This window comes from Affinirhizobium straminoryzae (assembly GCF_007004135.1).
Classification (GTDB): domain Bacteria; phylum Pseudomonadota; class Alphaproteobacteria; order Rhizobiales; family Rhizobiaceae; genus Neorhizobium; species Neorhizobium straminoryzae.
Genome location: NZ_VJMG01000047.1, coordinates 1 through 54288, shown reverse-complemented (window position 1 = coordinate 54288; position 54288 = coordinate 1). Strand labels below are relative to the sequence as shown.

The 54288-nt window shown below is 63.4% G+C and carries 59 protein-coding genes and 1 pseudogene (1 of these 60 only partly in view); 33 read left to right on the top strand and 27 right to left on the bottom strand.

The window, feature by feature from the left end:
- Positions 1 to 95, top strand: the 3' end of a protein-coding gene (locus FNA46_RS16230; RefSeq protein WP_143126249.1) for an exodeoxyribonuclease III. 706 nt of this gene lie to the left of the window's left edge; the window shows 95 of its 801 coding nt (coding positions 707-801); its start codon lies beyond the left edge, outside the window; its stop codon occupies positions 93 to 95.
- Positions 96 to 146: 51 nt separating this feature from the next.
- Here FNA46_RS16230 and speB read toward each other — a convergent pair whose 3' ends face one another.
- The 4 genes from speB to FNA46_RS16210 all read right to left on the bottom strand — a co-directional run bounded on the left by speB (position 147) and on the right by FNA46_RS16210 (position 3043).
- Positions 147 to 1109, bottom strand: coding sequence for an agmatinase (speB, locus tag FNA46_RS16225; RefSeq protein WP_143126248.1), 963 nt, complete (start codon positions 1107 to 1109; stop codon positions 147 to 149).
- Between the two features lie 97 nt (positions 1110 to 1206).
- A complete protein-coding gene (locus tag FNA46_RS16220) occupies positions 1207 to 2283 on the bottom strand; it encodes an MBL fold metallo-hydrolase (protein WP_143126247.1) in 1077 nt (358 codons plus the stop codon).
- A 74-nt stretch (positions 2284 to 2357) separates the two neighbouring features.
- Positions 2358 to 2795 (bottom strand): type II toxin-antitoxin system VapC family toxin, encoded by a 438-nt coding sequence (locus FNA46_RS16215; RefSeq protein WP_143126246.1) that lies wholly within the window; start codon positions 2793 to 2795, stop codon positions 2358 to 2360.
- A complete protein-coding gene (locus FNA46_RS16210) occupies positions 2795 to 3043 on the bottom strand; it encodes a type II toxin-antitoxin system VapB family antitoxin (protein WP_246103132.1) in 249 nt (82 codons plus the stop codon). Before FNA46_RS16210 ends, FNA46_RS16215 begins: the two co-directional genes overlap by 1 nt.
- Positions 3044 to 3352: 309 nt before the next feature.
- Here FNA46_RS16210 and ffh point away from each other — a divergent pair, with 309 nt between their 5' ends.
- The 5 genes from ffh to trmD all read left to right on the top strand — a co-directional run bounded on the left by ffh (position 3353) and on the right by trmD (position 7147).
- On the top strand, positions 3353 to 4924 hold the full coding sequence (ffh, locus tag FNA46_RS16205) for a signal recognition particle protein (RefSeq protein WP_143126244.1): 1572 nt from the start codon (positions 3353 to 3355) through the stop codon (positions 4922 to 4924).
- 10 nt (positions 4925 to 4934) lie between these two features.
- Positions 4935 to 5255 carry a chorismate mutase gene (locus FNA46_RS16200; RefSeq protein ID WP_143126243.1) on the top strand — a complete coding sequence of 107 codons (321 nt, stop codon included), beginning with the start codon at positions 4935 to 4937 and terminating at the stop codon, positions 5253 to 5255.
- 66 nt (positions 5256 to 5321) lie between these two features.
- A complete protein-coding gene (rpsP, locus tag FNA46_RS16195) occupies positions 5322 to 5687 on the top strand; it encodes a 30S ribosomal protein S16 (RefSeq protein WP_143126242.1) in 366 nt (121 codons plus the stop codon).
- Positions 5688 to 5828: 141 nt separating this feature from the next.
- The gene (rimM, locus tag FNA46_RS16190; RefSeq protein ID WP_143126241.1) at positions 5829 to 6440 is read left to right on the top strand and encodes a ribosome maturation factor RimM; all 612 of its coding nucleotides are present in this window, start codon (positions 5829 to 5831) and stop codon (positions 6438 to 6440) included.
- Positions 6441 to 6448: 8 nt separating this feature from the next.
- Positions 6449 to 7147, top strand: a complete 699-nt coding sequence (trmD, locus tag FNA46_RS16185; protein ID WP_143126374.1) for a tRNA (guanosine(37)-N1)-methyltransferase TrmD — start codon at positions 6449 to 6451, stop codon at positions 7145 to 7147.
- Here trmD and FNA46_RS16180 read toward each other — a convergent pair.
- Complete coding sequence (locus FNA46_RS16180; protein ID WP_143126240.1) at positions 7129 to 7875, bottom strand: sulfite exporter TauE/SafE family protein; 747 nt, start codon at positions 7873 to 7875, stop codon at positions 7129 to 7131. The two genes, trmD and FNA46_RS16180, sit on opposite strands and share 19 nt — an antisense overlap.
- Positions 7876 to 8155: 280 nt before the next feature.
- On the opposite strand from FNA46_RS16180, the gene rplS reads away from it, so the two are divergent.
- On the top strand, positions 8156 to 8662 hold the full coding sequence (rplS, locus tag FNA46_RS16175) for a 50S ribosomal protein L19 (protein ID WP_143126239.1): 507 nt from the start codon (positions 8156 to 8158) through the stop codon (positions 8660 to 8662).
- 51 nt (positions 8663 to 8713) lie between these two features.
- On the opposite strand, the gene blaOXA is transcribed toward rplS, so the two are convergent.
- The 3 genes from blaOXA to FNA46_RS16160 form a co-directional block, all read right to left on the bottom strand.
- Positions 8714 to 9538 (bottom strand): class D beta-lactamase, encoded by an 825-nt coding sequence (blaOXA, locus tag FNA46_RS16170; RefSeq protein WP_143126238.1) that lies wholly within the window; start codon positions 9536 to 9538, stop codon positions 8714 to 8716.
- A gap of 64 nt (positions 9539 to 9602) precedes the next feature.
- Positions 9603 to 10100: a nuclear transport factor 2 family protein gene (locus FNA46_RS16165; RefSeq protein WP_143126237.1), complete on the bottom strand. Its 498-nt coding sequence runs from the start codon at positions 10098 to 10100 to the stop codon at positions 9603 to 9605.
- A 160-nt stretch (positions 10101 to 10260) separates the two neighbouring features.
- Positions 10261 to 11535, bottom strand: a complete 1275-nt coding sequence (locus FNA46_RS16160) for an MFS transporter (protein WP_143126236.1) — start codon at positions 11533 to 11535, stop codon at positions 10261 to 10263.
- Between the two features lie 203 nt (positions 11536 to 11738).
- Between FNA46_RS16160 and FNA46_RS16155 the strand changes: the two genes are divergently transcribed.
- The gene (locus FNA46_RS16155) at positions 11739 to 12545 is read left to right on the top strand and encodes a basic amino acid ABC transporter substrate-binding protein (protein WP_143126235.1); all 807 of its coding nucleotides are present in this window, start codon (positions 11739 to 11741) and stop codon (positions 12543 to 12545) included.
- Positions 12546 to 12551: 6 nt separating this feature from the next.
- Positions 12552 to 13367, top strand: coding sequence for an amino acid ABC transporter permease (locus FNA46_RS16150; RefSeq protein ID WP_143126234.1), 816 nt, complete (start codon positions 12552 to 12554; stop codon positions 13365 to 13367).
- Positions 13368 to 13379: 12 nt separating this feature from the next.
- Here the strand turns inward: FNA46_RS16150 and ppk2 are convergent, their stop codons facing one another.
- Entirely contained in the window at positions 13380 to 14285 is a 906-nt protein-coding gene (gene ppk2, locus FNA46_RS16145) for a polyphosphate kinase 2 (protein ID WP_143126233.1), read from the bottom strand.
- A gap of 358 nt (positions 14286 to 14643) precedes the next feature.
- Here ppk2 and leuC point away from each other — a divergent pair, with 358 nt between their 5' ends.
- Together leuC and FNA46_RS16130 are read left to right on the top strand one after the other, a co-directional pair.
- Complete coding sequence (gene leuC / locus FNA46_RS16135; protein WP_143126232.1) at positions 14644 to 16053, top strand: 3-isopropylmalate dehydratase large subunit; 1410 nt, start codon at positions 14644 to 14646, stop codon at positions 16051 to 16053.
- Between the two features lie 160 nt (positions 16054 to 16213).
- The gene (locus FNA46_RS16130) at positions 16214 to 16771 is read left to right on the top strand and encodes a GNAT family N-acetyltransferase (RefSeq protein WP_143126231.1); all 558 of its coding nucleotides are present in this window, start codon (positions 16214 to 16216) and stop codon (positions 16769 to 16771) included.
- 74 nt (positions 16772 to 16845) lie between these two features.
- On the opposite strand, the gene FNA46_RS16125 is transcribed toward FNA46_RS16130, so the two are convergent.
- From FNA46_RS16125 to acnA, 3 genes are all read right to left on the bottom strand, one after another.
- Positions 16846 to 17229 carry a DUF2794 domain-containing protein gene (locus FNA46_RS16125; protein WP_143126230.1) on the bottom strand — a complete coding sequence of 128 codons (384 nt, stop codon included), beginning with the start codon at positions 17227 to 17229 and terminating at the stop codon, positions 16846 to 16848.
- Positions 17230 to 17536: 307 nt separating this feature from the next.
- Positions 17537 to 18289 (bottom strand): DUF1223 domain-containing protein, encoded by a 753-nt coding sequence (locus FNA46_RS16120; protein ID WP_425468771.1) that lies wholly within the window; start codon positions 18287 to 18289, stop codon positions 17537 to 17539.
- 194 nt (positions 18290 to 18483) lie between these two features.
- Entirely contained in the window at positions 18484 to 21180 is a 2697-nt protein-coding gene (acnA, locus tag FNA46_RS16115) for an aconitate hydratase AcnA (RefSeq protein WP_143126229.1), read from the bottom strand.
- Positions 21181 to 21444: 264 nt separating this feature from the next.
- On the opposite strand from acnA, the gene ccmA reads away from it, so the two are divergent.
- The 7 genes and pseudogenes from ccmA (at position 21445) to FNA46_RS16080 (ending at position 25025) form a co-directional block, all read left to right on the top strand.
- Positions 21445 to 22095 carry a heme ABC exporter ATP-binding protein CcmA gene (gene ccmA, locus FNA46_RS16110; protein ID WP_143126228.1) on the top strand — a complete coding sequence of 217 codons (651 nt, stop codon included), beginning with the start codon at positions 21445 to 21447 and terminating at the stop codon, positions 22093 to 22095.
- Positions 22092 to 22751 carry a heme exporter protein CcmB gene (ccmB, locus tag FNA46_RS16105; RefSeq protein WP_143126227.1) on the top strand — a complete coding sequence of 220 codons (660 nt, stop codon included), beginning with the start codon at positions 22092 to 22094 and terminating at the stop codon, positions 22749 to 22751. Before ccmA ends, ccmB begins: the two co-directional genes overlap by 4 nt.
- A 44-nt stretch (positions 22752 to 22795) precedes the next feature.
- A complete protein-coding gene (locus FNA46_RS16100) occupies positions 22796 to 23554 on the top strand; it encodes a heme ABC transporter permease (protein WP_143126226.1) in 759 nt (252 codons plus the stop codon).
- A 2-nt stretch (positions 23555 to 23556) separates the two neighbouring features.
- Positions 23557 to 23742 carry a heme exporter protein CcmD gene (ccmD, locus tag FNA46_RS16095; protein ID WP_143126225.1) on the top strand — a complete coding sequence of 62 codons (186 nt, stop codon included), beginning with the start codon at positions 23557 to 23559 and terminating at the stop codon, positions 23740 to 23742.
- Positions 23739 to 24344, top strand: a complete 606-nt coding sequence (locus tag FNA46_RS16090) for a DsbE family thiol:disulfide interchange protein (protein WP_143126224.1) — start codon at positions 23739 to 23741, stop codon at positions 24342 to 24344. Before ccmD ends, FNA46_RS16090 begins: the two co-directional genes overlap by 4 nt.
- Positions 24345 to 24411: 67 nt before the next feature.
- Positions 24412 to 24693, top strand: a pseudogene (locus FNA46_RS16085) (type II toxin-antitoxin system RelE/ParE family toxin).
- Positions 24694 to 24722: 29 nt separating this feature from the next.
- On the top strand, positions 24723 to 25025 hold the full coding sequence (locus FNA46_RS16080; protein WP_143126223.1) for a HigA family addiction module antitoxin: 303 nt from the start codon (positions 24723 to 24725) through the stop codon (positions 25023 to 25025).
- Between the two features lie 6 nt (positions 25026 to 25031).
- Here FNA46_RS16080 and FNA46_RS16075 read toward each other — a convergent pair whose 3' ends face one another.
- The 7 genes from FNA46_RS16075 to FNA46_RS16045 all read right to left on the bottom strand — a co-directional run bounded on the left by FNA46_RS16075 (position 25032) and on the right by FNA46_RS16045 (position 31382).
- Positions 25032 to 25616, bottom strand: a complete 585-nt coding sequence (locus tag FNA46_RS16075) for a DUF2585 domain-containing protein (protein WP_143126222.1) — start codon at positions 25614 to 25616, stop codon at positions 25032 to 25034.
- Positions 25613 to 26260, bottom strand: a complete 648-nt coding sequence (locus tag FNA46_RS16070) for a septation protein A (protein WP_143126221.1) — start codon at positions 26258 to 26260, stop codon at positions 25613 to 25615. The genes FNA46_RS16075 and FNA46_RS16070 overlap by 4 nt, the downstream gene beginning before the upstream one ends.
- 56 nt (positions 26261 to 26316) lie before the next feature.
- The gene (gene ftsY, locus FNA46_RS16065) at positions 26317 to 27915 is read right to left on the bottom strand and encodes a signal recognition particle-docking protein FtsY (protein ID WP_143126220.1); all 1599 of its coding nucleotides are present in this window, start codon (positions 27913 to 27915) and stop codon (positions 26317 to 26319) included.
- Between the two features lie 15 nt (positions 27916 to 27930).
- The gene (gene mtaB / locus FNA46_RS16060) at positions 27931 to 29205 is read right to left on the bottom strand and encodes a tRNA (N(6)-L-threonylcarbamoyladenosine(37)-C(2))-methylthiotransferase MtaB (RefSeq protein ID WP_143126219.1); all 1275 of its coding nucleotides are present in this window, start codon (positions 29203 to 29205) and stop codon (positions 27931 to 27933) included.
- Complete coding sequence (gene dapF / locus FNA46_RS16055; RefSeq protein WP_143126218.1) at positions 29202 to 30107, bottom strand: diaminopimelate epimerase; 906 nt, start codon at positions 30105 to 30107, stop codon at positions 29202 to 29204. Before dapF ends, mtaB begins: the two co-directional genes overlap by 4 nt.
- Before the next feature lie 120 nt (positions 30108 to 30227).
- Positions 30228 to 30683 carry a cyclic nucleotide-binding domain-containing protein gene (locus FNA46_RS16050; protein WP_143126217.1) on the bottom strand — a complete coding sequence of 152 codons (456 nt, stop codon included), beginning with the start codon at positions 30681 to 30683 and terminating at the stop codon, positions 30228 to 30230.
- A gap of 15 nt (positions 30684 to 30698) precedes the next feature.
- Positions 30699 to 31382 (bottom strand): response regulator transcription factor, encoded by a 684-nt coding sequence (locus FNA46_RS16045; RefSeq protein WP_143126216.1) that lies wholly within the window; start codon positions 31380 to 31382, stop codon positions 30699 to 30701.
- A 117-nt stretch (positions 31383 to 31499) separates the two neighbouring features.
- Between FNA46_RS16045 and FNA46_RS16040 the strand changes: the two genes are divergently transcribed.
- The gene (locus FNA46_RS16040) at positions 31500 to 32045 is read left to right on the top strand and encodes a L,D-transpeptidase family protein (RefSeq protein ID WP_143126215.1); all 546 of its coding nucleotides are present in this window, start codon (positions 31500 to 31502) and stop codon (positions 32043 to 32045) included.
- Between the two features lie 92 nt (positions 32046 to 32137).
- Here the strand turns inward: FNA46_RS16040 and FNA46_RS16035 are convergent, their stop codons facing one another.
- From FNA46_RS16035 to FNA46_RS16025, 3 genes are all read right to left on the bottom strand, one after another.
- Entirely contained in the window at positions 32138 to 32869 is a 732-nt protein-coding gene (locus FNA46_RS16035; RefSeq protein WP_143126214.1) for a Bax inhibitor-1/YccA family protein, read from the bottom strand.
- A gap of 197 nt (positions 32870 to 33066) precedes the next feature.
- Positions 33067 to 35613 carry an ABC transporter permease gene (locus FNA46_RS16030; protein WP_143126213.1) on the bottom strand — a complete coding sequence of 849 codons (2547 nt, stop codon included), beginning with the start codon at positions 35611 to 35613 and terminating at the stop codon, positions 33067 to 33069.
- Positions 35610 to 36320: an ABC transporter ATP-binding protein gene (locus FNA46_RS16025; RefSeq protein ID WP_143126212.1), complete on the bottom strand. Its 711-nt coding sequence runs from the start codon at positions 36318 to 36320 to the stop codon at positions 35610 to 35612. The genes FNA46_RS16030 and FNA46_RS16025 overlap by 4 nt, the downstream gene beginning before the upstream one ends.
- Before the next feature lie 88 nt (positions 36321 to 36408).
- Between FNA46_RS16025 and FNA46_RS16020 the strand changes: the two genes are divergently transcribed.
- The 7 genes from FNA46_RS16020 to tenA all read left to right on the top strand — a co-directional run bounded on the left by FNA46_RS16020 (position 36409) and on the right by tenA (position 41471).
- On the top strand, positions 36409 to 37053 hold the full coding sequence (locus FNA46_RS16020; RefSeq protein ID WP_143126211.1) for an arylesterase: 645 nt from the start codon (positions 36409 to 36411) through the stop codon (positions 37051 to 37053).
- 85 nt (positions 37054 to 37138) lie between these two features.
- Positions 37139 to 37726 carry an RNA 2',3'-cyclic phosphodiesterase gene (gene thpR / locus FNA46_RS16015; protein WP_143126210.1) on the top strand — a complete coding sequence of 196 codons (588 nt, stop codon included), beginning with the start codon at positions 37139 to 37141 and terminating at the stop codon, positions 37724 to 37726.
- Between the two features lie 13 nt (positions 37727 to 37739).
- Positions 37740 to 38042, top strand: coding sequence for a 4a-hydroxytetrahydrobiopterin dehydratase (locus FNA46_RS16010; RefSeq protein WP_143126209.1), 303 nt, complete (start codon positions 37740 to 37742; stop codon positions 38040 to 38042).
- Positions 38043 to 38106: 64 nt separating this feature from the next.
- Positions 38107 to 38511: a YkvA family protein gene (locus FNA46_RS16005; protein WP_143126371.1), complete on the top strand. Its 405-nt coding sequence runs from the start codon at positions 38107 to 38109 to the stop codon at positions 38509 to 38511.
- Between the two features lie 310 nt (positions 38512 to 38821).
- Positions 38822 to 39325, top strand: coding sequence for an invasion associated locus B family protein (locus FNA46_RS16000; RefSeq protein ID WP_143126208.1), 504 nt, complete (start codon positions 38822 to 38824; stop codon positions 39323 to 39325).
- A 237-nt stretch (positions 39326 to 39562) separates the two neighbouring features.
- The gene (gene rlmN / locus FNA46_RS15995) at positions 39563 to 40804 is read left to right on the top strand and encodes a dual-specificity RNA methyltransferase RlmN (RefSeq protein ID WP_185969880.1); all 1242 of its coding nucleotides are present in this window, start codon (positions 39563 to 39565) and stop codon (positions 40802 to 40804) included.
- Positions 40788 to 41471: a thiaminase II gene (tenA, locus tag FNA46_RS15990; protein ID WP_143126207.1), complete on the top strand. Its 684-nt coding sequence runs from the start codon at positions 40788 to 40790 to the stop codon at positions 41469 to 41471. Before rlmN ends, tenA begins: the two co-directional genes overlap by 17 nt.
- Positions 41472 to 41495: 24 nt before the next feature.
- Here the strand turns inward: tenA and FNA46_RS15985 are convergent, their stop codons facing one another.
- Both FNA46_RS15985 and FNA46_RS15980 read right to left on the bottom strand, forming a co-directional pair.
- Positions 41496 to 42137 carry a LysE family translocator gene (locus tag FNA46_RS15985; RefSeq protein ID WP_143126206.1) on the bottom strand — a complete coding sequence of 214 codons (642 nt, stop codon included), beginning with the start codon at positions 42135 to 42137 and terminating at the stop codon, positions 41496 to 41498.
- Positions 42138 to 42195: 58 nt separating this feature from the next.
- Entirely contained in the window at positions 42196 to 43056 is an 861-nt protein-coding gene (locus FNA46_RS15980; RefSeq protein WP_143126369.1) for an SDR family NAD(P)-dependent oxidoreductase, read from the bottom strand.
- A gap of 234 nt (positions 43057 to 43290) precedes the next feature.
- On the opposite strand from FNA46_RS15980, the gene FNA46_RS26645 reads away from it, so the two are divergent.
- Complete coding sequence (locus FNA46_RS26645) at positions 43291 to 43524, top strand: type II toxin-antitoxin system ParD family antitoxin (protein ID WP_425468768.1); 234 nt, start codon at positions 43291 to 43293, stop codon at positions 43522 to 43524.
- A gap of 68 nt (positions 43525 to 43592) precedes the next feature.
- Positions 43593 to 44816: an argininosuccinate synthase gene (locus FNA46_RS15975; protein WP_143126205.1), complete on the top strand. Its 1224-nt coding sequence runs from the start codon at positions 43593 to 43595 to the stop codon at positions 44814 to 44816.
- 54 nt (positions 44817 to 44870) lie between these two features.
- Here the strand turns inward: FNA46_RS15975 and FNA46_RS15970 are convergent, their stop codons facing one another.
- The 3 genes from FNA46_RS15970 to FNA46_RS15960 all read right to left on the bottom strand — a co-directional run bounded on the left by FNA46_RS15970 (position 44871) and on the right by FNA46_RS15960 (position 47077).
- Positions 44871 to 46046 carry a multidrug effflux MFS transporter gene (locus FNA46_RS15970; RefSeq protein WP_185969879.1) on the bottom strand — a complete coding sequence of 392 codons (1176 nt, stop codon included), beginning with the start codon at positions 46044 to 46046 and terminating at the stop codon, positions 44871 to 44873.
- Between the two features lie 32 nt (positions 46047 to 46078).
- Positions 46079 to 46552 (bottom strand): MarR family winged helix-turn-helix transcriptional regulator, encoded by a 474-nt coding sequence (locus tag FNA46_RS15965; RefSeq protein WP_143126204.1) that lies wholly within the window; start codon positions 46550 to 46552, stop codon positions 46079 to 46081.
- A 102-nt stretch (positions 46553 to 46654) separates the two neighbouring features.
- A complete protein-coding gene (locus tag FNA46_RS15960; protein WP_143126203.1) occupies positions 46655 to 47077 on the bottom strand; it encodes a hypothetical protein in 423 nt (140 codons plus the stop codon).
- 172 nt (positions 47078 to 47249) lie between these two features.
- Here FNA46_RS15960 and FNA46_RS15955 point away from each other — a divergent pair, with 172 nt between their 5' ends.
- From FNA46_RS15955 to typA, 5 genes are all read left to right on the top strand, one after another.
- Positions 47250 to 49343 (top strand): M3 family metallopeptidase, encoded by a 2094-nt coding sequence (locus tag FNA46_RS15955; protein WP_143126202.1) that lies wholly within the window; start codon positions 47250 to 47252, stop codon positions 49341 to 49343.
- 127 nt (positions 49344 to 49470) lie between these two features.
- Complete coding sequence (locus FNA46_RS15950; protein ID WP_143126201.1) at positions 49471 to 50472, top strand: ABC transporter ATP-binding protein; 1002 nt, start codon at positions 49471 to 49473, stop codon at positions 50470 to 50472.
- Positions 50469 to 51263 (top strand): ABC transporter permease, encoded by a 795-nt coding sequence (locus tag FNA46_RS15945; RefSeq protein WP_143126200.1) that lies wholly within the window; start codon positions 50469 to 50471, stop codon positions 51261 to 51263. The genes FNA46_RS15950 and FNA46_RS15945 overlap by 4 nt, the downstream gene beginning before the upstream one ends.
- 3 nt (positions 51264 to 51266) lie before the next feature.
- A complete protein-coding gene (locus FNA46_RS15940) occupies positions 51267 to 52067 on the top strand; it encodes an ABC transporter permease (protein ID WP_143126199.1) in 801 nt (266 codons plus the stop codon).
- 135 nt (positions 52068 to 52202) lie between these two features.
- Positions 52203 to 54023 (top strand): translational GTPase TypA, encoded by a 1821-nt coding sequence (gene typA / locus FNA46_RS15935; protein ID WP_143126198.1) that lies wholly within the window; start codon positions 52203 to 52205, stop codon positions 54021 to 54023.
- Positions 54024 to 54288: the final 265 nt, after the last annotated feature.

Genomic DNA, 54288 nt, shown 5'->3' with positions numbered 1-54288 from the left:
GTCCCCTTCTGGAGAGCATCGAGGTTCTGAAGGAGGCACGCGGCTGGGAACGTCCCTCCGACCACGTGCCGGTGACGGCCACCTTCCGCTTCTGAAATCGTGCCCTCCCGCCTCGAACGGGAGGGTTTTGCTTCCGCCGGGGGCGTTCAGCCGGCGCGACGGCGTGCGACGCAGGGCGCCATGACGCAGAGCAGTTCGAACAGGATATTGGCGCCGGCCAGCGCCGTCAGGCCCGCAACGTCGAAGGGCGGCGCGACCTCCACCACATCGGCCCCGACGATATCGATGCCGGCCAGCAGGCGCACCAGTTGCTGTGCCTCGCGCGTGGTGAAGCCACCGATTTCCGGCGTGCCGGTGCCCGGTGCCATCGAGGGGTCGATGCTGTCGATGTCGAAGGTCACATAGGTCGCGCCGTCGCCGACGATGGCGCGCGCCTCCGCCATCACATCCTCGACGCCGCGCGCGACGAATTCCTCCATGTAGATGATCCGGATGCCCTGCGATTTCGCCCAGTCATGGTCGGTGGTGTCGTAGATCGAGCCGCGAATGCCGATCTGCACCATCCGCTTCGGATCGAGCAGGCCTTCCTCGATTGCCCGGCGGAAGGGCGTGCCGTGCGTGTATTTGTTGCCGCCGAAATAGCTGTCATTGGTGTCGGTATGGGCATCGAAATGCACCATGCCGACCGGTCGGGATTTGGCCACGGCCCGCAGCACCGGCAGGGTCGTCAGATGGTCGCCGCCGACGGAGAGCGGCAGCGCGCCGGCCGCGACGATGGCGGCAATGCCCTCCTCGATCCGCTTCAGCCCGTCCATCAGGTCTATGGGGTTGACCGAGACATCGCCCACATCGGCAACATTGGCGATGGAGAAGGGTTCGACACCCGACACATGATGCACGCGGCGGATCAGGCTGGACTGGTTGCGCACCTCGCGCGGCCCGTGGCGCGCGCCGGCCCGGTTCGTCGTGCCGCCATCCCAGGGAATGCCGACCAGCGCGATGTCGAGACCCTCGGGCGAGGCAACGGCCGGCAGGCGCATGAAGGTGGAATGGCCGGCAAAGCGCGGCACTTCGGCTGCATCGACGGGCTGGTGGAAGGCTGATGTCATGAAATTCTCCGGTCAGGATCGGCAGGCAACAACAATGCCGCTGCAGTGCAGCAGAACCGGTCGACGCTGTAAATGCCGCCACGCGAAAAGATCGCCGTCAGGCGTCCGGCACCTCGAAGGCCTCGCCGGGGCGGAGCGCGCGGAAGCGCTGAGGCGCGATTGCCGCGGCGGTGAGGGCATTGCGAAGGGCTGCCAGAGGCTCCTCGATGCCTTCGTCCGTCAGCTTCACCGTGCCCCAGTGATGGCCGACGGCATGCGCGGCGCGGGCCAGTTGCATGCCGGCTACCGCCTCCTCCGGGTTCTGGTGCTGCGCCTGCATGAACCAGCGCGGCTCATAGGCGCCGATCGGCAGGATGGCGAGACGGAAGCTGCCATGCTTCTCCGCGGCGGCACGGTAATTGATGCCCTGGTGAAAGCCGGTATCGCCGATGTGGTAGATCTTGCCAGCCTGGGTCTCGATCACGAAGGCACCCCAGAGCGCCATGCGCCGGTCGTTCACGCCGCGTGCCGACCAGTGGTGGCAGGGCTCGCAATGGAGGGTGACATTCTTGCCGGCATAGGCCTGCGAGCCCCAGTCCATCACGGTGATGCGCGGATCGTTGAGGTCCGGCCCGAAGATCGCGTCATTGCCGAGCGGCGTGACGAAATGCGGCCGATGCGCCGCATGCAGGCGCTTCAGGGTGTCGAGATCGAGATGGTCGTAGTGATTGTGGGTGACGATGACGATGTCGATCGGCGGCAGGTCCTGCAGCCGGATACCCGGCGCATTGACCCGCTTCGGCCCGGCAAACGAGACGGGGCTCGTCCGCTCCGCCCAGACCGGATCGGTCAGGATATTGAGACCGGCCACCTGGATCAGCATCGAGGCATGCCCGACCATGGTGACGACGAGCCGGTTGCCCGTCACCCGCTTCTCCGGTACGGCGGGCGCAAAGGGGCTGGGATAGGCCTCAGGCCATGCGATGCTCTTGCCGTTGAAGCGCCAGCGCAGCAGGTTCATGAAGCCCTTCGGCTCCTCGCCGCCGGGATTGAAGAAGCGGGTTCCGTCGAAATGGTCCGAAACCGGCCCCTTGTAGTAGCGATTGGCTGCCATGGCTCTCCCTGCCGCCAGCCCGCCGCCGAGAAGCGCGAGACTGCCGATGCCTGTCCATTTCAAGAATTGGCGTCGTTTCATCATGAATCTATAGGAAGTGAGGGGTGACGCTTCAAGCGATGCTACGTCACATGAGGCGCTGCTGGATCAGAGCCTCAGGCTGGCGCGATGTCTGTCCGGGCAAAATCCTCCCCCACGAACAGCAGCGGCGCATTGAGCGCCTTCGCCGCCGCATAGGCAAAGCAATCGCCGAAGTTCAGCCTTGCCGGATGGCCCGTGGCGCGGCCGAACCGGCGGGCCGCATCGAGCGCCAGCCGATGTGTGCCGGTTTCGAGCGGGATTTCGATGGCGCCTATGGCGTTCATGAAGTCCTCTACATCGGCCTGCACTTCTGCCAGAAGCGCTGCCGGTGTCGGCACCTGATCTCCGTAGATCGAGACTGCGGTCTTCCGGGCAAGGCTGACGACCGCCTCATACATGGTGATGGAGGTGTAGTGGATGGGATCGGCTGCCTCTCGAATGCGTTTCAGCAGATCGTCGGCCAAAACTTCCCGGGCGAGGATGGCGACCACCGCGGATGCATCCAGGAACATCAGACTTCCCACATCTCGTCCATGTAGGCTTTGTCATCGTAACGGGCAGGATGGCTTCCCATGCGAGACGCAATTCTGTCCTGAATCCTGGTAACACTGTCTTTTGGAGCCTGCCGGCCGTCGCCCCGCGTCAATTCGTTCTGGAGCGCCCGGCGGACCGCCTCGGATTTGCTCTTCGCGCCCAGTCGTCGCATGACCTCGCCGGCCAGGGCATCGATTTCCGCATCGCGAATGTCAAGGGACATCATCGGCCTCCGATCCATGAACCAAGCTCACCCTACCATAAGGCGCGACCCATCGCAAAATCGGGCGTTCCCGCAAAAATCCCTGAAAGCCTTGACTTCTGCGGCATCATCGGGTTTAAGCACGCCGATCTGCTCAAAGTTGACAAGACTTTAGCCACCGACCGGGACCCGCAAAGGTATAAAGAGATCCCGGAGGTCAACACCCGACAGCGCGTTGCGCCCTCGGGTGCTTTTTGGCTTTGCGTCTTGTTTTCGGGCGATGAAGACCCGACGTTTCCGGTTCGACCGGCAAATGTCTAGAAGGATGACACGATGTTCGAAAACCTCCAGGACCGTCTTGGTTCCATCTTGAGTGGACTGACCGGCCGTGGCGCGCTCTCCGAGGCGGATGTCTCGGCGGCCCTGCGCGAGGTTCGCCGTGCGCTGCTCGAGGCAGACGTGGCGCTGGAAGTCGTGCGCGCCTTCACCGATCGTGTGCGCGAGAAGGCCGTTGGCGCCGAAGTCCTGAAATCGATCAAGCCCGGCCAGATGGTCGTCAAGATCGTCCATGACGAACTGGTCGAGATGCTGGGCGCCGAGGGTGTCGCGATCGACCTGCATGCGGCAGCCCCGGTCGTCATCATGATGGTCGGTCTTCAGGGTTCGGGCAAGACCACGACATCAGGCAAGATCGCCAAGCGTCTGACGGAGCGCGACAAGAAGAAGGTCCTGATGGCCTCGCTCGACACGCGTCGTCCGGCCGCCCAGGAACAGTTGCGCCAGCTTGGACAGCAGACCGGCATCGATACGCTGCCGGTCATCGCCGGCCAGTCGCCGACCGACATTGCCGCCCGCGCCGTGCAGGCTGCGAGGCTCGGCGGCCATGATGTCGTCATCCTCGATACCGCCGGCCGCACGCATATCGACGAGCCGCTGATGGCCGAGATGGCCGAGATCAAGGCCCGCTCGAAACCGCATGAGATTCTGCTGGTCGCCGACTCGCTGACCGGTCAGGACGCCGTCAATCTCGCTCGTAATTTCGATGAGCGCGTCGGCATCACTGGCCTCGTGCTGACCCGCATGGACGGCGATGGCCGTGGGGGGGCGGCGCTCTCCATGCGCGCCGTGACCGGCAAGCCGATCAAGCTGATCGGTGTCGGCGAAAAGATGTCGGAGCTGGAGGAGTTCCATCCCCGCCGCATCGCCGACCGTATTCTCGGCATGGGCGACATCGTCTCGCTCGTCGAGAAGGCGGCCGAAAATATCGACGCCGAAAAGGCGCGTGCCATGGCCGAGAAGATGGCCAAGGGCAAGTTCGACCTGAACGACCTCGCCGACCAGCTGCGCCAGATGAAGGCGATGGGCGGCATGGGCGGCATCATGGGCCTGATGCCCGGCATGGCAGGCATGAAGGACAAGCTGGCCGCGTCCGGCATGAACGACAAGATGTTCGACCGGCAGATCGCCATCATCTCCTCGATGACCAAGGCCGAGCGCGCCAATCCGGACATTCTCAAGCATTCGCGCAAGAAGCGCATCGCGGCGGGCTCCGGCACGGATGCCGCCGAAATCAACAAGCTGCTCAAGATGCATCGCCAGATGGCCGATATGATGAAGGCTATGGGCGGCAAGGGCAAGGGCGGCATCATGAAGCAGATGATGGGCGGCCTGGCCGGCAAGATGGGCCTCGGTGGTCTCGGGGGCGGCATGCCGGATCTGTCGAACATGGATCCGAAGCAGCTCGAAGCGCTGGCCAGGCAGGCGGAAGCCGCGGGCTTCAAGCCGGGTTCGATGCCGGGCCTGCCGGGTGGAATGCCGGGTGGCGGCCTTCCGGGTCTCGGCGGTGCCAAGCTCCCGGGCCTGGGCGGTCTTCCGGGCCTGCCCGGTATGCCCAAGAAGAAGTGAGGGTTTTTCGATGGTTGATCCGAAGGTGAAGGAACAGCTCGGCAAATACCGCCAGTCGATCGACAACATCGACGCGGCGCTGGTGCACATGCTGGCCGAGCGTTTCCGCTGCACCAAGGAAGTGGGCATCCTGAAGGCCCTTTACGATTTGCCGCCGGCCGATCCGGCGCGCGAGGAATACCAGATCGAACGGCTGCGCCGCCTGGCCAAGGATGCGCAGCTCGATCCGGACTTTGCGGAAAAATTCCTGAATTTCATCATCAAGGAAGTCATCCGTCACCATGAAGCCATTGCCGCCGAACATGGCGGTGCAACCGAAAAGACCGCCTGACGGCGGACTCGACACCAGACAGCCCGTCGAAGAGGACGGCCTGAACCGAAACTGAAGGAGTTAGAAATGTCCCTGAAGATCCGTCTCGCCCGTGGTGGTTCCAAGAAGCGCCCGTATTATCACGTTGTTGTTGCCGATGCCCGCTCGCCGCGCGATGGCCGCTTCATCGCGACCGTCGGTTCCTGGAACCCGATGCTGGCCAAGGACAACGAGCAGCGCGTCGTTCTCGATGCCGAAGCCATCAAGGCCTGGGTTGCCAAGGGCGCACAGCCGACCGACCGCGTTCTGCGTTTCATGGCGGAAGCCGGCATTGCCGAGCGCGACGCCCGCAGCAACCCGACCAAGGCTCAGCCCGGCAAGAAGGCTGTCGAGCGCGCCAAGGAAAAGGCTGCCAAGGCTGCCGAAGCCGCTGAAGCTGCTGCTGCCGAATAAGGCTGCACGCATTCCCGCATGACGGGCCTGCTTGACGGGCGGGTGGCATGGCGACGTGCCGCCCGCTTTGCGTTTTCAACAGGCTGTTTTCAAGTCGTGCGATTGGCTGTAGAGCATCCGTCGATGAAAGAGGGAGCCACCATGGCCAAGCTGGAAAACCCCGTCCTGATGGCAACGATCGGCGCGGCGCAGGGCCTGCGCGGCGAGGTTCGCGTGCGCGCCTTCACCGCCGATCCGCTGGCGCTCGGCGATTACGGCAATTTGCACAGCGCCGACGGCCGCGTCTTCGAGATCCTCGAGATCCGCGAGGCGAAAAATGTCGTGATCGTGAGGTTCCGCGGCGTCAACGACCGCAATGCCGCCGAGGCGCTGAACGGGCTTGAATTGTTCATCGACCGCGACAACCTGCCGGACGAGGAACTGGACGAAGACGAATTCTTCTACGCCGACCTGGAAGGGCTCGAAGCCGTCGATGCCGAGGGAAACAGCTACGGCCAGGTGAGCGGCGTCTTCGATTTCGGCGCAGGCGATCTTCTGGAGCTCAAGGGACCGGGTCGTCGCCCGACGCTCATTCCCTTCTCCGAGGCGGCCGTGCTGGAAATCGACCTGGACGCCGGCCGCATCCTGGTCGATCCGGTCGCTGCCGGTCTGGTCGAGACGCCGGACGAGGATGCGCCGCCCGAGCCGAATGGCAAGACGGGCGGCAAGACGGGCGGCAAATCCGGCCGCAAGCCGAAGGGCGAGGCGGAGTGACGGCCGCCATGCCCTATCGCGCCACCATCCTGACGCTCTATCCCGACATGTTTCCGGGCCATCTCGGCCATTCTCTGGCCGGCAAGGCCCTGGAACGGGGCGACTGGTCGCTGGAGACGGTGCAGATCCGCGATTTTGCGACCGACCGGCACCGGACGGTGGACGATACGCCGGCCGGCGGCGGTGCCGGCATGGTGCTGAAGCCGGACGTCTTGGCGCGCGCCATCGATTCGGTGGCAACTGACTGGCGTCCGCGCCTGCTGATGAGCCCGCGCGGTCGTCCGCTGACGCAGGAGCGGGTGCGTCAACTGGCGGAGGGCGAGGGGGTGGTGATCGTCTGCGGCCGCTTCGAAGGGGTCGACCAGCGGGTCATCGATGCACGGGCGCTCGAGGAAGTCTCGATCGGCGACTATATTCTCTCCGGTGGTGAACCGGCGGCGCTGACGCTGCTCGACGCCGTGGTGCGCATCCTGCCGGGCGTCATGGGCAATGCCGCCTCCGGCACGCATGAAAGCTTCGAGACCGGGCTTCTGGAACATCCCCACTATACCCGGCCGCAGGAGTTCGAAGGGCAGGGCATTCCCGCCGTGCTCACCTCCGGCAACCATGCTGCCATCGAACGCTGGCGGCACGAGCAGGCGCTCGCGCTGACGAAGGAGCGCCGCCCGGATCTGCTTGCAAAACCCTCTCAGCCGGTGACGAAGTAATAGATGATCAGGGCGGCACCGACAGCCACCACGATCATCCGCATGATGGTTTGTGGCACGCGCCGTGCCGCCCACACGCCGGCATAGCCGCCGGCTGCCACGGCCGGGATCATCACGATTGCCTGCGGCCAGGCGACCACGCCGCCGCTGACGAAGACGATGATGGCAACTGCCGCGATGACGGTTGCGAGCAGGTTCTTCAGCGCATTCAGATGATGATAGCTGCCGCCGGTCGTCAGTCCCAGCACGGCGAGCATCATGATGCCCATGCCGGCGCCGAAGAAGCCGCCATAGATCGCAGTCACTCCCTGCCCGGCGAGGCTGGAGAGCGAGCTTGCGGAGCGCTCGGCGGTGGCCTTCGGCTGCAGAAGCGGGCCGGCTGCGAAGATGGCCGTTGCCGCGGTCAGCAGCCAGGGCACCAGTGCCCGGAAGGAGGGGTTGGAGAGCGCCAGCAGGATCAGCGCGCCGGCAAGCCCACCGAGGGCCGAGACAAGCGTCAGCGCCACGGCGCTGCGCCAGCGCTTCAGAAGCTCGTCCTTGTAGGCGAGCGTGGAGGTGACATAACCCGGAAACTGGACGATCGAGGAGGTGGCATTGGCGGAAATCGGTGGAATGCCGGCCAGCGTCAGGGCGCCGAAGGTGAGAAAGGTGCCGCCGCCGGCAATCGCGTTCACCGCGCCCGACAGAAAGCCGGCCACGAACAGCAGCCCGATCATCGACAATGTCATGCGGTGTCCTCCCAAACCCCGTTGCCTTTGCAGATAAACGGCATGGGCCGTTGCCACAAGCCGGGTTTCACCGGATCTTTCGGCAGATTCAGCGCGGGGCGGGGTGACAAGCGTGACAGTTTCGTGTAATGGCCCCCGCACGGACAAGGGATATTCTCCCGTTGACCGAAACAAAGGATGGCGAATTCGCCCCTGCCCGCAAGGGCACGGCTCCAAGGCATGGTCCGAGGATGTCGCGGTTTGGGCGCTCTGGCTGTTTCAGAAGAACTCAGAGGTTAACATGACCAACATCATCGCTCAGTTGGAAGCCGAACAGGTTGCCAAGATCGAAGCCATTCGCAAGCTTCCGGAATTTTCCCCGGGTGATACGCTGCGCGTCAACGTGAAGGTAACGGAAGGCAACCGTACCCGCGTTCAGGCCTATGAAGGCGTTTGCATCGCCCGCTCCGGCGGCGGCATCAACGAAAGCTTCACCGTTCGCAAGATCTCCTATGGCGAAGGCGTCGAGCGCGTCTTCCCGGTCTACTCCCCGATGGTCGAAAGCGTCGAAGTCGTTCGTCGCGGCAAGGTCCGTCGCGCCAAGCTCTACTACCTGCGCGATCGTCGCGGCAAGTCGGCCCGTATCGTTGAAGCTACCAACATCCGCGCCCGCAAGCTCAACGAAGCCGAGCGCAGTGCAGCCGCTGAAGAGCGCGCACGCGTCGAAGCGGAAAAGGTTGCAGCAGCACAGGCTCTCGCCGCCGAAAAGGCAGCAGCAGAAGCCGCAGCGGCAGCAGCATCGGAATAAGATGTCCCATTCGGGATATTGTCTTGGAAGGCGGGCTCAGGCCCGCCTTTTTCATTGGGCCTCGGCTTTCTCGATGATCGCCGGCAGGTCCTTGAGAATGGAATCGCGGGCTCTGGCGCTGGCGGAGCCGGGCAGTTTCTTCTCATCCTGCGCGAGGCGCACGAACACGATTGCGCGCGTGTCGGCCTGACCAAGGCCCACGAACCATCCCCAGGGGTGTTCATAGTCGAAGCGGCCATCGCCCGCGCGGGGATAGGCCATGCCCGTCTTTCCCTTTACCGTCCAGCCGGTTCCGGCCACGGGGAAGCTTTCCATGGCCGCCACGGCCTTGTCCATCGCCTGCGGTGCAACCGGCAGCGACCGGCTGGAAAGCTTGCGCAGGAAGGCGATCTGTTCCTTCGGGGAGATTTTGAGCGAGGAGGCGATCCAGGCGCGATCGAGGCCGTTGTTCTTGCCGGGATCGCCGGAAAAATCCGCATTGCCGTAGTTGAAGGCCTTGGCATAGGCCGCCAGCCTTTCGGCGCCAAGTCGGTGGGTGATGCGCTGGGAAAACCAGACGACGGAATATTTGAGCCAGCGCTCGGCATCGGTAGGCTTCTTCCATTCCGCGCCGCCCCAATCCGGATCGCCTTTTTTGAATTCGAGCACCGGCTCGTGCGGGCTCTTCAGAACAGCGGAATCGAAGCCCATCAGGGCGAGCGGCACCTTGAAGGTCGAGGCGGGGGTGACGCGACCGGCGCAATCACCCTCTTCCGCCAGCACCGTTCCGGTTTCGGCATCAGCGACCATCGTGCAGATGGTTCTGGCCTGCGCGGGCGCGAGAGCGGTAAGCGCGCCTGAAAAGGCAAGGGCAAGAAAAAGTGCAGGTCGCATCATGTCAGTCCTCCTCGACATCGTGCGCTGCTTGTGAACTGCCAAGATGTCGAGAAGGCGGCACCGCTCATCTCTTCACGGCGGAATCCCAGTGCTCGTCCGCCTTGCCGTCGATAATCCGCCAGGTATCGAACCAGGTCGTGGTATAGGTTTTCGCCGGATCCTTTGGGTCCTTTTCGGTGCGCACCGTGGCAACGGTCACGAGGTCACCTTCCGCCTGTACGAAAACGATCGGGCTCTTCAGCCTGTCCTCAATGGGGATTGGCTTGACGCCCAGTCCCTTCGTGAAGAAATCCACCACGCTCTGGCGTCCGGAAGGCGCATTCGGATTGTGCTGAATATAGCGCTCGCTGAGGTAATCGGCCGCCTTGTCCCAGTGGTGAGCCTCCAGCAGATCGCGATAGATCTTGTAGATGAGCTGCTTGTTGGCGTTCAGTGCGGGATCGGGGCTTGTGAACTGTGCTTCCTTGTCGGCTGCGGCGACAACCGCTTCCTGCGCTGCAGCGAGATGGGGAAGAGCAGCTGTGCCGAGTGCCAGCGCAGCGACGAAGGCGATGTATTTCATGCGGATGTCTCCCGGGATGGATGCCCTGCCGAGATAGGCATGCATCCGGCCCCGGAAAACAAGGCATTTCCGCTGCCGATAGTATGGAAAAGGGAACCGGCCGCGGTGGCAGGGTGCGTGTCCGCCGCTGTCTCTCGTGAGTCAGCGGCGTGCCGTCTCGTCAGGCCGACGCCTTGCGTGCAAGGAGGCGTCCGACGAGAATCACCAGAACACCCGCCACGGCCAGGCAGGCGGCCAGGAAGAACATCGGCGCGATGGTGCTGCCCGTTTCGTCGCGGATCCAGGGCACCACGTTCTGCGCGATGAAGCCGCCGAGATTGCCGACCGAGTTGATCGCCGCGATGCCGGCTGCTGCCCCCGCCCCCTTCAGGAAGCGACCCGGCAGGCTCCAGAACACCGGCTGTCCGGCGAATATGCCGGCAGCCGCCACGCACAAAAGCGCGAACTGCAGGATCGGCGCCGTCACGACCGCCGACAGTGTCAGGCAGACTGCGCCGACGAAGGCCGGACCGACGATATAGGGCGTCTTGTCGTTCGTCCGGTCGGCCATGCTCGGCACGATCCACAGCGCCAGCGCCACGATCAGCCAGGGGATGATGTTGATGAGCCCGTTCACCGTGTTGGACACGCCAAAGCCCTGCACGATGGTCGGCAGCCAGTAGCTGAGGCCATAGGCCGCCAGCGGGAAGCCGATATAGCAGACGGACATCAGCAGCACGCGCGGATTGACGAGCGCCCGGAAGCCGCTTTCGGCATGCTCCTCCATGCCGGCGTTTTCCGCTGCCAGCCGCTCGCGCAGCCAGTCCTTCTCCGCCGCCGTCAGGAAGCGCGCCTTCTCCGGTGTGTCATCGAGATAGAACAGGGTCACGATGCCGGCGAGGACGGCGGGAACGCCCGTGGCGAGGAACACCCATTCCCAGCCGGCATAGCCGAGGAGACCATCAAGATCGAGCAGCATGCCGCCAAGCGGCGCGCCGACCGCATTGGCAAAGGCGCTGAAGATCATGAACAGGCCCACCATGCGGCCGCGATAATCCTTGGGGAACCAGAGGGTCAGCAGGTAGAGAACGCCAGGGAAGAAGCCGGCTTCCGCCACCCCGAGCAGGAAGCGCAGGATGTAGAACATCGTCGCGCTGGAGGTGTAGGCAAGTGCGATGGTGACGATGCCCCAGCTCACCATGATGCGGGCAAACCATTTGGAGGCGCCGAACCGGTTGAGGAAGAGATTGCTCGGCACCTCGAACAGGAAATAGCCAATGAAGAACAGCGAGGCGCCAAGCCCATAGGCATATTCGCTGAGGCCCAGCGCATCGACCATGTCGAGCTTGGCGAAGCTGACATTCTGCCGGTCGATATAGGCGATCAGATAGAGAAAGCCGAGAAACGGCATGAGACGCCAGGTGATTTTGGCGATCAGGTGTTTTTCCGAAACCAAGACGGTTCCTCCGCAGCAGTCAGGCGCCCCCACCCGGCTTGAACTGCGGAAACTAGGTTCGGTTGCGATGGCGGCAAGGGGCGCGCTGCGCGAGCGCTCCTGCAAGCTGCCGTCCGTGTGTTCGGCCTCTTGCCTTCCACGGCATTTCCATGACAATCGCTCAGACGTCGATTTCGGCCGTGCCACACATTCGGGAGTGACCCATGATCCGCCGCCGCTCGCTTCTTGCCGGGTTTTCCGCCCTTGCCCTTTCACCGCTTGCTGCCGGTCTTGCAACCGCCGCCGGCCTGCCGGATCTGAAGGGCCGCACCATCGTGGTGGTGACGGAAAATGCCTATCCGCCGCTGCAGTTCGTCGATCCCAAGAGCGGCAAGCAGATCGGCTGGGAGTATGATGCGATGGAGGAGATCGGCAAGCGCCTGAACGCGAAGATCACCTACCAGAACACCTCCTGGGATGCGATGATCCAGGCCGTGTCCGACGGCCAGTACGATGTCGGCATGACCGGCATCACCATCAAGGAAGACCGCAAGGAGAAGGTGGACTTCTCCGATCCCTACATGCGTTCGCAGCAGTTCATGCTGGTGCGCGGCGATGAGAAGCGCTTTTCCGACGCCAAGGGCTTTGCCGCGCTCAAGGATGCTCTGATCGGCGCCCAGCCTGGTACCACACCCTTCTACACGGCCGTCTATGAAGTGCTTGACGGCAACGAGCAGAATCCGCGCATCAAGCTGTTCGAAACCTTCGGCGCCACGGTGCAGGCGCTGAAGGCGGGCGATGTCGACATGGTGCTGACGGACGGCACGGCCGGCCAAGGCTATGTCGATACCTCCAAGGGTGGACTGAAACTGGTGGGTGGCCCGCTCGGCTCGGAGGATTTCGGCTTCATCTTCAAGAAGGGCTCCGATCTGGTTGCCCCCGTCAATGCCGCCATTGCCGCCTTGAAGGCGGACGGCACGTTTGATCGGCTGAACAGGAAATGGTTCCTCGATTACAAGATGGGGGAATGAAGGCGGATGGCGACCGCGCCGCGCGGTGAGGCCCGCCGGGATTTCCCCTGGTGGGCCGTGGCCCTTGGGTTGATGATGGCCTGCCTTGCCATCGTGATTGCCGTCAACGATCTCTATGGCCAGGTCTTCCTCGTGGTGACGAAGGGGATCGGCATCACCATCGGGGTGGCGCTGACGGCCTTTGTGCTGGCAACCGCGCTCGGACTTGGTGTAGCGCTGGCAGGCCTTTCCGGCAGCCTTGCGCTCAGGCAGGCCGCTCGCTTCTACATCGAGACGATCCGCGGCATCCCGATCCTGGTGCTGTTGTTCTACGTCGCCTTCGTCGGCGCGCCGGCCATCATGGGCGCTTATGCCTTCCTCGCCGCGCCGCTGATCGAGAAGGGGCTGCTGCCCGCGCTGCTGGTGCGGGATTTCTCGCTGATGTGGCGGGCCATCATCGCGCTGATGATCGGCTACAGCGCCTTCATCGCGGAAATCTTCCGCGCCGGCATCCAGTCGATCGACCAGGGCCAGATCGATGCCGCCAAGGCGCTGGGTCTTTCGCGGTTCCAGCGGTTCCGGCTGGTGGTGTTTCCGCAGGCGCTGAAGGTGATTTTTCCGCCGCTTTCCAACGATTTCGTCTCGATGGTGAAGGATAGTTCGCTCGTCTCGGTGCTCGGCGTCTCCGACATCACGCAGATGGCCAAGGTCTATGCCTCCGGGTCCTTCCGCTTCTTCGAGACCTATTCGATTCTCGCCTATGTCTACCTCATTCTCACTATCGGGCTCTCGATGCTGCTGAGGCGGGTGGAGCGGCGCCTTGGCGCCGGCTCCAGAGGCTAAGCGATTTCGAAATCAGTATTTTTCCGGTACATACATGTTCGCCGGCACCGGGTGGCGGATGTAATCCGAATGGCGGACGCGGGCTGGAAGCTCGATTGCTTCCTTCGGCACATGCTCATAGGGGATCTGCTCGAGAAGATGAGCGATCATGTTGAGGCGCGCCTTCTTCTTGTCGACCGCCTGCACCACCCACCACGGCGCCTCGGAAATGTGGGTGCGCTCCAGCATCTCTTCCTTGGCACGGGTGTAGTCTTCCCAGTGGACGCGGCTTTCGAGGTCCATCGGCGAGAGCTTCCACTGCTTCAGCGGGTCGTTGATGCGCATGCGGAAGCGGAATTCCTGTTCCTCGTCGGTAATCGAGAACCAGTATTTGAGCAGGATGATGCCAGAGCGCACCAGCATGCGCTCGAAGTCCGGCACGTCGCGGAAAAATTCCTCGACCTGGTCCGGCGTGCAGAAGCCCATCACGCGCTCCACCCCGGCGCGGTTGTACCAGGAGCGGTCGAACAGCACCATTTCGCCTGCAGAGGGCAGGTGCGGGACGTAGCGCTGGAAATACCACTGGCTGCGCTCGCGCTCGGTCGGGGCGGGAAGGGCGACCACCCGGCAGACGCGCGGGTTGAGCCGCTGCGTGACGCGCTTGATGGCGCCACCCTTGCCGGCGGAATCGCGGCCTTCGAACAGCACGACGACCTTCAGCTGCTTGTACTGCACCCAGTCCTGCAGACGCACCAGCTCGTGCTGCAGCTTGAACAGCTCGCGGAAATAGGTGCGGCGTTCCAGTGTCGGCTCCGACAGGCCTTCCTCGACCAGATCCTCCAGCCGTTCTTCCTCCAGCTGAAGCTCCAGTTCCTCATCGAAACTGTCAACGATCTCTGCCTTGAGACGGCTCACTTCATCCTGCATGGGTGGGGTCATCGCGATCACTCCTGTTCCTGCCGCAGAAGAAGCATGAAATGGCAAAGCGCGTATGACAATCGCGCGACAGGTTGGATTGGCCGTGCCAGGATGGTCGAATGCGGTCGTCGAGCGTGGTTGCGCCGGATTGCCGAGAAGCGGGAAAACTGTTACAGGTTCGGACATGGGATCAAAATTCGGATGCCTCGCGAACCGTTACATCGTGCTGCAGGACCACAAGCGTCTGCCGGCACGGTTTTTCGCGCGCATTTCCGGTGCTCTGAACAGCCGACTTCGTCACGCCTGATCGCGTGACCTGCGGCAGCCGATGCTGCCGAATTCAAATCCCTTGTTTTCCGACACCAAATGGATGGCAGCCATGAGCGCACCGCGTACTCTCTATGACAAGATCTGGGACGATCACGTCGTTTCCACCGATGACACCGGCACCTGTCTTCTCTACATCGATCGTCACCTCGTTCACGAAGTGACGTCGCCGCAGGCTTTCGAAGGCCTGCGCATGGCCGGCCGCAAGGTTCGCGCGCCGGAAAAGACGCTCGCCGTGGTCGACCACAACGTGCCCACCACGCCGGATCGCCACATCGGCATCAAGAACGAGGAAAGCCGCGTTCAGGTGGAGGCGCTCGCCCAGAACGCCAAGGATTTCGGCGTCGAGTATTACTCGGAAAAGGACAAGCGCCAGGGCATCGTCCATATCGTCGGCCCCGAACAGGGTTTTACCCTGCCGGGCATGACCATCGTCTGCGGTGACAGCCACACCTCCACGCACGGCGCTTTTGGCGCGCTGGCGCACGGTATCGGCACCTCGGAAGTCGAGCATGTTCTCGCCACCCAGACGCTGGTGCAGAAAAAGGCCAAGAACATGCTGGTGCGCGTCGATGGCCAGCTGCCGGAAGGCGTCACCGCCAAGGACATCATCCTCGCCATCATCGGCGAGATCGGCACTGCCGGCGGCACCGGCCATGTCATCGAGTTCGCCGGCGAAGCGATCCGCTCGCTCTCGATGGAAGGCCGCATGACCGTCTGCAACATGACGATCGAAGGCGGCGCCCGCGCCGGTCTCATCGCGCCGGATGAAACCACGTTCGACTACATCAAGGACAAGCCGCGCGCTCCGAAGGGCAAGGCCTGGGACATGGCGCTCGACTACTGGAAGACGCTGCATTCGGATGAGGGCGCCCATTACGACCGCGTCGTGGTGCTGGACGCTGCCAACCTGCCGCCGATCGTCTCCTGGGGTTCTTCGCCGGAAGACGTCATTTCCGTCGAAGGCGTGGTTCCGAACCCGGATGACATCCAGGATGAGAACAAGCGCACCTCCAAGTGGCGCGCGCTGGACTATATGGGCCTGAAGCCGGGCACCAAGATCACCGACATCGCGATCGACCGCGTCTTCATCGGCTCCTGCACCAATGGCCGTATCGAAGACCTGCGTGCCGCAGCCAAGGTCGTCGAGGGCCGCAAGGTGGCCGCCAGCGTGTCTGCGATGATCGTTCCGGGCTCCGGCATCGTGAAGGAACAGGCGGAAGCCGAAGGTCTCGACAAGATCTTCAAGGAAGCCGGTTTCGAATGGCGCGAGCCGGGTTGCTCGATGTGCCTTGCCATGAACGACGACCGCCTGAAGCCGGGTGAGCGGTGCGCGTCCACCTCGAACCGCAACTTCGAGGGACGCCAGGGCTACAAGGGCCGCACGCATCTCGTTTCCCCGGCTATGGCTGCCGCTGCGGCGATTGCCGGTCACTTCGTCGACATTCGCACGTGGAAATAAGCCTCTCGATCTTGTGAGAGCCTGACATGGGAAGGCTGCCGGTTTCGCGAGAGCCCGGCGGCTTTTCCTTTTTGCGCCCCTGACACCGCAAAGCCACTTCACGGTCCTAGGCGACCTGATTACTGTGGCGCCCACATTGACACCATGACAGACCGCTTCCATGACCCTTCGCCTGCGCGACGCCCTGCCTGCCGACCTTCCCGCCATCACCGAGATCTACCGCGACAGCGTGCTGAACGGCACGGCAAGCTACGAAATCCTGCCGCCGGACGCGGCGGAAATGGCCGCCCGCTTCGAGGCGATCACAGGGAAGGGCTATCCTTATATCGTGGCGGAGGCTGAAGAGGGGACGCTTCTCGGCTATGCCTATGCGTCCGCCTTCCGCACGCGGCCGGCCTATCGCTGGCTGGTGGAGGATTCGATCTATCTGGCAGCCGATGCGCGCGGTCGCGGCATCGGCAAGATGCTGCTGGCGGGCCTCATTGACCGCACGACGGCGCTCGGTTTCCGGCAGATGGCGGCGGTGATCGGCGGCGCAAGTCCCGCGTCCGTCGCGCTGCATGCCGCGCTTGGCTTCGAGATGGCCGGCCGCATGAAGGGCACCGGCTACAAGCATGGCCAATGGCTGGATACGGTCTTCATGCAGCGGGAACTGGGGGAGGGCACAGGCACCCATCCCGACCCCGATGCCTATCCGGGTAATCTCTTCGCCGGCTAATTTTGCCGCAACCGACGTTGGTGGTCGATGTCACGGCCCTCACCGTGGCGGTGCCGGATCTGTCGCTCAGGCGATCACTCGACCAGTTTCAGAACCTTGTCGAACACCTTCAGCACCTGGGCAAGCTCGTGGCCGCGCTTCAGGATCATGCCATGCGTGTTGACCACGCTGTAGGCGCCCTGCTTGGCGGCGAGCTTCGGGTTCTTCTCGATGCGGTAGAGCGGCATTTCGCCGGAGCGCTTGAAGACGGAAAACACCGCCTTGTCACGCAGATGGTCGATGGCATAGTCCTTCCACTCGCCTTCGCCCACCATGCGGCCATAGATCCACAGGATCTGGTCGAGCTCGCGGCGGTGAAAGGTAACGGGGGCAGGATCGGCTGCCTTGCGGTACTGGTTGAGATCGACGACGGAAGCGCCCTCGGCAAAACCACCCGGCAAATCGGACTGATCGGTCATCAAGGCTCCCAACGCCATGTAACAGATGAATGACAGTGTGCCTCAGCCTGCGGAAAATGCAAGCCGGACACGGGCTGAAACCCGTCGGCAGATCGGCGGTTCCCGCACGGACCACCGCCCGCGAGGGCTGATCCGGCAGCCGACCATGCCGGGACATGAACCGCTTTCCGCCTGATTTTGGTCAAAAGAGTGCCGGAATCGACCGGCAGATTTCGCAGCGACGGTTGGCGCGAGGCGCCATTGGTCCGGTCGGGAGCGTTGACCTTACCCCCAGCCCCCAACCCTTCCGGCCGGACTTTCTCTGCCGTCAGTTGCTGCGTTTGCGGCCTGCCATCACCAGCGTCGCGCCATAGATTGCCGAGGGTTCGCCCTTGGCGGTCGACGACTGCAGCAGGATGGCGCAGCCATCCTTCTTGGAGCGGCCCATGGTCTTTGCAGGCAGCGTGATGGTCATTGCCTTGCCTTCCCACATGCCGACGGTCTGCACATCGTAGACGCTGTGCCAGTATTCGATCTGGCGACCGCCATTGTCACCACGCGCCACATCGACCTGCTGCTGCTTGGTGAAATAGGCGACGACGATATCGGCGCGGCCCTGGCCTTCGCCGATGCTGATCTCCATCTCGTCATTGTTCATCCGGGCCTTCACCGGCACCGTCAGCCCCTGGCCGGCAGCCGTCAGGCTGTCGATCTTGCCGTTGATTGCGGACACATCGGTGCCCTTCAGGTGGTCGCGCCCGTTGATGATCGCCTGCGGCGTATAGACTCCGCTGCGACCCATGGAATGGGCATAGCCATACTGACGTTCGGTATTGTCCTTCGAACTCAGCGTGTCCGTCCAGCCGAGATAGTTCCAGTAATCGACGTGATAGGACAGCGCCACCACATCGCCCTGCTCCACCAGCGTCTTCAGCGCGGCATCGGCTGGCGGACACGAGGCGCAGCCCTGCGAGGTGAACAGTTCCACCACCCCCTTCGGTGGCGTCTGCATCTCGCCGGCCAGTGCCGGCGCGGCATAGAGCCCGACTGCCAGCAGCAGCGCGGCAGAGCGTGTGAGCATCATCGGTCTCGCCTTCTGGAGGAGCATGTCTTGTCTTTGTTGCTGCGGATCATCTTTGTGTGGCGGGAAACCTAACCTGTGACCTCCATCAAGCGGAAGTCACAAGGGGGTGAGACACGAAGGACAGAGAAACTTGCTCATAAAAATGCCGCCGGACAAGGTGTCCGGCGGCAATCGATGCGTTCTGCGTGCGATCAGGCAGCGAGGTCGCGCAGAACCGTCTGAAGAATACCGCCATTGTTGACGTAGATGACCTCATCCAGCGTGTCGATGCGGCACAGGATCTTGATCTCCTTCACCGTGCCGTCGGCATAGGTGATCTTGGCGATCTTCCATTCGCGCGGCTTGATCTCGCCATCGAGGCCTTCGATGGTGACGGTCTCGTCGCCCTTCAGGTCCAGGCTCTGCCAGTTGGTGCCCTCTTCGAAGACGAAGGGGATGACGCCCATGCCGACCAGGTTCGAGCGGTGAATGCGCTCGAAGGACTGGGCGATCACGGCGCGCACGCCGAGCAGGTTGGTGCCCTTGGCAGCCCAGTCACGCGAGGAGCCGTTGCCATATTCGACGCCGGCGAAGATGACGAGCGGAACGCCCTCGGCCTTGTACTTCATGGCGGCGTCATAGATCGACATCTCTTCCTTGGACGGATAGTGGACGGTGTAGCCGCCTTCCTTGCCGTTCGGGCCGAGCATGAAGTTGCGGATGCGGATGTTGGCAAAGGTGCCGCGCATCATCACTTCATGGTTGCCGCGGCGCGTGCCGTACTGGTTGAAGTCCGCAACGGACACGCCATTGCCGATCAGGTATGCACCGGCCGGAGACTGTGCCTTGATCGAACCGGCCGGAGAAATGTGGTCGGTGGTGATCTTGTCGCCGAACAGGCCGAGCACGCGGGCGTTGACGATGTTGTCGGTGCCGACGCCGGCCTTCTTCGGCATGCCGACGAAGTAGGGCGGGTTCTGCACGTAGGTCGACTTGTCGTCCCAGGCATAGGTCTGGCCTTCCGGAACCTGCACGGCCTGCCAGTTGGCGTCGCCCTTGAAGACGTCGGCATACTTGGTTTCGAACAGTTCGCGGGTGACGTACTTCTGGATGAACTCCTGCACTTCGGCAGAGGTTGGCCAGATGTCCTTCAGGTAGACGGGGTTGCCATCACGGTCTTCGCCGAGCGGTTCGCTGGTCAGGTCCTTCTGGACCGTGCCGGCGAGAGCGTAGGCGACGACGAGCGGCGGGGACGCCAGATAGTTCGCCTGAACGTCCGGCGAGATGCGGCCTTCGAAGTTGCGGTTACCGGAGAGAACGCCGGCGGCAATGATGCCCTTGTCGTTGATCGTCTTCGAAATCGGCGCCGGAAGCGGACCGGAATTGCCGATGCAGGTGGTGCAGCCGAAGCCGACCAGGTTGAAGCCGAGCGCGTCGAGTTCCTTCTGCAGGCCGGACTTTTCGAGGTATTCGCCAACGACCTGCGATCCCGGTGCCAGCGAGGTCTTGACCCAGGGCTTCGACTTCAGACCCTTGGCGACGGCATTGCGGGCGAGAAGGCCGGCCGCGATCAGAACGCTCGGGTTGGACGTGTTGGTGCACGACGTGATGGCGGCAATCGCCACGTCGCCATGGCCGAGATCGAAATCCGTGCCTTCGACAGCCCAGCGCTGATCGAGCTGGCCCGGCTTCTTGTAATCGCCTTCGAGGGCGGTTGCGAAGTTCGGGGCAATGGTTTCGAGGGCCAGGCGGCCTTCCGGACGCTTCGGGCCGGCCATGGACGGCACGACGTCGCCGAGATCGAGTTCCAGCGTATCGGTGAAGACGAGGTCGGAACCGTCACCTTCGCGCCACATGCCCTGCGCCTTGGAATAGGCTTCGACGAGGGCGATACGGTCCTTGGTGCGGCCGGACATGTCGAGGTAGCCGACGGTGGCGGAATCGACCGGGAAGAAGCCGCAGGTCGCGCCGTATTCCGGCCCCATGTTGCCGATGGTGGCACGGTCGGCAACCGGCAGGGTGTCGAGACCCGTGCCGAAGAATTCGACGAACTTGGAAACCACACCCTTCTTGCGCAGCATCTGCACGACGGTCAGCACGAGGTCGGTCGCGGTGACGCCTTCCTTCAGCGTGCCGGTCAGCTTGAAGCCGATGACTTCCGGCAGCAGCATGGAGACCGGCTGGCCAAGCATGGCGGCTTCCGCTTCGATACCACCCACGCCCCAGCCGAGAACGCCGAGACCGTTGATCATCGTGGTGTGGGAATCGGTGCCGACGCAGGTATCGGGATAGGCGATGGTTTCGCCGTCTTCGTCCTTCGTCCAGACCGTCTGGCCGAGATATTCGAAGTTCACCTGGTGACAGATGCCGGTGCCGGGCGGGACGACGCGGAAGTTCTTGAAGGCCTGCTGGCCCCACTTCAGGAAGCGGTAGCGCTCGCCGTTGCGCTGGTATTCCAGCTCCACGTTGCGGGCAAAGGCGTTCGGGTTGCCGAATTCGTCGACGATGACCGAGTGGTCGATCACGAGATCGACGGGCACCAGCGGGTTGATCTTTTCCGGGTCGCCACCGAGCGACTTGATGCCGTCACGCATGGCAGCGAGATCGACCACCGCCGGAACGCCGGTGAAGTCCTGCATCAGAACACGCGCCGGACGATAGGCGATTTCGTTCTCGACCTTGCCCTTGTTGTTCAGCCATTCGGCGACCGAAAGGATCTGCTCCTTGGTGACGGACTTGCCGTCTTCGAAACGCAGCAGGTTTTCCAGCAGGACCTTCATGGAGAAGGGCAGCTTGGAGACGCCGGGAAGGCCATTGGCCTCCGCCTTCGGCAGGCTGTAATAAACGTAGTCCTTGCCGCCGACGGTCAGGACCGACCGGCAATGAAAGCTGTCGAGAGATTTGGTCACGGAAACAACCCCGCTGATATCAAGAGCCAACACGCGCGTGCGGACGCCTATGCACTACATGCACATCAGGATGCGGGTGCGACCATTTCCGCTGTCCGCACGAGAAGAAATTTCTTCAGGTCCGGCGCAAAGTGAAAATCACGCCGGCCGCTGGCGTGGTTGCGAAGCTTATAGATAATTTCTAAGAAGTGTTCCAGACGGTGAAGGGGCAGATTGCGAGATTTTTTTGCAGTGCGTTCCGCCGGGATACCAGAGGCTCAAATCATGCGGCTCAACGCCGAAAACCTCTCGGCGCATCGCGGCGAGGACCTGATTTTCTCGAATATTTCCTTCAACTTAACGGCGGGAGAGGCGCTCCTTCTGACCGGCCCCAACGGCTCTGGAAAATCGACGCTTCTGAAGGTGGTCGCGGGCCTGATGCGCCCCGCGTCTGGCCGTGTTTTCTGGCAGGCAGAACCGGCGGAAACCGGGCTTCCGGTGCGGGAAGTCTGCCACTATCTCGGGCATCGCAATGCCATGAAACCGGAGCTTTCGGTTGCGGAAAATCTCGGCTTCTGGCGCGCCTTCCTCTGCGACAGGCCGGGCGGCACCGGCCTTTCCATCGGCGAGGCGGCGGCGGCGGTGGAACTGGAAGCCATCCTGCATCTGCCCTTCGGCTATCTCTCGGCCGGCCAGCAACGGCGCATGGCCTTTGCCAAGCTGCTGGTCGCCCATCGCCCGGTCTGGCTGCTGGATGAGCCGACGGCTGCGCTGGATGTCGCGGCGGAGGCGCTGTTTGCCCGCCTGATTCGCGATCATCTGGGTCGGGGCGGACTGGTCGTCGCGGCCACCCACCAGCCGCTGGATCTCGTCGCTGCCCACCGGCTGGAGATGAAGGGGTTTCAATATGCGGAAACGGGGGAGGACTTCGCATGACCGCCCTTCTGCTTCGCGATCTGAAACTGTCGATCCGGGCCGGCGGCGGTGCGTTGATCGGCATCCTGTTCTTCATGACCGTTGTGGCCGTCATTCCCTTTGGTGTCGGGCCGGATCTCAATCTCTTGTCGCGCATCGGCCCGGCGATCGTCTGGATCGGCGCCCTGCTGGCCGCATTGCTCGGCCTCGACCGGATGTTCCAGGCCGACCGCGACGACGGCTCGCTCGATCTTCTGCTGATGCAGGAGCATCCGCTGGTGCTGACGGTGCTGGTCAAGTGCCTTGCCCACTGGCTCGCCAACGTGCTGCCGCTGGTGATTGCCTCGCCGCTGCTCGGCCTGTTCATGAACATGAGCGAGGTGGCGATCGGTGCGGTGATGCTGACGCTGCTGGTCGGTTCGCCGGCGCTCACCTTCATCGGCGCGGTGGGGGCAGCGGTCTCCGTCACGCTGCCGCGCGGCGGGCTGCTCGTCTCCATCCTCGTGTTGCCGCTCTGCATTCCGGTGCTGATCTTCGGGGTCAGCGCGGCCTATGCGGCCGTGGAGGATCCGGCGCCCTTTTTACCGCCATTCCTGATCCTGACGGCCATCACGATGTTTTTTGCCGTGCTGGGGCCGGCAGGTGCCGCCCTGGCGTTGCGCAATGCCGGGGATTGACTAGGATCAAGTGCAGGCCACCGGCCGTGATTTAGAAGGACGCCATGACCGAAAGCCTTGCCATCCGCAAATTCAGCGACCTCGCCAACCCGACGCGCTTCCTGGCGATCGCCGAACGCGTGCTGCCCTGGCTTGCCGGCCTCTGTTGCCTGCTGTTCGCGCTTGGCCTCACACTCGCCTTCACCACGGAGGGAGACTACCAGCAGGGCGATACGGTGCGCATCATGTATATCCATGTGCCGGCCGCCTGGCTGTCGATGATGTGCTATTCGGTGATGGCGCTCTCGGCGCTCGGCACGCTGGTCTGGCGCCATCCGCTGGCCGATGTCAGCCACAAGGCTGCCGCGCCGCTGGGGGCTGCCTTCACGCTGGTGGCATTGGTGACCGGCTCGCTGTGGGGCAAGCCGATGTGGGGCACCTGGTGGGTATGGGATGCGCGGTTGACCTCCGTCTTCATCCTGTTCCTGATGTATCTCGGCCTGATCGCGCTCAACCGCGCCATGGACGATCCGTCGCGCGCCGCCCGCGTCTCGGCGGTGCTGATCCTCGTCGGCTTCGTCAATATTCCCATCATCAAGTTCTCGGTCGACTGGTGGAACACGCTGCACCAGCCGGCAAGCGTGATCCGTATGGGCGGCCCGACCATCGATGCGGAATTCCTGCGCCCGCTGATCGTGATGGCGCTGGCTTTCACGCTACTCTTCTTCACCCTCCACATCATGGCGATCCGCAACGAGATCTGGCGTCGCCGGGTGGCAACGCAGCGGCGCATGGCGGCCCGCCTCGCCGGCCGCGGAGACTGACCATGACCCATGCCTTCTATGTTCTGGCCTCCTATGGCGTTGCGGCCGTCGTGATCCTTGCCCTGGTGATCTGGACTGTCGCCGATGGTCGCGCCCGTCGCCGGGAACTGGCGGAACTGGAGGCGGCCGGCCTGCGCCGCCGCTCTGCCGCTCCGGCCTCTGCATCGACCGGAAAGACGGCGTCGTGAGCGGCGAGATCGAGCCGGACGCCGTTCCCCGCCGTCGCGCGATCCGGGTGCTGGTGCTGATCCCGCTTCTGGTGTTTGCGGGCTTTGCCGCGATTGCCGGCAAGATGCTCTATGACCAGGATGTCAACGGGCTGGATGTCGCGGCCATTCCCTCCGCGCTGATCGGCAAGCCCGCCCCCTCTCTTTCGCTGCCGCCACTGGAGGGGTCCGAGACGCCGGCGCTGACCGATGCCGCCATTCGCGGCAAGCTCACGCTCGTCAACGTGTTTGCCTCCTGGTGCGTGCCCTGCCGGCAGGAGCATCCGCTGCTGAAGCAACTGGCCACCGATCCGCGCCTCACCATCGTCGGCATCAACTACAAGGACCGCAATGACAATGCGCTGCGTTTCCTCGGCGAACTCGGCAATCCCTATCGGGCGATCGGCGTCGATCCGAACGGCAAGGCGGCGATCGACTGGGGCGTCTACGGTATTCCGGAAAGCTATCTGGTCGGCACCGACGGTACCATTCTCTACAAGCGTGTCGGCCCGTTCGACGAGCGCAGCGTGACGCAGGATCTGCTGCCGGCGATCGCGAAGGCCCTGGCCAAACCGTCAAGCTGAGACGCGGCCTGCTTTCCCTTGTCTTCCTCTGCGTATCACTGTGGGATACGAACAATGGAGGCGGCGAATGATCCGTTCGTTCCGGGATAAAAGAACCGAAGCCGTCGATGCAGGAACCATTGGAAAGGGTTTTCCAGCCGAGCTTGTTCGTCGTGCACAGCAGTTGTTGACCCTCATCGATGCGGCATGATCTCTGGAGGATCTTCGGTCCCCGCCTGGCAATCGCCTCGAAAAGCTATCGGGTGACCGCGAAGGCCAGCATTCGGTGCGCGTCAACGCTCAATGGCGGATCTGTTTCATTTGGAAAGACGGCGATGCGGAAGAGGTCGAGATCGTCGATGACCACTGAAGACGGTGCATACAGGTGGGAGATACGAGATGACGCTCAGTAAGGCGCCAGCCATTCATTCGGGCGAGATTTTGAGAGATCTGTATCTCGAACCCCTGGGCATGTCCGCTTATGCGCTGGCCAAGACGTTGAGGGTTCCGCGGACGCGCATCGAGCGCATCGTGGCGGAGAAGATCGGCATCAGCGCGGATACGGCGCTGCGGCTTGCCAAATTCTTCCGGACGACGCCCGAACTCTGGCTTAACCTTCAGTCAAACTACCATCTCAAGAAGCAGAGCGCCGAACTCGGTAGCGAACTGGCGAAGATTCCAGAGCTCGGCGAAGCCGCGTAAAGGGCGTTACACGCCTGCCTGCCAGGCCTTGATCGCCTCCACCGGCCAGATCAGCATCAGCACGTTAAGCGTCAGGTTGTCGCGAATGAGAAGACCGGTCAGCAGTTCGAAGGCAAGCGCGATGGCGACCGTCAGCCAGATCGGGGCGCGCGCCGCACACAGGAAGCCGAGCGCCATGAAGAGGGTGTCCATCGCCGAGTTGAGTATGCTGTCGCCCTCGTAGCCGATCGCCATGGTGGCGGAGCGGTAGCGGTTGATGATGATCGGCGAGTTTTCCAGAAGCTCCCAGCCCGCCTCGATCAGGGTGGCGAGCGCCAGCCGTTTGGGAAGGTCTGCCTTGCGCAGCACCAGCCAGCCGAGGCCATAGAACAGGAAGCCATGGATGATGTGCGAGGGCGTGTACCAGTCGGCCATGTGCTGTGAATTGCCCGGCGTGTTCACGCCCGGCTCGAACAGTTTGATGGTACCGCAGGTGCAGATCCATACCCGACCCATCAGATGTTCGGAGACAATCTGGACGGTGAGAAGGATCAGGGCGACCGAAAGCCAGAAGGCGTGGGAGCGGGAAGGCGAAGCCTTCGCCAGCGTCACTTGCCGTCCTCGGACGGTTGCTCCAGCGAGTGCTTCATGATCAGCGGCATTTGCGCCAGCGTGAAGGCAATCGTGATCGGCATCGTTCCCCAGACCTTGAAGTTCACCCAGGCCGCATCGGAGAAATTGCGCCAGACGACTTCGTTCAGCACGGCGAGAAACAGGAAGAAGAGGCCCCAGCGTAGCGTCAGCTTCTTCCAGCCCTCGTCGGTCAGCTGGAAGGCAGCGTTGAAGACATAGCCGAGCAGCGATTTGCCAAGCGCCAGGCCGACGAGCAGCGTCACGCCGAACAGCGTGTTGACGATGGTGGGCTTCATCTTGATGAAGACCTCGTCCTGCAGCCAGATCGACAGGCCGCCGAAGATCAGCACCACGATGCCGGAGACGAAGGGCATCACCGGCAGATGGCGGAACACGATCTTGGACACGACCAGCGACAGCACGGTCGCCGCCATGAACAGGCCGGTCGCCACCAGAAGCGGGCCGCCGAGCGCCGAGAGCGCGGGGAATTTCTGGACCAGCCACTCGCCGCGCAGATTGCCGAAGAAGAAGACGAGCAGCGGCCCGATCTCCAGCGCAAGCTTAAGGCCCGGGTGCTGCTTCTCCTGGCGGGTCGGCGTCGTGTCGCTTTCAAGGCTCTGCATGGATCGTCTTCATCTTCCGTTGGGCTGTTTGCGATGCAAACCCGCCATCTGTGGCATCAATGCGTCAGGCCGGCAATGGCGCGGGCAAAATCACCGGCTTCGAAGGGTTCGAGATCGTCGATCCCTTCGCCGACGCCGATGAAATAGACCGGCAGCTTGTGCTTGGCGGCAATCGCCACCAGAATGCCGCCGCGCGCCGTGCCGTCGAGCTTGGTCATGATCAGGCCGCCGACGCCCGCCACGTTGCGGAAGATCTCCACCTGGTTCATGGCGTTCTGGCCGGTCGTGGCGTCCAGCGTCTGCAGCACCGTGTGCGGCGCATCCGGATCGAGCTTGCCGAGCACGCGGACGATCTTTTCCAGCTCCGCCATCAGTTCCGCCTTGTTCTGCAGGCGGCCGGCGGTATCGATGATCAGCACGTCGCATTTCTTCGCCCGCGCCTGTTCGAAGGCGTCATAGGCAAGGCCCGCGGCATCGGCGCCGAGCCTGGTGCCGATGAATTCCGAGTTGGTGCGGTCGGCCCAGATCTTCAGCTGCTCGATGGCTGCGGCACGGAAGGTGTCGCCCGCCGCCAGCATCACCTTGAGGCCGGAGCCGGAAAGTTTTGCCGCCAGCTTGCCGATCGTCGTCGTCTTGCCGGTGCCGTTCACGCCGACGACGAGGATGACGTGCGGCTTGTGCGAGAGATCGAGTTCCAGCGGTTTCGCCACCGGTGTCAGCACCTTGGTGATCTCCGTCGCCATGATGCGCGAGACGTCCTCGCCCGTCACGTCCTTGCCGTAGCGCTCGGACGAGAGCGTGTCGGTGATGCGCATCGCGGTCTCGACACCGAGATCGGCCTGGATCAGCAGGTCTTCCAGCTCCTCCAGCGTGGCCTCGTCCAGCTTGCGCTTGGTGAAGAGGGCGGCGATCTGTCCGGTCAGCTGCGCTGACGTCCGCGACAGGCCCTGCCGCAGCTTCTGGAACCAGGAGAGTTTTGGCTGCGGCGCTGCCTCCACCACCGGCGCTTCCACTTTGCGCGTGGCAAAACCCTTGGGAAGGGCGGGGTCGGCGGTCAGCGGTGGTGTTTCCGCCTCGGTCAAGAAAGAGGAAACGGCAGCAGACGCGTCACCCCCCTCTGTCCCGCCGGACATCTCCCCCTCAAGGGGGGAGATCGCTTCCGGGCTTTTGCTTTCCCCAACCAAATCCCGGTTGGAGGAATCCGGCTCTTCCCGTGACGCTTCAACATGCGCAGCGTCGGTGAGGGATCCGTCCCCTTGCTGCGAGTCGATCTCCCCCCTTGAGGGGGAGATGCCCGGCAGGGCAGAGGGGGGCGTCGCGGGCACATCACCAGGGGGGTGCGCAACGGCGTCTTCTTCCGCCTCCAGCAGCGCCAGCGGCACCATACCGAGGTCGCCGGGGGCTGCGGCTGCCGTCAGCAGATCGGCGGCGTCATCCGCATCGTCATCCGCCGGGCCGCCGGCCGTTTCCATTTCGGCAAGCGAGACCGGGTCGACCGGCGAGACCGGCAGATCCTCGCTGCGGGCATGCGGTTCGGCCTCGGCGGCGATGGCTGCCTGTTCCTCGACCGTCAGACCTTCCGGTGCCTTGTCGTCTTCCGTGGCCGGCTTGTCCTTGCCGAACGAGAAGACTTTTTTGATGAAACCCAGCGCCATGAATGATCCGTTCCGTCACGCTGCACAGGCAGCGGCAACCTGCATTGTCAGATGTTTGCCATTGTGGCCGGTAATGGTGACCGGCACCAGATCGCGCGGCGTCAAACCGGGTGCCGCGACCAGCGAAAAATTCTCGGTATGGCCGAAGCCGCTCATTTCCACCAGAAGGGTCTGGCGCGTGCCGACCATCCGGTCGAGATGGGCCGCGGTCAACTGCTCGCCCGTGGCGCGCAGCCGTGCTGCCCGTTCCTTGACGAGCGCGCGGTCGAGCTGCGGCATGCGCGCCGCCGGCGTGCCGGGGCGCGGGCTATAGGGAAAGACATGCAGGAAGGAGAGGCCGCAGTCTTGGGCATGCCGCACGGCATTAGAAAACATGTCCTCGGTCTCGGTCGGGAAACCGGCGATCATGTCGGCGCCGAAACTCGTTTCCGGCCGCAGCCGGCGCACCTGCTCCACGAAGGCCAGCGCGTCGGCGCTCGCATGCCGCCGTTTCATGCGCTTCAGGATCATGTCGTCGCCATGCTGCAGCGACAGGTGCAGATGCGGCATGAAGCGCGCCTCCTCGGCGATGAGGTCGAGCAGATGACGGTCCGCCTCGATGCTGTCGATGGAGGAGAGGCGCAGGCGCTCTATGTCCGGCACCTGCTTCAGAAGCGTCTTTGCCAGCAGCCCGAGCGTCGGCTGGCCCGGCAGGTCCGCGCCGTAGCTTGTGGCATCGACGCCCGTCAGCACGATTTCGCGGTAGCCTTCGGCGACAAGCCTGCGGGCCTGCTCCACCACAGCGCCCATCGGCACGGAGCGGGAATTGCCGCGACCATAGGGAATGATGCAGAAGGTGCAGCGGTGATCGCAGCCGTTCTGCACCTGGATGAAGGCGCGCACATGGCCATCGATGTGGCGCACCATCTGCGGCGCCGTCGCCTTCACGCTCATGATGTCGTTGACGCGCAGCTTCTCTTCCGCCGAGACACCGAAATCCGGCAGGGCGCGATAGGCGGCGCTTTTCAGCTTTTCCTCATTGCCGAGAACCGCATCCACCTCCGCCATCGCGCCGAACGTGCCGGCTTCGGTCTGGGCCGCGCAGCCGGTCACGATGATGCGGGCATGCGGGTTTTCCCGCCGCGCCCGGCGGATCGCCTGCCGCGCCTGGCGCACCGCTTCGCCCGTCACCGCGCAGGTGTTGACGAGGATGGCATTGTTCAGCCCCGCCTTTTCGGCCTCCGCCCGCATGACCTCGGATTCATAGGTGTTGAGCCGGCAGCCGAAGGTGATGACCTCGACGCCGCTCACGGGACCATGGCCTCGGCTGCCTCCGGGTCGCGCGCGAAGCGGCCGGTCGTGGGGTCGAGACGGCCGGACCATTCCCATTCGGCCGGGCCGGTCATGATCACATGGTCGTCGGCGCGCCACTCGATCGTCAGCTTGCCGCGATTGGGGCTGGAGGCGACGGTGATGGTGACCGTGCGGCCCGTGCGTCCCGTGCGCGCGCCGGAGACCCCGGCGGAGCAGGCGGCGGAACCGCAGGCGAGCGTCAGACCCGCGCCGCGCTCCCAGGTGCGTGTCACCATTTCGGTCGGCGAGATCACCTGGGCCAGCGTGATATTGGCCTTTTCCGGAAACATCGGGTGGTTTTCGAGAAGCGGGCCGAAGCGGTCGAGATCGAAGCTCATCGGGTCGCGATCCACCCAGAAGACCGCATGCGGATTGCCCATGGACATTACCGCGGGCGAATGCAACACGGGGGCGTCGATCGGGCCGATCTGCAGCTCGATGCGGCTGGTATCGGCAAACTCCTCCGACAGCGGGATCTTGTCCCACTGGAACACGGGCTTGCCCATGTCGACGGAGATCGTGCCGTCGGCATGATCTTCTGCCGTCAGGATACCGGCCAGCGTCTGGAAGGTGAAGGTTCTCCGTCCGGTCTCGGCGGCAAGCGCCTGCACCACGCAGCGCGTGCCGTTGCCGCAGGCCTGGGCGCGCGTGCCGTCGCAATTGACGATGTCGATATAGGCGTCGGTACCGGCGATCTTCGGATCGTGGATCGCCATGATCTGGTCGAAGGCGGTCTCGGGATCGGCTGCCAGCGCAATCGCGGCCTCGGGCGTCACCCGGTCGGAACGGCCGCGCATATCCACGACGAGGATCTTGTTGCCAAGCCCGTTCATCTTCGCGAATTCGACCGTCTGTACCATGGAAAGCCACCTTTCGGACCGATGTCCGTCGTTTTGGGCTATATGGCGGAAAAATGCCGGCATTTCCAGTGCGCTCGGCGCATGCCGGGCAACCTCGTACAAAGGGGCCGGTTCGGCCCTTCAGGCAAAGCGATGCTGCTGCGCCAGCGCCTCTGCCGCAAGCCGCGCAAGGTTCTGCCGGATCCGCTCCTGCAAGACGGCGGCCACCGACGGATATTCCTCCAGCAGCCGGTGGAACAGCGTGCGGGCGATGCGCAGAACCTCGCCATCCTCTGCAGCGATCGCGGTGAATTTTCGCTCCACCATGGTCACCAGCGCAAGCTCGGAGAGGAGAGTACCCGGACCGACCGAGCGGCTGAGGTCCGCAATGCCGTCGCGGCCCTCGGTGTAGAGATCGATACGCCCGCGCGCCACCACGAAGGCGCATTCGGCGGGCGAGCGTTCGCGAAACAGTTCCTGGCCCTTGCTGACATTGCGCCGCTCCGCCCCGAAGGCGACCAGCCGCAACTGGTCTTCATCGAGCCCCTGGAAGAGGGGCACTTCGGAGAGAAGGCGAATGTCGTCGCTGAGCGCCATGGGCTGTCCTTCCGGTCAGGGAACGATCTTGTAGCCACCGTTTTCGGTGACGAGGATCTCCGCATTGGACGGATCGCGCTCGATCTTCTGGCGCAGGCGATAGACATGGGTTTCCAGCGTATGGGTCGTCACACCGGAATTGTAGCCCCAGACCTCTTCCAGCAGCACGTCGCGCGTCACCACCTTCTGGCCGGCGCGGTAGAGATAGCGGATGATCGCCGCTTCCTTTTCCGTCAGCCGGATCTTCTTGCCGTCCTCGGTGGTCAAGAGCTTCTGGCTCGGTTTGAACAGGTAGGGGCCGACCGTGAAGGTGGCGTCCTCGCTCTGCTCGTACTGGCGCAACTGGGCGCGGATGCGCGCCAGAAGCACGGCGAAGCGGAAGGGCTTTGTGATATAGTCGTTGGCGCCGGCTTCCAGACCGAGGATCGTGTCGGAATCCGTATCGTGGCCGGTCAGCATGATGATTGGCGCCTTGAAGCCCGCCTTGCGCAGCAGCTTCACGGCCTCGCGGCCGTCCATGTCCGGCAGGCCGACATCCATGATCAGCAGGTCGATCTGGCGGGATTTCGCGGTTGCCATGGCACGCGTGGCATTCGCTTCCTGCACCAGCGCAAATTCCTCATAGAGGGAAAGCTGTTCCACCAGCGTCTCGCGCAGGTCGTCATCGTCATCCACCAGCAGAATGGTGCGGGCTGCCATGCCGTCTTTGCCTTTCCGTTGGCCCGTCCGCCAATGGCGGAGAGGCGCTTCGTTGCACGTGACATTGTGCTATCACTTCAAACGAATTCCTGTCGAAAGCAACAATGTGTGTGAGAAATGGGTGGGATAAACCCCCTTCGCAAGGGAAATGCGCTGGTTGTTCGCACCGCGCCATCAAATCGCGCTCGCGGTTTCGTGAGCATCGGCCCATTGACGGTGCCAGCAGCGCTCGGCCGTTCTGGAACAACCGCTCGCAAACGGGAGGGCGATGGTGCCACGCCGATCGCCACCATGCGGCTGCTTTACGGCTTTGTCCGGGGCGATCGCCTGCGCTTGCCGCCGACGGCGCTGCCCTTCAGACGCATCCGCAAGGACATGCTGTGGTGCGATGATCCCGGCCATTCGTCCTACAACCGGCCCGTTCGAACCCCTTTCGTGCCGAGCCATGAGGTGCTTTCCCGCACCGACGGCCTCTACGACATCTGCCTGGTGCTCGACTGGAACGTGACGGAGCGCCGCCGCAACCGCGGTTCGGCGATCTTCTTCCACCTGATCCGCCCCGGCTATGAGCCGACGGCCGGCTGCATTGCCGTCAGTCTCCGCGACATGCGCCGTCTGCTGCCGCATCTGCGGTCGGGCACCATGGTCACGGTGATCGGCTGAACGCGTCCGGCCGACCTCCCTCGCCATGAAAAAAGGCGGCCCCGAAGGACCGCCTTTCCGTCTGGTGTCGAACCGATTTCCGTTCGGGCCGCTTAGTTGTTGCGGTTGCCCAGGAACTGCAGCAGGAACATGAACAGGTTGACGAAGTCGAGATAGAGCGTCAGCGCACCCATGATCGCCTTGCGGCCCATCACGGCGGCGTCGTCGCCATCGAAATACATTTCCTTGATCTTCTGCGTGTCATAGGCGGTGAGGCCGGCGAAGATCAGCACGCCCAGCACCGAGATGGCGAAGGCGACGGCCGAGGAGGCCAGGAAGATGTTGACGATCGAGGCGATGATCAGGCCGAACAGACCCATGATCATGAACGAGCCCATGGCCGTCAGGTCACGCTTCGTCGTGTAGCCGTAGAGCGACAGGGCGCCGAAGGAGGCGGCGGTCACGAAGAAGGTCTGCACGATGCTCTGGCCGGTGAAGACGAGGAAGACCGAGGACAGCGACAGGCCCATCAGTGCGGCATAAACCCAGAAGGTGGTCTGCGCCGCTGACACGCTCATCCTGTTGATGCGGTAGCTGAGGAAGAAGACCATTCCCAGCGGAGCGAACATCACAAGCCACTTCAGCGGGCTCGTGTAGAGCGCCACGCCGAACGGCGTCAGATGGCCGTCTGCGACGGCAAGCTGCCAGGTGCCGAAGGCTGCCAGGCCGGTGATGACCAGACCAAGCGCCATCAGGTTGTAGACCTTCAGCATGTAGCTGCGAAGGCCTTCGTCAATCATTGCGGCCGATTGGGCACGGCTCTGGAAGTTGTAACGTTCAGACATATCGTCCTCTCAAAGCTCCGGTGTTGCTACGGTGTCGGGCCTTGAAACCCTGGCGCCGCTGCGGAGCCTCAGCAAGCATGCCTGAAATATGCGCTGTCCCGCCCGTGCGTTCAAGTGGCGGGAACCCGAATCAGCTCCGATTCGCGAAAGTGACGAAGATTTAATCCGGCGGCGCCGTCGACAACCCTCGATTGCTCCTAGAGTTCCCGCAGCACCGGTGCGGCCTTCTGGCCCAGCACCCGCCAGGTGCCGGCAAGCCCGATGCCGACTGTCAGTATCAGCGCGCCGATCAGCGTCGCCGCCGCCACGTCCGGCAGGAAGGTCGATTGCAGGCGCATGATGCGGCTGACGACGAACCAGGCGGAGAGGCCGCCCGCCAGAAGCGCGAAGATGGCGGTGGCGGCGCCAAGGATCATGTATTCGTAGCTGAAGGCGCGCATCAGCATGGCGCGGGTGCCGCCCAGCGTCTTGAGGATCACCGCATCATGGGTGCGGGCCCGGTTGCCCGACGCGAGCGCCCCCGACAGCACGAGGACGGAGGCGATCAGCGCGACGGCCGCCGCCGCCCGCATCGCCGTCGCCAGCTGCCCGAGCAGGCCTTCGGCCATGTCGAGCGCGTCCTTTACCCGTACGCTGGTAATCGTCGGATAGGCATTGGTGACGGCCCGCAGGATCGCGCCTTCCTGCTGCGGGGTCAGCGAGGCATCGCTCAGCGTTGCAAGCCAGGCATGCGGCGCGCCGCGGAAGGTGTTCGGCGAGAACACCATCACGAAGTTGATCGACAGCGATTCCCACTGGATGGCGCGGAAATTGGCGATGCGGGCGGTGATGTTGCGGCCGAGTACATTGACCGTCACCGTGTCGCCGATCTTCAGGCCGAGTTCCGTCGCTTCGCGCGCCGAAAACGAGACGAGCGGCTCGCCCTCGTAGTTCTCCGGCCACCAGTTCCCTTCCGTCAGCCGCGAATTGGTGGGCAGCGTCGTCTCATAGGTAATGCCGCGATCGCCGCGCAGAACCCAGCGCCCGCCGGGCGGCACGTTCATCTTTGCCACATCCTGGCCGTTGAAGGCCATGATGCGACCGCGCAGCATCGGCACCTGCGTGATCGCGCTTTTCGGTGCCTGCTGCTCCAGCACGTCGAGGAAGCCCTCGCGCTCGTTGCTCTGGATGTCGACGAAGAAGAAGTTCGGCGCCTCCTGCATCATCGTGCCTGTCAGCTGGCGGCGCAGATTGCCGTCGATCAGCGACAGCGTCACGAGCAGCGCAAGGCCGAGCCCAAGCGACAGCACCACCGATGGCGTGAGCGCGCCCGGCCGGTGGATATTGCCGATCGCCAGCCGCAGCGCCGGGGAGGAGACGCGCGGCGCGCGGCGCGCGAGCGCGGCAATCCCGGCCGCGACCAGCCGCAGCAGCACGAAGGCACCCGCCACCGCGCCGAGGAAGACGACCGCGATGAAGCGGTCCTCGGCGGCGAGGATCGCAAGGCCCGCAAGCGCGGCAAGTGCCGTACCGGCGGCGAGCAGATAGGGCCAGGAGGGCAGGCGGCTCTGGTCGAAACTCTGTTCTCGAAACAGGGCGGTTGCCGGCACTTCGCGTGCATGGCCAAGCGGCAGAACGGCGAAGGTGAAGGTGGTGAGCAGGCCAAACAGCGCGGCAAGGCCGAGCGCGGACGGGTAGAAGGCCGTCTCCTTTGGCAGCGGGAGAATATCCTTCAGGAAACCCAGGGCAGCAAAGGGAGCCGCCGCCCCGACCACGAGGCCGATGGCAATGCCGATCGCACCGATCATCAGGATCTGGAAGAGATAGATCAGCGTGACGACAAAGGCCGGCGCGCCCAGGCACTTGAAGGTCGCGATCGTGGTTCGCTTGGCGTCAAGGAAGGCCCTGACCGCATTGGCGACGCCGACGCCGCCGACGATCAGCGCTGTCAGCCCGACGAGGGTGAGGAATTGCGAGAAGCGTTCCACATTCTCCGTCAGCGACGGCGCGGCACGGTCGGCCGTGCGAATCGACCAGCCCGCGGCCGGAAAGGCGGCGTTGGCCTTCTCCGTCAGGGCAGCGCGGGACAGGGGCGCCGGCATCTTCACCTTGTAGGAGTGCTCGACAAGGCTTCCGGTCTGGATCAGGCCCGAGGCAATCAGTGCCTCGCGGCTCAGCATCAGGCGTGGTGCAAAGCCGAACCCTTCAGACAGCGCATCTGGCTCGGTGACCAGGGCGGCGGTGATGCGGATGCGGGCATTGCCGATGAGAAGCTCCTGCCCGGCTTCGATGCCGAGCCGCTCCAGCAGCAGCGGCGCCGCCACCGCCCCGAAGGCATCACCCTCTCTGCCAAGCAGGTCGGAGAGCGGGCGCTGCGGATTTGTCACCACGCCGCCATAAAGCGGATACGCCCCGTCGACGGCCTTCACCTCGACCAGTGCCTGCTGCGACCCGTTTGGCAGGCGCACCATGGAGCGAAGCCCCGTGGAGACAGAGACCTGGCCCAGCGTGTCGAGGAAGGTGCGCTCTTGTGCGGTTGCTTCCCGGTTGTTCAGCTCGAAGCGCGCGTCGGCGGCAAGCAGCGACTGGCCCTGCGTTGCGATCGCCCCGGTAATGGCGCGCGAGACGGAATTGACCGCGGCAATGGCCGCCGTGCCGAGCGCGATGCAGGCCAGAAAGATATAGAAACCGGACAGCCCGCCGCGCAGCTCGCGCAGCGCGAGCCTCCAGGCGATGGAGATACGGGGAAAACCGGCACCGTTCATGCGAAGGCCGCCGCGGGGCTGACGCTGTTCAGGCTGTCGGCGGCGATCTCGCCGGAGCGCACGCGGATCTGCCGGGTGCAGCGGGCGGCGAGCGCCGTGTCATGCGTCACCAGCATCAGCGTCATGCCGCGCTCCTTCTGCTTGGCAAACAGAAGGTCGGCGATCTGGCGGCCGGTTTCCGTGTCGAGATTGCCGGTCGGCTCATCGGCAATCAGCACGGCAGGCGAGGGCGCGAGCGCGCGGGCAATCGCCACCCTCTGCTGCTCGCCGCCGGAGAGCTGGCCCGGATAATGGGTCAGACGCTCGCCAAGGCCCACCGCCGTCAGTTCACGCTTTGCGATATCGAAGGCATTGCGCACGTTCGCCAGTTCCAGCGGCACGGCAACATTCTCGATCGCCGTCATGTTGGCGATCAGGTGGAAGGACTGGAAGACGATGCCGATGTTGCGGCCGCGAAAATCCGCCAGCGCATCCTCGGAGAGCGTGTGCAGCGGCGTGTCCAGCATGTGGATCTCCCCACTGTCCAGCCGCTCGAGACCGGCAAGCACCATCAGCAGCGTCGACTTTCCTGAACCGGACGGCCCGACGATGCCAACGGCCTCACCTTCGCCAATTTTCAGGTCGATGCCCTTCAGCACATGCACGGCGGCGGCCGCGCTGCCGAGCGTCAGATCAGCCTTCTTCAGGGTGATGATGGTTCTTGCCACGGCAAACGATCCTATATTGGCGACTGAACTGTTTCGAAGCTACGTTTGCCGCAGTACGGCGGACCTGTTCAATCTAGGGATGGATTTCATGAAATTCAAAGCAGCCCGGCTTCACGTGATTGTCATTGCCCTGCTTGCGATGGCGGGCCTTGCATCGGCAGAGGCGAAGACCCTGCAGATCGTCGGAATGGGTGACAGCCTGATGGCGGGCTACCAGCTGTCGCCCTCGCAATCCTACACGGCGCAGCTGGAAGGCGCACTTGAGTTGCGCGGTCATGACGTGGCTGTGCTGAATGCCGGCGTATCCGGCGATACCACGTCTGGCGGCCTTTCCCGGCTGGACTGGTCCGTGGAAGATGGCACGGATGGCGTCATCCTTGAACTCGGCGCCAATGACGCACTGCGCGGCATTCCGCCCGAGCAGACCGAAAGCAATCTGGACGCCATGCTGGCGCGCCTCAGGGAACGCAAGATCCCCGTTCTTCTGGTCGGCATGATGGCGCCGCCGAACATGGGCAGCGATTATGCGGAGAAGTTCAACGGCATCTATCCGCGGCTTGCACAGAAATATGGCGTGCCGCTCTACCCCTTCTTCCTCGACGGCGTGGTGACGCACAAGGAGCTGCAACTCTCGGATGGCATGCACCCGAACGAGAAGGGTGTCGGAGTGATGGTCGACCGTTCGCTGCCGGCCGTGGAGGCCTTCATCAAGGCTCTGCCCAAAGACGGTTGATTGTGCAGGGCAAAAATTGGTGCTTGCGCGCAAGGCCGATGCGTGTTCCGCTACGGCTATCGCAAGAGATTCGAGGAGGTTCGCTATGCCGAGACTTTTCACCGCCCTCGAAATCCCGCGCAATGCCGCCATGAGCCTCTCCCTGCTGCGTGGCGGACTTCCAGGTGCGCGCTGGATCGACGTCGAGAATTACCACATTACCTTGCGCTTCATCGGTGATATCGACAACCGTACTGCCGACGAGATCGTCAATCGGCTGGACAGGATCGATCGGGAGGAATTCCAGATCAGCCTCAGCGGCATCGGTTCCTTCGGATCGAAGAAGCCTCATTCCCTTTGGGCGGGCGTGTCTCCCTCGCCGGAGATGAATGCCCTGCAGGCGGAAATCGAGCGGATCTGCCAGCGTGTCGGTCTGCCGCCGGATCCGCGCAAGTTCACCCCGCATGTCACGCTGGCCCGGCTGAAGTCCTCCCGTCTGGACGATGTCGTGCATTATCTTTCAGGCCGCGGCAACTTCCACACCACGCCCTTCACCGTCGGGCGTTTCGTGCTGATGTCGTCGAAGGAATCGGTGGGCGGCGGTCCCTACCTGACGGAAGAGGTGTTTCCGCTGCAGGAAAGCCGCTCTGCCTGGCGGGACGCCGGCCGGCACGCCGAAAGCCAGCTTTACTGAGGGAGTTGCGACCGTGCGTGATCCCCTTCTCGAACCCGCCGCCATCGAGGCGGCGCTTGCGGAAATTGAGGGCTGGGAACTGGCGCCGGACGGACGTTCGATATTGCGAAACTTCAAGTTTGCCGATTTCCGCGCCGCCTTTGCCTTCATGACCGAATGCGCGCTGTCGGCGGAAAAATTGGACCATCATCCGGAATGGTCGAATGTCTATTCCCGTGTTTCCGTGACGCTCACCACCCATGACAGCGGCGGGCTGACCGAGCGCGACCTTCGCCTTGCCCGGCTGATGGACAAGGCCGCCCGCGCCCGCAATTGACGCGGGAACGCTGCCTTCCCATATGCGTTCCAGCACCATGCTGAACGTGGAAGGGATGAAGACCGTGGATGAGGTCAAGATCGGGGAAATTCTGATGCCGGGAGACGAAGAAACCCAGGCCCGTCAGGAGGCCCGGGTACGGCGCTCGTTCTGGCCTACGCTGAAGAAGGCGCTGCGCGTCATCCCCTTCAGCCGCGATGTCGCGGCCGCCTATTATTGTGCGATCGATCCGCAGACGCCGACCCGCGTACGCGGCGTGCTTCTTGCGGCACTCGGCTATTTCGTGCTGCCCTTTGACCTTATCCCGGACATGTTCGTGATGGTGGGCTTCACCGATGACGTGGCCGTTCTGGCGGCCGCCTTCCGGATGATCCAGGCGCATATCAAGGACGAGCATTATCAGGCGGCCGACCGGGCGCTCGCCAACGATCCCGATCTCGATCCGACGAGGACTGCAGCCACAGGCTGAGGTGGCTGTATCTTTTCCCTCTTCCGGTCGCAGTGTGCGAAGGCATGCCGCTTCAGAGCGTATGGCGGCCAAACTCTTGCCCGATTCATCCCATCATTGAAGCTCCGGACGACGATCCGGGGCTGTTGCGATCCATGTCCTGTCAAAAGGTCTTTTCGCCTGCACCTTTCCCAGTCCGCATGCCAAACAGCCGACGATTCCTCTCTGTTGACGATTTGGTAACCAGAATTAAGTCAAAATTGAACGGATTTCGACCAAGCCCGGCTTGCGCCGTCCGGTCGGCCGTTCAATGAGAAACTGGCAGGACACAATGTTTGTAAGACAGATCGCCATCGCGTCGACCCTTTTGCTCGCCAGCACGGCATTCGCCTCGGCCCAGGCGCCCAACCTCATCGGCCAGTTCAAGAACTGGGGCGCCTATTCCTACAAGTCCGGCAACAGCACTGTCTGCTATGTGCTGTCCATGCCGACCACCAAGGAGCCGGCCAGCGTGGACCATGGAGATATCTTCTTCATCGTCTCCCAGCGTCCGGGCCAGAACATTTCCTACGAGCCGCAGGCGATGATGGGCTATCCGCTCAAGCCGGATTCGAAGGTCAACGTCACCATCGACAAGAAGAACTTCGTCATGTTCGTCAAGGACAAGGCAGCTTGGGTGGAAAACGCCGCCGAGGAACCGGCTCTGGTGTCCGCCATGAAGGGCGGCTCGACCATGACCGTGAAGGCGACGTCGGTGCGTGGTACCGGCACCAGCTATTCCTATTCGCTCTCGGGCCTCTCGCAGGCGCTGAAGCAGATCGAAACCTGCAAGTAAGGCCGCCAACGCGGCCTCACCCTGCCAGAATCGAAGGAAGGCCGGCGGCATGACCGGCCTTTTTCCGTTTGCTGATGACGGGCGCGCCATTTGATGCTAAAGGGCGCCGCAACTGCGGTCGAACTCCGCCATGGCATGCCATGGGCAACAGGCCGCCCGATGCATTTCACACCAGACAGTCCGGACTGCCTTCGGCGCGACGCGCCGTGACGCGCAGCCGTCGAGTGGAAAACGAACATGTCCGTTACCGATGCCATCGTACCCGGTCTTGCCGTCAAGCAGCCGCTGGTGCCCCGCCCGGACCTGATGTCCGGCAAGCCCTCCCTGATCGGTCTCACCCGCGAGCAGATGGGCAAGGCGCTGGTCGAGAAGGGCGTGCCGGAAAAGCAGGTGCGCATGCGTGTCAGCCAGCTCTGGCACTGGCTCTACATCCGCGGCGTGTCCGATTTCGACGCCATGACCAATGTGGCCAAGGACATGCGCGAGATGCTGAAGCAGCATTTCACCATTTCCCGCCCGGAAGTGGTGGAAGAGCAGGTCTCCAACGATGGCACCCGCAAGTGGCTGTTGCGCTTTCCGCCGCGCGGTGCCGGCCGTCCTGTCGAGGTGGAAACCGTCTACATTCCCGAAGAAGGCCGCGGAACGCTGTGCATTTCCAGCCAGGTCGGCTGTTCGCTCACCTGTTCCTTCTGCCATACCGGCACCCAGCGGCTGGTGCGCAACCTGACGGCGGAAGAAATCCTCTCGCAGCTGCTTCTGGCGCGGGATCGCCTCGGCGATTTTCCGGGCACCGATACGCCGCCCGGCGCCTTCGTGCCGACCGGCGAGCGCAAGGTGACGAACATCGTGATGATGGGCATGGGCGAGCCGCTCTACAATTTCGACCATGTGAAGGACGCCCTGCTGATCGCCACCGATGGCGACGGCCTGTCGCTCTCCAAGCGTCGCGTCACGCTCTCCACCTCCGGCGTGGTGCCGGAGATCTATCGCACCGGCGACGAGATCGGCGTGATGCTGGCGATCTCGCTGCATGCGGTGCGCGACGAACTGCGCGACATGCTGGTGCCGATCAACAAGAAATATCCGCTGAAGGAGCTGATCGAGGCCTGCCGCAACTATCCGGGCCTGTCGAATGCCCGCCGTATCACCTTCGAATATGTGATGCTGAAGGATGTCAACGACAGCCTGGAAGACGCCAAGGAACTGGTGAAGCTCCTGAAGGGCGTGCCGGCCAAGATCAACCTCATTCCCTTCAACCCCTGGCCGGGCACCAATTACCAGTGCTCGGACTGGGCGACGATCGAGAAGTTCGCCGATTTCATCAACCAGGCTGGCTATGCCTCGCCGATCCGCACGCCGCGTGGCCGCGACATTCTCGCCGCCTGCGGCCAGCTGAAATCGGAATCCGAGCGCATGCGCAAGACCGAGCGTCTGGCCTTCGAAGCCATGATGATCGCCGGCCATGGCGAGGACGACTGAGCCGATGTCCGGTGCCTTCGCGCGTCTGATCGAGGCCAATGCGACGGACTGGCAGGCCTATACGCAGCACCGCTTCGTGCGGGAACTGGCTGAAGGCACGCTGCCGGAGGCGGCCTTCCGGCACTATCTCAGGCAGGATTACCTGTTTCTCATCCAGTTCGCCCGCGTCTGGGGTCTTGCCGTCTACAAGAGCCGCACGCTTGCCGAGATCCGGCAGGGGCTCGACAGCCTGAAGGCGATCGTCGAGGTGGAGCTTGGCCTGCATGTGGGCTATTGCGCGCAGTGGGGCATCGACGAGGCGGCGCTTGAAGACCTGTCGGAATCCCGCGCCACGCTCGCCTATACCCGCTATGTGCTGGACGCCGGCATGAGTGGTGACCTGGTCGACCTGCATGTGGCGCTCGCGCCCTGCATCATCGGCTATGGCGAGATCGCACGTTGGATTCTGCAGCAGCCCTTCACGGTGCTGGAGGGCAATCCTTACGCCGACTGGATCGCCATGTATGCCGGCGACGAATATCAGGCGCTCGTCGCCTCCGAGCTGCAGTGGCTTGATGAACGGCTTTCGGCGCTCGATGCAGCACGGATGGCTGCACTATCCAATGTCTTTCGCGATGCGACGCGGCTTGAAGCCGATTTCTGGCAGATGGGCCTCGATCTCGCCTGAGCGAATGCTTAGGGTCGGGTGCCCTCAGCGCGCCTGCGTCATGAAGATCTTCACGGCAAACACGGAAAAGACGCCGGCAAAGGTATAGTCGATGCCGCGCAGTACCTTCGGATTGGCCTGCAGCCAGCGGGCCAGCCGGTCGGCGGCGAAGATCACGATGATGTTGATCGGCATGCCGACGATGATGAAGAAGAAGCCGAGGAACAGCAGCTTGTGGGTGACGGCCGGATCGCCGGCGGTGACGAATTGCGGCAGGAAGGTCATGAAGAAGATGATGACCTTGGGGTTCAGGAGGTTGACCCAGAGCCCCGTCGAGATATTGCCCCAGACCGAGCCGGACGGTTCCGCGACCGCTTCCACCTTCAGGCTCGAACCCTGCCGCACCGCCTGGATGGCAAGAAACAGCAGATAGCCGGCGCCGCCGGTCTTCAGCAGGAAGAAGGCGGTCGGCGAGGCGGTGATCAGCGCGGACACGCCAAAGGCCACCAGCATGGTGTGGATCATCACGCCGATCGTGGTGCCCACCACCACATAAAGCGCCCGTCGGCTCCCCTGCGACAGCGCCCGGCTGATTGACAGCGTCATGTCCGGCCCCGGCGTGATGGCCAGCAGCAGGCACATGCCGGTAAAGGTCACGAGGGTGGGCAGGCTCGGCAGAAAATCCATGGAAGGCCTCGGCGAATGATGGTCGCCGAGACTTACCCTGCCTTGCCGGGCTTGCCAATCAGTCTCGCTTGCTGATGAAGGCTTTTGCCGTTTCCGCGTGTGCCGGTTCCCAGCGCGACAGCGGCGGGCGGTTTTCGATGATGTCGCCGGCTGCCCATGCGATGCGCCGCTCGTCGGTCTTGCGGTCCACCTCGTTGTCGGGGCAGAGAATGTAGAAATCGCCGCCCGTCAGGCTCCGCAGCATGAAGTCCACCGTTTCCTCGGGCGTCCAGGCGCCGGCCGGCTTTTCGGTGCGCCCATGGGCGGTGAGCCCCGTGAAGACGAAGCCGGGGATCAGCAGATGCGCCGACACGTTGCAGCCTTCGGTGTTGCGCAGTTCGTGTTGCAGCGCTTCCGTAAACACTTTCACGCCCGCCTTGGCGACATTGTAGGCTGGGTCGCCGGGTGGCGTGGTGATGCCCTGCTTGGAGCCGGTATTGATGATCAGCGCCGGGTCCTTATGGGCGATCATGCCGGGACCGAAGGCGCGGGTGCCGTGGATCACGCCCATCAGGTTGACGGCGAGAACGCTATCCCAGGCCACCTGTGGGCCAAACAGCGCGCTGCCCGGCTGGATGCCGGCATTGTTCATCAGCACATGCACGCGGCCGAAGCGCTGGATCACGGCGCGCTCCAGCGCCTCCAGTTCGTCGAGCCGCGACACGTCGGTGCCGATGGCCACCACATCGGCCTCTCCGCCGGCAGAGAGGGCGGCCACCGCGCGGCCTGCCTCGGCCAGTTGGTCGCCGTCGAGATCGACGAGCACGACGCAGAGACCCATCCTGGCAAACGCCTTGGCAGCGGCGAGCCCGATGCCGGATGCGGCGCCGGTTACCACGGCGACATGTCCCTGTTGCAGGGCCGGATGCGGGGTTGTCATCTGGTCACTCATTGGAATGTCTCCTTCGGTGGCGTCATGTTCACACGTCGTGGCGCATATGGGACGCTGCCCGCACATCGTCAACATGGCGGGGTGCGGTCGGGAAGCGTTCGCCATGGGCAGGATGGTGACCGGGATGATTTCCGCAGACCTTGCCGCGCTTGTCGACGGCGAGGTCGTGGCCGGCGATGAGGCTTGCGAGGCTGAGGCGCTCGCTGCTCCTCCTGCGCGGGCATGATGACGGCCTTGCTGCCATTCGTGCCGCCATCGAAGGCGGGCGAAGCCTCCGGAGAGTCGCACCCGTTTGACGTTGATGCTTTCATCGGAGAGAGACATCGCCGCTCGCCGATCAAGTCAAGTCTGGCGCCATGGGGTCATCCGCATCCTTCACCAGCGCAAGACCATCGGCCGGCATCTGTGACGGTTTGGGCTTGCGCATGCCCTTGCACCCCGCCGCAAACTCGCTAAAAGTGCCGCGATCCCAGACTTAAAGCGGCAGGTTCTGCGACCTGCCCTCCAGACGGAACGCAATCGACATGGCACTCCCCAAAGACGTGAAGAAAGTCGTGCTGGCCTATTCCGGCGGCCTCGACACCTCCATCATCCTGAAGTGGCTCCAGACGGAGCTTGGCGCGGAAGTCGTCACCTTCACCGCCGATCTCGGCCAGGGCGAGGAACTCGAGCCGGCGCGCAAGAAGGCCGAGATGCTCGGCATCAAGGAGATCTTCATCGAGGATGTGCGCGAGGAATTCGTGCGCGATTTCGTCTTCCCGATGTTCCGTGCCAATGCCGTCTATGAAGGCGTCTATCTGCTCGGCACCTCGATCGCCCGTCCGCTGATCTCCAAGCACCTGATCGAGATCGCGAAGAAGACCGGCGCAGATGCCATCGCGCACGGCGCGACCGGCAAGGGCAACGACCAGGTCCGCTTCGAGCTGTCGGCCTATGCGCTGAACCCCGACATCAAGATCATCGCCCCCTGGCGCGACTGGTCGTTCAAGAGCCGCACGGACCTTCTGGCATTTGCCGAACAGCACCAGATCCCGGTCGCCAAGGACAAGAAGGGCGAAGCGCCGTTCTCCGTCGACGCCAACCTGCTGCACTCCTCCTCCGAGGGCAAGGTTCTGGAAGATCCGAGCAAGGAAGCTCCCGAATACGTGCACATGCGCACCATTTCGCCGGAAGCTGCTCCCGACAAGGCCACGATCATCAAGGTCGGCTTCGAAAAGGGCGATGCCGTGTCGATCAACGGCGTGCGCATGAGCCCGGCCACGCTGCTTGCCGAACTGAATAATTATGGCCGTGACAATGGCATCGGCCGCCTCGATCTCGTGGAAAACCGCTTCGTCGGCATGAAGAGCCGCGGCGTCTACGAGACACCCGGCGGCACCATCCTGCTCGCCGCCCATCGTGCGATCGAATCGATCACGCTCGATCGTGGTGCTGCCCACCTCAAGGATGAGCTGATGCCGCGTTATGCGGAACTCATCTATTACGGCTTCTGGTTCTCGCCGGAGCGCGAGATGCTGCAGGCGCTGATCGACAAGAGCCAGGAGCATGTCGAGGGCGAAGTGACGCTGAAGCTCTACAAGGGCAATGTCATGGTCATCGGCCGCGAATCGGCAAAGTCGCTCTATTCCGACCAGCTGGTCACCTTCGAGGACGACCAGGGCGCCTATGACCAGAAGGATGCAGCCGGCTTCATCAAGCTGAACGCGCTGCGTCTGCGTACGCTCGCCAAGCGCAATCTCGGCAAGTAAGCCGGATCGCCACCCACGTGATTGGCCCGCTCTCTTTCGGGAGAGCGGGCTTTTTCATGCCCGTCGGGAGAGGTGTTGCAGCCAGAGGAAGCCTGCGACGGCCGAGAGTTCCATGAAGGGGATGATGGTGCCGAAGGCGGTCAGCGGATCGCCGATGGCGGCAGCTGCGATGCCGCCCAGAAAGCCGGAACTCATCTGCAGGAACCCAGTCAGCGCCGAGGCGGAGCCGGCCACATGCGCAAAGGGCGCCAGGCTCTGCGTCACCACATGCGGTGTCAGGAAGGCCAGGCCGAAGGTGCAGATCGCGACCGGCCCCATGATCGACAGGAAGAAGGGCGGCACCAGGGCCACCGACAGCGCCATGATCACGCCGCCCGTGCCGCAGAGCGCGATGCCGATCTCGGCGGCACGCTGTCCGCCAATGCGGGCTGCCACCATCTTCAGCGTCAGCGAGCCCATGAGGTAGAAGCCGGACTGCATCAGCATGCCGATGCCGAATTGCGTCGGCGTCAGCCCGACGCGGTTGATCAGCACGAAGGGCAGCATGGTCGATTGCGTGTAGAGCGCCCCGATCGAGCCGGACAGTACGATCGCGGCGGCCAGGAACTGGCGGTTTCGCGCCACCTCGCCATAGGCGCGGATCAGCCGGGCCGGCTCCAGACGGCGCACATCAGGGATGATGGTTTCCCGCATCAGAAAGACCGTACTCGCTGCCGCCAGCAGGCCGAAACCGACCATCAGCAGGAAGACGGCATGCCAGCCGAACGCGGCCAATGTCAGCCCGCCGAGCGTCGGTCCCATGGCGGGGCCGACCGCCAGGAAGATGCCGATCGTGTTGAGAATCCGCGAGGCCTCGGCGCCCACATAGAGATCACGCACGATGGCGCGTCCCACGACGACACCGACGGAGGCGCCGATACCCTGGATCAGGCGTGCCGCGAGGATGACCTCAACCGTCGGTGCGAGCGCCGCCATGGCGGAGCCGACAAGGTAGATGGCGATGAAGATCAGCGTTGCCACCTTGCGGCCCAGCGCATCCGAAAGCGGGCCGGCCACCAGTTGCGCCAGCGCAAAGCCGCCGAAGAACATCGACAGGCTCATCTTGATCGCCGCTTCGGTGGTGCCGAAGGCATGCACCAGCTGCGGCATGGCAGGGGTGTAGATCGCCATCGAGATCGGGCCGAGCGTCGTCAGCAGCGCGCCGAGGAAGGTCACGCGGGCCTCGCTCATGCGGGGTGGCTGTCCGCCTGACATGTCGGATCTCAGGAGCATGCGGCGGGGTCCGGCTGAGCCAGGGCATCGGCCTGCAGATTCGCGCTGATCTGCCCCAGCGCGCTGCTCAGCGCATCGGCTTCAGCGCGCGTCATCCCTGCCGTGGCCATCAGCAGAAGGGCATCCAGCTCTTCTCTCAGGCTTTCGATCAGAGGTTCGCAGGCCGCCGTCAGCGTCACACGTTTGGCGCGGCGATCGTTGGGGTCCGGCTGGCGGTCGATCAGACCCAAACCCTGCAGCTTGTCGAGAAAGGTGCAAACGGTCATCGGCTCGATGCCCATGCGGGCGGCCAGCTCCAGCTGGCGGCAGTCGCCAAGCGCCCGGATGTTGAGAAGCGTGCGGGCTTCTGCGGGCGTGACGCCGAGGCCCGCCTGGGCGATGCGTCGCTCGAAGGCGCCGCGCAGCAGGCGTGCGGCATCCGTCAGGAGAAAGCCGAGACTGTCGTGATGGGTCTGGGGGTGCATGTTACCGTGCCGATTGATAAGGCACCCTTACGATTATTCGTCCCCAAGGCAAGCGGCAATGCGCATTGCACGGTCTTGCTGCCGTGGAAAACAGGTGGTCCTTCAGGTGCGCAGGAAGCCCAGGACGGATTCGAAGGTCTGGGCCTTGTCCTCGTCACCCAGCGTCGTCGCCAGCACCTTCTGGTTCTGGAAGTAGCGGCGGAAATCGAACTCGGTATCGTCGGTCACGTCGGACAGATCCTCGACCGCACCGGACGCACTGACTGCCTGCATCGGCAATTCCTGCGCGAGTGCGATATAGACGTCTTGCGGGATGTCGCCGGCGATATATTTCTGAAGGGCAAGTTCGCGCAGAAGGCGTGGAGAGATGGCGGAAAAGTCCGGTGTCTGGCGCTGCATGTCCTGCAGCTCGAAAACGGGTCGCGTTTCCGCTCTTGGCGAGAACAGGGCTTTTTCGATCCTGGTATTGCGGGCATGCTCTCGATGAAGCAAGCTGCCGGACCAGTGCAGGGAACTCATTTCCACGGCCAGTATCCACCTTCATGGGATATGGTTGCAGAACATAACCGAGGCGTACAACCGGTCAATTATCAATAATCAGCTAATATTTCTTGTATGCCCATGGTTGAACCCTTGCGCCGGTGCCATCATCCGGCATCGCGCGGACACGAAAAGAACAGCTCTAGAGGACAGTGACATGACAGTGCATTCGAAGATCAATCCGGCGCTCGTGGACTGGAGCGGCAGGAACGGCCTTCCGCAATTCGATCAGGTGCGGGATGAGGATTTCGCAGCCGCCTTCGATGCCGCGCTTTCGCTGCATGATGCTGAAATCCTTGCAATCTCCGGCAATCCCGAGGCGCCGTCGTTCGACAACACCATCACCGCGCTGGAGATTGCCGGCGATGAGCTGTCGCGCATTTCCGCCCTGTTCTGGAACCGCGCCGGCGCCCATACCAACGAGGTGGTCCAGGCGCTGGAGCGCGAGATCGCGCCGAAGATGTCGCGCCATTATTCGCAGATCGCCATGAACGAGGCGCTGTTTGCCCGCGTCGATGCATTGTGGGAACAGCGCGACGCGCTCGATCTCACGCTGGAGCAGACGCGGGTGCTGGAACGCCACTGGAAGGGTTTCGTGCGCGCGGGCGCCAAACTGAGCCGCGATCAGCAGGAGCGGCTGGCGACGATCAACGAGACGCTGGCCGGTCTTGGCGCACGCTTCGGCCAGAACGTGCTGGCGGACGAGAAGAACTGGTCGCTGATCCTGACGGCCGAGGAGGAGCTTGCCGGCCTGCCGAGCTTCCTGCGCGATGCGATGGCCTCTGCCGCCCGTGATCGCGGCGCGGCAGAGGGCAGCTATGCCGTCACCCTGTCGCGCTCGATCATCGAGCCTTTCCTTACCTTCTCCAGCCGCCGCGACCTGCGCGAACAGGCTTTTGCGGCCTGGGTGACGCGCGGCGCCAATGGCGGCGAGACCGACAATATCGGCATTGTCCGGGAAACGCTGGCACTGCGTTTCGAAAAGGCGCAACTGCTCGGCTATGACAATTTCGCCGCCTACAAGCTGGACGACACCATGGCCAAGACGCCGGCCAATGTGAACGGCCTCCTGATGAAGGTCTGGGCGAAGGCGCGCACCCGCGCGCTCGAAGAGGAAGCCTCGCTCGCCGGCCTGATGGCGGAGGAGGGGATCAACGGTCCCGTGCAGCCCTGGGACTGGCGTCACTATGCCGAAAAGCTGCGCGAGCGGATGTTCGATTTCTCTGAATCCGAGCTGAAGCCCTATCTGCAGCTGGAGAAGATCATCGAGGCCTGCTTCGACGTGGCAAACCGCCTGTTCGGTGTCACGCTGACGGAAGTGAAGGGCGTGCCCGCCTATCATCCTGACGTCAGGGTTTTCGAGGTGCGCGATCAGGATGGTACGCTGAAGGCCATGTTCCTCGGCGACTATTTTGCCCGCTCATCCAAGCGCTCCGGCGCCTGGATGAGTTCCTTCCAGAGCCAGCATCGCCTGACGCTGAAGAACGGCGCCGAAGGCGAGCTGCCGATCATCTACAATGTCTGCAACTTCGCAAAGCCCGCCGAAGGCAAACCGGCGCTCCTGTCACTGGATGATGCCCGCACGCTGTTCCACGAATTCGGCCACGGCCTGCACGGCATGCTGTCGGATGTGACCTATCCTTCCGTCTCCGGCACGGGCGTGTCGCGCGATTTCGTTGAGCTGCCCTCCCAGCTTTACGAACACTGGCTGACGGTGCCGGACATCCTGACCCGCTATGCCGTGCATGAAAAGACCGGCGAGCCGATGCCGAAGGCGCTGCTCGACAAGGTTCTCGCGGCCCACACCTTCAATGCCGGCTTCAACACGGTGGAGTTCACCTCCTCGGCGCTGGTCGACATGGCTTTCCACACCCGTGGCCCGGTGGAGGATCCGATGGCGGTGCAGGCCGAGGTGCTGGAGGAAATCGGCATGCCGTCCTCCATCGTCATGCGCCACGCCACACCGCATTTCCAGCACGTCTTCTCCGGCGACGGCTACTCGGCCGGCTACTATTCCTACATGTGGTCGGAAGTGCTGGATGCCGATGCCTTCGCAGCCTTCGAGGAGAGCGGCAATCCCTTCGATCCGGTCATGGCGCGCAAGCTGAAGAACAATATCTACTCGGTCGGCGGCGCCATCGATCCCGAAGAGGCCTATCTTGCCTTCCGCGGCAAGCTGCCGGATCCGGAGGCAATGCTGAAGAAGCGGGGCCTTGCCGTCATGGCGGAACTGGCCGGCAGCGACGGCTGAGGGTGTGACGGGCCATTCCCGGTCGGAATGTGATCCATCACAAGAAGTCGCGGGCAAAACGAGCGGGTGTCGCATAGTCTTCATGCGACTCTCCTAGTGGGGAGTTCCTTTTCAAGGACACCCCGCCATGGCCCCCATTATCAGCGCCGAGCATGTCACAAAGGTCTTCCGCCAGCGGGTGCGCCGGCCCGGCCTGCTGGGCAGCTTGCGCGATCTCGCTGCGCCGGTCACGCGGCCGGTCAATGCGGTCGACGACATCTCCTTTGCCATCGCGGCGGGCGAGGCGGTCGGCTATCTCGGCCCGAACGGCGCCGGTAAATCGACGATGATCAAGATGCTGACCGGCATCCTCGCACCGTCTTCCGGTAAAGTGATGGTGCTCGGCCGTCATCCGCAGGCAAACCGCGTGGAGAATGCCCGCCAGATCGGCGTGGTGTTCGGTCAGCGCACCCAGCTGTGGTGGGAGCTGCCGCTCTCGGAAAGTTTCGAGCTGCACCGGCGCATGTATCGCGTGCCGTCCGAGGTCTTCGCCCGCAATCGTGCCGATCTCACCGAGATGATGGGGCTTGCCTCCTTCCTGGAGCGGCCCGTGCGGCACCTGAGCCTTGGTCAGCGCATGCGCGCCGAGATCGCCATGGCGCTCATGCACGATCCCAAGATCCTCTTTCTCGACGAACCGACCATTGGCCTCGACGTGGTGGCGAAGGATGTGGTGCGCAAGTTTCTCTCCCGCATCAACCGCGAGCGCGGCACCACCATCATCCTCACCACGCATGATCTGCAGGATATCGAGGAGATCTGCCCGCGCCTGATCATGGTGGATGAGGGCAAGCTGCTGTTCGATGGAGCGGTTGCTGATCTGCGCGCCCGGTTTGGCGCGCGCCGGCGGCTGGTGCTGGAATTTTCCCGCGAACCCGGCTTCGTGCATCTGGCGGGCGCCGAGCCGGATGGCGGCGAGGGGCACCTCCGCAGCTTCCTGCTGAACGATGACGGTCGCTCGCTGGTTGAACTGCTGGCGGCTCTTCAGGCCGATGCCGATCTGCGCGACGTGCGCCTGCACGAGCCCGGCATCGAGGAGATCATCCGCACCCATTACCAGAGAAGGATCGAGACGGGGAGGGCGGCATGAGCGCCTTCCTTGCCCTCATCCGCGCCGCCTTCCGCCGCGAGTCCGAGCATCACTCGCGCAATGTCTTCCGTATTCTCGGCAGCCTTGTCGAAATTCTTGCCCGGATTTCCATCTGGCAGGCAGCCTTCGGCGCGCATCCGGCCCTCTACGGCATCACGCTGTCGCAGATGATCACCTATTCGCTGATCGGCGGCACCATCCTGTCGAGCTGGGATGCCACGATGATCGTGCGCGATGTTGGTGCGACGATCCGCACCGGTGCGATCGGCAGTTCGCTGCTGAGGCCGGTCGGTTACCCGCTGATGCTGCTGGCCGACCAACTCGGCGTGCGCCTCTTCGACTGGCTGCTGGTCTCCCTGCCGGTCATCGTCATCATGGGCCTCATCTACGGCATCGAGCCGCCGGCAAGCCTTGGCCATGCAATGTTCTTTCTCGGCCATGTGGTGGTGTCGCTCGCGATCCTGATGCTGACCGGTATCCTGATTGGCCTGTTTTCCTTCTGGGTCTTCGATGCCCATTCGCTCGAATGGTTCATGCGCGGCCTGCTGGCCGTGCTCTCCGGCGGGCTGGTGCCGATCTGGTTCTTCCCGAAAGGGTTGGCCGAGGTCGCGCATGCGCTGCCCTTTTCCTGGATCACCTATCAGCCAATGGCGGTCTATCTCGGCGAGCGCGATCTGGCCGCCTCGGCACTCTCGCTCGCCGCCGGTTGCGGCTGGACGGCGGCGCTCGGCGCCTGCGTCGCCTTCGTCTGGTCGCGGGCCTGCGGTCAGGTCGTGGTGCAGGGAGGCTGAGGGATGCGCGAAACGCTGTCGCTGCTCCTCTATCTCGTCCGGCTCAGGGTGCGCACCCGGCTGGAATTCCGCGCCAGCCTGGTCATTGCCTGGGTGGCGCAGGCCTTTGGCTATGCCGGCGTCTTCACGCAGATCTGGCTGATCCTCACCCGCTTCGAGAACATCGGCGGCTGGACCTGGCCGCAGATGGCGCTGCTTCTCGGCTTCCACACGCTGGGCTATGCGCTCGGCGCCTGCTTCACGCTGGTGCAGCTGAGGCGCATGGAAGAGATCGTGCTGGGCGGCGAGTTCGACACGCTGCTGGTCCGGCCGCTGAACCCCTGGGCCTATCTCGTCTTTTCCGGCTTCAACATCGAATATGGCGGCCACATCGCGCTCGGCGCCGGGCTGATCGCCTGGGCATTGCCGCAGCTCCCCATCGTCTGGACGCCCGCGACGCTCGCGCTCTTCGTGGGCGGGCTGATCAGCGCGGCGCTCATTACCGCCTCGATGATCACCATCATCGGCGCCTGCGCCATGGTGCTTGGCCGGGCGCGCTACCTGTTCGGCATCTATTTCGATTTCTGGGAACTGTCGCGCTATCCGGCCAGCATCTTTGCGGTCCCGTTCCAGATCGCGCTGCTCTCCGTCATTCCGCTCGGCTACATGGCCTATGTGCCGGTTTCGGTGCTGCTCGGCCGGCCCGTGCCCTATCTCGCCTCCGCCGCGGAACTGGCGGCGCTTGCGGCTGGCCCGCTTTCCGTCGTGGTGGCTGCCGCCTTCTGGCGGTTCTGCCTCCATCGCTACCAGGGCGGGGGCGGATGATCGCGCCCGCAACCCTGCCCTTAACCGTGCGTTCAGCCTCCCCCTTTCGCAAATGCGAAAAACAGGGTATGAGCGCGCCAACGAAATTTGGCGCGTTATGCTCCCAGTGTGCGCCACAGCCCCAGAGAAACCAAGATGGCACTTCGCAACATCGCGATTATCGCGCACGTTGACCATGGAAAAACGACCCTCGTCGATGAGCTTCTGAAGCAGTCCGGCTCGTTCCGCGAAAACCAGCGCGTGGCAGAACGCGTGATGGACAGTAACGACCTCGAAAAGGAACGCGGCATCACCATTCTCGCCAAGGCGACCTCGGTGGAATGGAAGGGTGTCCGCATCAACATCGTCGACACCCCCGGCCACGCCGATTTCGGCGGCGAAGTCGAGCGTATCCTCTCGATGGTGGATGGCGCGATCGTTCTGGTCGACAGCTCCGAAGGCCCGATGCCGCAGACCAAGTTCGTGGTCTCGAAGGCGCTGAAGGTCGGCCTTCGCCCGATCGTCGCGATCAACAAGATCGACCGTCCGGACGGCCGTCATGAGGAAGTGATCAACGAGGTCTTCGACCTGTTCGCCAACCTCGATGCCACCGACGAGCAGCTTGATTTCCCGATCCTCTACGGTTCGGGTCGCGATGGCTGGATGAATGTCAGCCCGGAAGGTCCGAAGGAAGAGGGTCTCGCCCCGCTTCTCGATCTCGTGCTCAAGCACGTGCCGGAGCCGACGGTCGAAGAAGGCCCGTTCCGCATGATCGGCACGATCCTGGAAGCCAACAACTTCCTCGGTCGCATCATCACCGGCCGCATCGCCTCCGGTTCGATCAAGCCGAACCAGTCGGTCAAGGTTCTCGGCCAGGACGGCAAGACCATCGAAACCGGCCGTATTTCCAAGATCCTCGCCTTCCGCGGCATCGAGCGCACGGCGATCGATGAAGCGCATGCAGGTGACATCGTTGCGATCGCCGGCCTCTCCAAGGGCACCGTTGCCGATACCTTCTGCGACCCCTCTGTCACCGAAGCCATGACTGCCCAGCCGATCGATCCGCCGACGGTCACCATGTCCTTCATCGTCAACGACAGCCCGCTCGCCGGCACCGAAGGCGACAAGGTGACGAGCCGCGTCATCCGAGACCGTCTGTTCAAGGAAGCCGAAGGCAACGTCGCGCTGAAGATCGAGGAAGCCGAAGGCAAGGATTCGTTCTTCGTCTCCGGCCGTGGCGAACTGCAGCTTGCCGTTCTCATCGAAACCATGCGCCGCGAAGGCTTTGAGCTTGCCGTGTCGCGTCCGCGCGTCGTCATGCACAAGGACGAGACGACCGGCGAGACCATGGAGCCGATCGAGGAAGTCGTCATCGACGTCGATGAAGAACATTCCGGCGTCGTCGTGCAGAAGATGTCCGAGCGCAAGGCCGAAATGACCGAACTGCGCCCCTCCGGTGGCAACCGCGTGCGCCTGAAGTTCCTGGCGCCGACCCGTGGCCTGATCGGTTACCAGTCGGAACTTTTGACCGACACGCGCGGCACCGCCATCATGAACCGCCTGTTCCACAGCTACCAGCCGTTCAAGGGCGCGATTGCCGGCCGCAACAACGGCGTGCTGCTGTCCAACGGTTCGGGCGAGGCTGTGGCCTATGCCATGTTCAACCTGGAAGATCGCGGTCCGATGATCATCGAGCCGGGTGAAAAGGTCTATCAGGGCATGATCATCGGCATCCACTCCCGCGACAACGATCTCGAAGTCAACGTTCTCAAGGGCAAGCAGCTCACCAACATCCGCGCCGCCGGCAAGGATGAAGCGGTGAAGCTGACCCCGCCGATCCGCATGACGCTCGACCGCGCGCTCTCCTGGATCCAGGACGACGAACTGATGGAAGTCACGCCGAAGTCCATCCGCCTGCGCAAGATGTATCTCGATCCGAACGATCGCAAGCGCTTCGAAAAGTCGCGCGTCGCCTGATCCGGCCCATCGATACCGAAAAAGCCCCGGAGAAATCCGGGGCTTTTTTGTGTGCGCCGCGTTGCGGGCGGGCTTGTTCGTCAGATTAAAAAAGCGTTAACTTCGGGTTGCGGTTCCACGCATGACGTTCGTGAGCCGTACCGTCGTTCCTTTGCGGAATGATGGAAGGGGCGGCGACAGGTTCAGAGTGTTGTCATGAAGACATTGTCCATCGAGGTGCGGCGGGCAGAACCGCTGGATGCAGCCGCGGTGTCTGAGGTTCACC

What these genes read in the sequence shown, in the direction of transcription:
- blaOXA (WP_143126238.1), bottom strand. Translation starts at nt 9,538, where the DNA reads ATGATGCGACCTGCACTTTTTCTTGCCCTTGCCTTTTCAGGCGCGCTT.
- FNA46_RS15940 (WP_143126199.1), top strand. Translation starts at nt 51,267, where the DNA reads ATGCGCGAAACGCTGTCGCTGCTCCTCTATCTCGTCCGGCTCAGGGTG.
- ccmD (WP_143126225.1), top strand. Translation starts at nt 23,557, where the DNA reads ATGACCCATGCCTTCTATGTTCTGGCCTCCTATGGCGTTGCGGCCGTC.
- FNA46_RS16220 (WP_143126247.1), bottom strand. Translation starts at nt 2,283, where the DNA reads ATGAAACGACGCCAATTCTTGAAATGGACAGGCATCGGCAGTCTCGCG.
- FNA46_RS15950 (WP_143126201.1), top strand. Translation starts at nt 49,471, where the DNA reads ATGGCCCCCATTATCAGCGCCGAGCATGTCACAAAGGTCTTCCGCCAG.
- FNA46_RS15945 (WP_143126200.1), top strand. Translation starts at nt 50,469, where the DNA reads ATGAGCGCCTTCCTTGCCCTCATCCGCGCCGCCTTCCGCCGCGAGTCC.
- dapF (WP_143126218.1), bottom strand. Translation starts at nt 30,107, where the DNA reads ATGGTACAGACGGTCGAATTCGCGAAGATGAACGGGCTTGGCAACAAG.
- FNA46_RS16200 (WP_143126243.1), top strand. Translation starts at nt 4,935, where the DNA reads ATGGTTGATCCGAAGGTGAAGGAACAGCTCGGCAAATACCGCCAGTCG.
- FNA46_RS15965 (WP_143126204.1), bottom strand. Translation starts at nt 46,552, where the DNA reads ATGCACCCCCAGACCCATCACGACAGTCTCGGCTTTCTCCTGACGGAT.
- FNA46_RS16020 (WP_143126211.1), top strand. Translation starts at nt 36,409, where the DNA reads ATGAAATTCAAAGCAGCCCGGCTTCACGTGATTGTCATTGCCCTGCTT.
- FNA46_RS16180 (WP_143126240.1), bottom strand. Translation starts at nt 7,875, where the DNA reads ATGACATTGTCGATGATCGGGCTGCTGTTCGTGGCCGGCTTTCTGTCG.
- FNA46_RS16000 (WP_143126208.1), top strand. Translation starts at nt 38,822, where the DNA reads ATGTTTGTAAGACAGATCGCCATCGCGTCGACCCTTTTGCTCGCCAGC.
- FNA46_RS15975 (WP_143126205.1), top strand. Translation starts at nt 43,593, where the DNA reads ATGGCACTCCCCAAAGACGTGAAGAAAGTCGTGCTGGCCTATTCCGGC.
- FNA46_RS16120 (WP_425468771.1), bottom strand. Translation starts at nt 18,289, where the DNA reads ATGCTCACACGCTCTGCCGCGCTGCTGCTGGCAGTCGGGCTCTATGCC.
- FNA46_RS16150 (WP_143126234.1), top strand. Translation starts at nt 12,552, where the DNA reads ATGGCGACCGCGCCGCGCGGTGAGGCCCGCCGGGATTTCCCCTGGTGG.
- FNA46_RS15985 (WP_143126206.1), bottom strand. Translation starts at nt 42,137, where the DNA reads ATGGATTTTCTGCCGAGCCTGCCCACCCTCGTGACCTTTACCGGCATG.
- FNA46_RS16100 (WP_143126226.1), top strand. Translation starts at nt 22,796, where the DNA reads ATGACCGAAAGCCTTGCCATCCGCAAATTCAGCGACCTCGCCAACCCG.
- rlmN (WP_185969880.1), top strand. Translation starts at nt 39,563, where the DNA reads ATGTCCGTTACCGATGCCATCGTACCCGGTCTTGCCGTCAAGCAGCCG.
- rimM (WP_143126241.1), top strand. Translation starts at nt 5,829, where the DNA reads ATGGCCAAGCTGGAAAACCCCGTCCTGATGGCAACGATCGGCGCGGCG.
- ffh (WP_143126244.1), top strand. Translation starts at nt 3,353, where the DNA reads ATGTTCGAAAACCTCCAGGACCGTCTTGGTTCCATCTTGAGTGGACTG.
- speB (WP_143126248.1), bottom strand. Translation starts at nt 1,109, where the DNA reads ATGACATCAGCCTTCCACCAGCCCGTCGATGCAGCCGAAGTGCCGCGC.
- rpsP (WP_143126242.1), top strand. Translation starts at nt 5,322, where the DNA reads ATGTCCCTGAAGATCCGTCTCGCCCGTGGTGGTTCCAAGAAGCGCCCG.
- leuC (WP_143126232.1), top strand. Translation starts at nt 14,644, where the DNA reads ATGAGCGCACCGCGTACTCTCTATGACAAGATCTGGGACGATCACGTC.
- FNA46_RS16165 (WP_143126237.1), bottom strand. Translation starts at nt 10,100, where the DNA reads ATGAAATACATCGCCTTCGTCGCTGCGCTGGCACTCGGCACAGCTGCT.
- rplS (WP_143126239.1), top strand. Translation starts at nt 8,156, where the DNA reads ATGACCAACATCATCGCTCAGTTGGAAGCCGAACAGGTTGCCAAGATC.
- FNA46_RS16035 (WP_143126214.1), bottom strand. Translation starts at nt 32,869, where the DNA reads ATGTCTGAACGTTACAACTTCCAGAGCCGTGCCCAATCGGCCGCAATG.
- FNA46_RS26645 (WP_425468768.1), top strand. Translation starts at nt 43,291, where the DNA reads ATGATGACGGCCTTGCTGCCATTCGTGCCGCCATCGAAGGCGGGCGAA.
- trmD (WP_143126374.1), top strand. Translation starts at nt 6,449, where the DNA reads ATGCCCTATCGCGCCACCATCCTGACGCTCTATCCCGACATGTTTCCG.
- thpR (WP_143126210.1), top strand. Translation starts at nt 37,139, where the DNA reads ATGCCGAGACTTTTCACCGCCCTCGAAATCCCGCGCAATGCCGCCATG.
- FNA46_RS16125 (WP_143126230.1), bottom strand. Translation starts at nt 17,229, where the DNA reads ATGACCGATCAGTCCGATTTGCCGGGTGGTTTTGCCGAGGGCGCTTCC.
- typA (WP_143126198.1), top strand. Translation starts at nt 52,203, where the DNA reads ATGGCACTTCGCAACATCGCGATTATCGCGCACGTTGACCATGGAAAA.
- FNA46_RS15955 (WP_143126202.1), top strand. Translation starts at nt 47,250, where the DNA reads ATGACAGTGCATTCGAAGATCAATCCGGCGCTCGTGGACTGGAGCGGC.
- FNA46_RS16050 (WP_143126217.1), bottom strand. Translation starts at nt 30,683, where the DNA reads ATGGCGCTCAGCGACGACATTCGCCTTCTCTCCGAAGTGCCCCTCTTC.
- ppk2 (WP_143126233.1), bottom strand. Translation starts at nt 14,285, where the DNA reads ATGACCCCACCCATGCAGGATGAAGTGAGCCGTCTCAAGGCAGAGATC.
- ccmB (WP_143126227.1), top strand. Translation starts at nt 22,092, where the DNA reads ATGACCGCCCTTCTGCTTCGCGATCTGAAACTGTCGATCCGGGCCGGC.
- ccmA (WP_143126228.1), top strand. Translation starts at nt 21,445, where the DNA reads ATGCGGCTCAACGCCGAAAACCTCTCGGCGCATCGCGGCGAGGACCTG.
- ftsY (WP_143126220.1), bottom strand. Translation starts at nt 27,915, where the DNA reads ATGGCGCTGGGTTTCATCAAAAAAGTCTTCTCGTTCGGCAAGGACAAG.
- FNA46_RS16040 (WP_143126215.1), top strand. Translation starts at nt 31,500, where the DNA reads ATGGGTGGGATAAACCCCCTTCGCAAGGGAAATGCGCTGGTTGTTCGC.
- FNA46_RS16210 (WP_246103132.1), bottom strand. Translation starts at nt 3,043, where the DNA reads ATGATGTCCCTTGACATTCGCGATGCGGAAATCGATGCCCTGGCCGGC.
- FNA46_RS15980 (WP_143126369.1), bottom strand. Translation starts at nt 43,056, where the DNA reads ATGACAACCCCGCATCCGGCCCTGCAACAGGGACATGTCGCCGTGGTA.
- FNA46_RS16030 (WP_143126213.1), bottom strand. Translation starts at nt 35,613, where the DNA reads ATGAACGGTGCCGGTTTTCCCCGTATCTCCATCGCCTGGAGGCTCGCG.
- FNA46_RS16070 (WP_143126221.1), bottom strand. Translation starts at nt 26,260, where the DNA reads ATGCAGAGCCTTGAAAGCGACACGACGCCGACCCGCCAGGAGAAGCAG.
- FNA46_RS16155 (WP_143126235.1), top strand. Translation starts at nt 11,739, where the DNA reads ATGATCCGCCGCCGCTCGCTTCTTGCCGGGTTTTCCGCCCTTGCCCTT.
- FNA46_RS16080 (WP_143126223.1), top strand. Translation starts at nt 24,723, where the DNA reads ATGACGCTCAGTAAGGCGCCAGCCATTCATTCGGGCGAGATTTTGAGA.
- tenA (WP_143126207.1), top strand. Translation starts at nt 40,788, where the DNA reads ATGGCGAGGACGACTGAGCCGATGTCCGGTGCCTTCGCGCGTCTGATC.
- FNA46_RS16045 (WP_143126216.1), bottom strand. Translation starts at nt 31,382, where the DNA reads ATGGCAGCCCGCACCATTCTGCTGGTGGATGACGATGACGACCTGCGC.
- FNA46_RS15970 (WP_185969879.1), bottom strand. Translation starts at nt 46,046, where the DNA reads ATGAGCGAGGCCCGCGTGACCTTCCTCGGCGCGCTGCTGACGACGCTC.
- FNA46_RS16130 (WP_143126231.1), top strand. Translation starts at nt 16,214, where the DNA reads ATGACCCTTCGCCTGCGCGACGCCCTGCCTGCCGACCTTCCCGCCATC.
- FNA46_RS16215 (WP_143126246.1), bottom strand. Translation starts at nt 2,795, where the DNA reads ATGTTCCTGGATGCATCCGCGGTGGTCGCCATCCTCGCCCGGGAAGTT.